This window comes from Nocardia sp. NPDC047648, from assembly GCF_040642815.1.
GTDB lineage: Bacteria > Actinomycetota > Actinomycetes > Mycobacteriales > Mycobacteriaceae > Nocardia > Nocardia gamkensis.
The window spans coordinates 55,598-112,312 of the sequence record NZ_JBEYSX010000002.1; the positions used below are offsets into that span (position 1 = coordinate 55,598).

A 56,715-nucleotide genomic window follows, 5' to 3' on the forward strand; every position below is an offset into this window, starting at 1 on the left:
GGCGGCGCGGGTGGCGCAGATCAACTAGCGGCGGCGCTCCTGCTCGCCGCGCCGGTCGGGCATCTCGCTCCTGGTGCCCCGACGGCCTTCCATGTCCGCGCCCTCGCGCATGTCCTGCTCTTGGCGCTGTTGCTGCTGCTGCCTCGGCATCTGCTTCGGCATTTTCTTAGGCGTTTTCTTCGACTTTTCAGTCATCTCCACACGGTCCTTTCCGGGGGATTGATATTCGCCTAACGAACTCACGATAGCGAGCGGGTATGGCGTCCGGAAGGGGAAATGAAAAATAAGCCCCTTAGCGGCAGATCTGTCATGTTCACGCAGGTAGGAGCAATATTTGCATTGTTTTAGATAACGAATTCGGTTGCGGTGTGCCTCTGGTTGACATTCTGCTGATCGGCACGCCGGAGGGTTGGGGCAAAGGGGGAGCCGGGGCCGGTGGTAACGCTTGTTCGGGTGCGCCGGTGTTTATCGCGGTGAATTCGATTCCGCTATCGTGAGGAAGCGTGCGGATCATTCGAGTGATCGCCGCCGCTACCCGCTGATCCCGGTGTGAGACAACGACTTCGGTTCGTCGCCGGGACCGGGTCTCGGCGCTCTCGACTTCCTGTGCGCACTCGTGCTCCTGGAGAGCCCGCGCTGCAAGCACTTTCGTGCCAAAAGGCGGCGAACCACACGTTGCCTCAGCGGCGCAGCGGCAGGAACTCGACGATCGCTCCGTCGTCGGCGTCGGGCGGGACGACGACCAGGCCGTCGCGATCGACGAGGCCGCCGAGGTGGGCCGTGCGGATGGTCGGGTCGCCGATCCAGCCACCCTCCTCGGCGGCGCGGGCCGGGACGATGCGGGGCACCGGTCCGGTGATCTCGGCCGCGTTGTGCAGCGGTCCGCGCAGTGGGCGCGCGGGAGCGGCGCCGGTGCGGCCCTCGACGATCGCCGGCGCGAGCGCCATGAGCGTCGCGACGGCGGCGAACGGGTTGCCGGGCAGGCCGAGCACCGTGGTGCCGGAGGCGAGCTGGGCCACGACCGTGGAACCGCCGGGCCGCAGCCGCAGCCGCGGTACCAGGATCTCGGCTCCGGCGCGGGCGAGGGCACCGCGGAGCTGGTCGGCGGCCCCGCCGCCGGTCGCCCCGACGATCACCAGCAGGTCGTACTCCGGCGCGACGGTCATGACCTCGTCGAAGCCGTGCGGAGTGTCGCGCAGATGCACCCGATCGGCGGCACGAATACCGTTCCAGGACAACAGATCCGGCAGGACGGGACCGATCGAGTCGCGGGTCTGCCCCGCTTGCAGCGGTCCTTCGCTGCGGATCTCGTCACCGGTCATCACGATGCGCGCGCGGACCGGGCCGCGCACCGGCGCCACGGTGACTTCGACGCTCGCGGCCGCGGAGACCAACGCCGTGGTGACCGGCGTGCCCTCCGGCGCGACCGGATCACCGGCCGCGCGGTCCTCGCCGCGGCGGCGGGTGTCGTCGCGAAGCGGTGTGTCCGGCAGGCGGTACAGCGTCTCGTCGGCGATGTGCGCGAATTCGTCGCGCAGCACACCCGTGGTGCCGTCCGGGACGTGCGCCCCCGTGGCGATCCGCACCGCCTCGCCCGGCAGCAGTCCCACCGGTCGCCGCCCGCCCGCGAAGCCGACATCGCGGCGCAGGCGCCACGGGCCGTCGCCCGCCACCGCGTAGCCGTCCATCGCCGAGACGTCGAAGCGGGGCAGCGGCCCGGCCGCCGTCAGCGGGCCCGCGAGCGCCGCCCCGAGCACCGAACGCAGATCGGCCTCGTACGTGGTGAGCCGGGACAGGTCGCGGCGCAGAACGTTTCGTGCCTCGTCCAGGTCGAGCGGCGGTTGCTGCCGTGGTGCGTCGACCGCGGCCCTGGCCTGCCGTACCTGCTCGTCGGTGTCGCAGTCGCCGACGCCGGCGAGCGGGATGATCGCGGCGGCGGCGGGCACCAGGGCTTTCATCGGCTGGTTGATCAGCGCGTCGAGCCCGTCCAGCGCGGCGGTCAGCGCGGAGCGCCGCCACACCCCGATCAGATACTGCGGACGCCCCGACTCGTCGGCGGCGAACACCGCGTCCGCGCCGGATTCGGTGGCGTGCCGGATGAGCTCGGCGATCGCCCACGGCGACAGGAACGGCAGGTCGGCGGCCAGCACCACCACCAGCGGGGCGGCGGAGCCGAGGGCGCGCAGCCCCGTGTCGATCGCAGGCACCGGACCCGACCCGGGCGGCACCTCGCGCACCTGGATGATCTCCGGCGCCAGCTCGGGCCGATGCGGTCCGACGACCACCGTGTGCGCGCACGAGGCGACGGCGGCGAGCGCCACCTCGAGCATGGAACGGCCGCCGATGACGATGGCCGGTTTGTCCACGCCGCCCATCCGGCTGGCCCGGCCGCCCGCGAGCACGATCGCGTCGGCGGCGATCACACGCCACGACCTCGAGCTAGGTACACCATGGCGGCCATGCTAATTCGTCATCGCCGGGAAGCCCGGGAGCGGACGGCCCGGATCAGGCGTTCGACCAGAAGCGAGCCGCGGGCAGCAGCCGGAACTCGTTGAGTTCCGGGTCGGCGAGCACGAGGTCGGTGTCCCTGGTGGCCGCCGGGGCGCCCCGGTCGATCGTCGTGGCGCCCGCCGCGTGCAGCCGGGCCACCTCCGCGGCCCGGTCGTCGGCCGGAAACGAGGTGAGATCCAGGCGCAGCCTGGTCCGGCCGGACCCCGCGTCGGGCGTGCGCACGAACTCCAGCCAGGAGCCGAGCCCGGTCGGTGAACGCAGCCCGGTCAGCCGCTCGCCGCGGTGCGTGGACGGCCAGCCCGTGGCGGCCGACCAGAACTCGGCGAGGCGCCGCGGGTCGCGCGTGTCGACCACGATCGCCGCGACGGATCCGGTGTCCACGTACTCCTCCCTGGGTTCGAGCACGCAGAACTCGTTGCCCTCCGGGTCGGCGAGCACGGCCCACGGCACCGCGCCTTGGCCGATGTCGACCGATCGCGCACCCAATGCCAGCGCCCGGTCCACCTGGGTGCGCTGGTGGTCCAGCGAGCGGGTGGCCAGATCGAGATGCAGGCGGTTCTTGCCGACCTTGGCCCGCATCGCGGGCAGGAAGGTGAGCGCCAGCTCGCCACCGTCGGCGTCGGGCGCCGCGACGTTCACTTCGTCGGGGCGGTCGAGGGTCACGCTCCAGCCGAGCAGTTCGGCCCAGAAGTCCGCGACCGGACGCGGCCGGTCGGCATCGAAGGCGACGCATGCCAGGCGGGTGGGCATGGATCAACGGTACTGTCCGCCATTCGGGCACGGAGGCATTTCGGAAAGCGGTGCTCAGTCGCGCGGGAGATCGGGCAGCGGGAAACGCGCGGCGCGCAGGTCGACGCGCCCGTCGTGGATCGGCACGCCCTCCGCGGCGAGCAGGCGCAGCTGACGGTGGGCCAGGTGCGCGGCGGGCTTGCCGCTCGCCCCGAGCACGCGGTGCCAGGGCAGGTCGGCCGAGTCGGTGCGCATGATCCAGCCCACCGTGCGCGGCGTGGACAGACCGGCGGCCGCCGCGATGTCGCCGTAGGTCGCGACCCGGCCGGGCGGTATCGCCGCCACCAGCGCGCGCACCTGCTCCACCTGGGCGTCGGTGGTCGGCATCGGCTCAGAGCACCGAGCGCACGAGTTCGCCGGTCTGGGCGGGATACGCCTGGGCGACCATGTGATCGCAGTTCCATTCGAGCACCGTCAGGCGGGCGCCCATATGCTCGGTGAGCGCCGCGCGGAACTCCGGTGTGACGAACGGCGGATGCACCTTCATCGCCTGCACCAGCACGGTGGGCAGATCGGCGGGCGGCAGCACCCAGTGGCGGGCCAGCTGGCCCCAGTAGGAGTTGACGGCGGGCAGGCTCATCCGCCAGCCGAAGCGCCCGTCGGCGGTGGGCATCAGGTGTTCGTCGAGTTCGGCTTCCAGCAACCGTGGCTCGACGTCGCCCCAGCCGGTGTCCAATTTGTCCTGGCGCGCGTGCTCGACGCTGTCGTAGTCGGCCGAGACGAGGGTGGACAGCGCGATCTCGTTGAGCCATTCCGGTTCCAGTGCGATGGCCGGATCGAGCAGCACCAGCTTGCGCACCAGTTCGGGATGCCGATGCGCCAGGTGCAGCGCGCACGCGCCGCCGAAGGAGTGCGCGACCACCACCACCGGGCCGTCCGCCTCGGTGGTGACCAATCCGACCAGATCCTCGACGATGGTCTCGAAGTTCCACGGCGGCAGCGAGGTCGAGCGACCGTGTCCGCGCAGGTCGGGCGCGAGCACGCGGACATCGGGCAGATGCCGGGTGGCCAGGTCTTCCCAGCGTTTGCCGTGGCCGGTCACGCCGTGCAGGGCCAGCACCACCGGTCCCGTCGTCGGACCGAACCGATGGACATTCAAAACAGACACCGGTCCATTTTGACCTGCGCCGCAGTCGCGCGCACCGGCGGTCGGGCGGAGGCGTGTACCGGCGTGTCGGTCGTGTCTGTTGCAATAGCCCGCGTGGTGCGATCGGATGGCGCGGTGCGACTGGTTCGCCGGACAGTGGTGGCGCCCCGGCCGCGAGACTGGGGCGCCGACGTTCGCGCGCTGCTGGACGCCGCCGCGGCGGCCGGTCCGGCGCGTCCGGGGTGGCGGCCCTGGCAGGTACTCGGCGGACCGGGCACGGGCAAGACCGCCCTGCTGGTCGATCTCGCCGCCGAGCGCATCGCCGCCGGAGCCGATCCCGGATCGGTCCTGGTGCTGACCCATTCGAAACAGGCGGCGGGCGCCGTGCGCGACGCCATCACCACGCGGTTGAGCGGACCCGAACCCGGCGCGGAGGGCGGTGTGCCCGGCGCCACACGAGAACCCTTGGTGCGCACGCTGCACTCGTATGCCTTCTCCGTGCTGCGCAGGCACGCGCTGGCGCACGGCAACCCGCCGCCGCGTCTGCTCACCGGCGCCGAACAGGACGCCGTGGTGCGCGAGATGCTGCGCGGCGATCTGGCCGACATGGCCGAGGGCGCGAGCGGACTATGGCCGGAGCGGCTGCGGCCCGCGCTCGCGCTCGGCGGGTTCGCCGAGCAATTGCGCGATCTCATGCTCCGGGCCACCGAACGCGGTCTCGGACCGGAAGACCTGGTGCGGCTCGGCCGCGAGCACGCCAAGCCCGAATGGGTGGCGGCGGGCAGGTTCGCCATCCGCTACGAGCAGACGATGCTGCTGCGCTGGTCGGTCGGCGTCGAGGCGCCGGAGGCGACCGCGCCCGCGCTGGACGCCGCCGAACTGGTCGGCGCGGCGCTCGACGCGCTGGCCGCCGACCCGAATCTGCTTGCCGCCGAACGCGCCAGGATCGGATACCTACTGGTCGACGACGCCCAGCACCTGGACCCGCAGGCGGCCGTCCTTGTCAGGGCGATCGGGCACAGCGCGCGGACCACGGTGATCGCGGGCGATCCCGATCAGGCCGTCTTCACCTTCCGCGGCGCGGACGCGCGGTTCGTCGCCGAGCTCGACGTGCCGCCCGAGCGGCGCATCGTGCTGCGCGACAGCCATCGCTGCGGCGGTCAGGTGGAGCTGGCGGTGGCGCGGATCGCCGCACGCCTGCCGGGCAGTGCGCCGCAACGCATTCCGGTGCCCGAAGGCACCCGACCGCGGGAGGACGGCACCGAGGTGCGGGTCCGGGTGCTGGCCACCCCCGCGAAGGAGGCCGCGCTCATCGCCGACCACTTGCGCCGGGCGCATCTCACCGGCGGAGTGCCGTGGTCGCGGATGGCGGTGATCGTGCGTTCGGTGCCGCTGTCGCTGGCGCCGCTGCGCCGCGCCCTGCTCGCCGCGGGCGTGCCCGTGCAGCAACCCGCACTGGACACACCGCTGGCGCGCAGGCGCGGCGCGGCCTGGATGCTGCTGTCGCTGCGCGCGATCCTGGCGGGCGAGGCGGCCGAGCGGGGCGCGGAACCGGCATTCGAACCGGAGGACGCCCTCGACCTGCTGTCCGGCCCGCTGGGCGGCGCCGACCAGATCGCGTTGCGCAGGCTGCGGCGGGGCATCCGGCGCGCTGCGCTGGAATCCGTGCGCGCCGGGGCGAAAACACCGGACACGGCCGACGACCCGCCGCCGGACCGCGACACGGACGTCGACCGCCCCTCCGCGCAGGTGCTGCGCGACCTGTTGATCGGGACCGGCGATCCGGCGATCCTGAACCGGCTCACCGAGGTCGAGGCCGCGCCGCTGCGCCGGGTCATGGACGCGCTGCGCCGGGCACGGAAGGCGCGCGGGCGCGGCGCGAGCCTGGAGGACGTGCTGTGGGCGCTGTGGACCGGTTCCCGGCTGGAACGGCGCTGGGTGTCCCAGTCGGAGCGCGGCGGCGCGGTCGGCATGCAAGCCGATCGCGATCTGGACGCCGCGGTCGGGTTGTTCGACGCGGCCGCCGCCTACGTCGACCGGTTGCCGCGCGCGAGCATCGAAGGGTTCGTCGAATACCTATCGCAACAGGAGATTCCGCAGGACGCGGCGCCGCGAACGGCACCAGGCGAGGCGGTGGCGCTGCTGAGCGCGCACGCAGCCGCCGGGCGGGAATGGGATGTGGTCGCCGTCGCCGCGGTCCAGGAGGGGATCTGGCCCAACCCGCGCGCCCGCGGCACCCTGCTGCACACCGAGGACCTGGTCGATCTCACCGCCGGGGTGTCCGACGCGGGGGAACGGGTGAGCCGCGCGGCGCCGATCCTCGCCGAGGAGCGCAGGCTGCTGCTCGTCGCGTGCAGCCGGGCCCGGCGCTCGCTGCTGGTCACCGCCGTGGAATCGGTCGCGGGCGAACGCGATCTGGTGCCATCGCGGTTCCTCGCCGAACTGCTCGGACACGACGACGACGGCGAGCCCGGTGCGCTGCCGGTGGTCGATCCAGGACGCGCCCTGGTGATGCATTCCCTGGTCGCCGAATTGCGCGGCGTGGTCTGCGATCCCGAGGCCGATCCGGAGCGCAGGCGCCGCGCCGCGCATCAGCTCGCGCGGCTGGCGGACGCGGGCGTGCGGGGCACCCACCCCGAGGACTGGTACGGCACCGCCGAGCTCAGCTCGCGTCGACCGCTGTGGACCGACGAGGACGGCGCGGTGGCGCTGTCGCCCTCGACCGTCGAATTGCTGCGCACCTGCCCGCTGCGCTGGGCGCTGGAACGCAACGGCGGCACCGACGGCGACAACCCGCACGCCGTCAAGGGCAACCTGGTGCACACGCTGGTGCAGGCGCTCGCGGGCAAGGTACCCCCGGACCAAGTGCGCGAGGCGCTGGATCGCGCTTGGCAGGCGGTGGATCCCGGGACCGGTTGGCATTCCCGGCAAGAGCTGCGCCGCACCGAGGCGATGCTGGAGACCTTCTCGGCCTGGGTCCGCAACACCCGCGGCGAACTCACCCAGGCCGGTGTCGAAGTGCCGGTGGATTGCGAGTTGCCCGCGCGCACGGAAGAAGAACGCGCCGTGCGGATCCGGGGCCGCGTCGACCGGCTGGAGCGCGACGCGCAGGGACGATTCGTGATCGTCGATGTGAAGACCGGCAAGTCGCCCGTCACCAAGCAGGCCGCCGTCGATCACGCGCAGCTGGCGACCTATCAGGTGGCGGCCGCCATGGGCGCTCTCGACGCACCGGCGGAACCCGGCTCCGCCGATCCGGACACCGCGGCCGGTCCGTCCGGCGAACCCGGTGGGGCCCGGCTGGTGTACGTCGCGAAGCCGAGCAAGGCGGAGGGCGCTACCCAGCGCATGCAGCCCCCGTTGGACGCCGAGGCGCTCGAGCAGTGGCGGGACACCATTCACCAGGCCGCCGCGTCCACGCAGGGCCCGGGCTACCTCGCCATGCGCAACGACGGATGCCGCCACTGCGCGGTGGCGGGCAGCTGCCCCGTGCAGGACAGCGGGAGGCAGGTGACCGACGAGTGAGCGCGCCCTCGGCCTCGCCGCGGCCGGTCGCCGGGGCGCTGCCGTGACCGGCCGGGTGACGCCGCATCAGTTGGCGCAGGCGCTGGGCCTACCGCCGCCGACCGACGAACAGGCCGCCGTGATCGCCGCGCCGCCGGGCCCGACCCTGGTGGTCGCGGGCGCGGGCGCGGGCAAGACCGAGACCATGGCCGCCCGCGTGGTGTGGATGGTCGCGAACGGGCTCGTCCTGCCCGACGAAGTGCTCGGGCTGACGTTCACCCGCAAAGCCGCCCAGCAGCTGACCGCCCGCATCCGGACCCGGCTGGCCCGGCTGGCCGGCGCGCCGCTGCTGCGCGAACTCGACCCGAGCGGCCGGCTGCGCGCCCAACTGACCGGCGCGGAACCGGAGATCAGCACCTACCACTCGTACGCGGGCAGGTTGCTCACCGAACACGGTCTGCTGCTTCCGGTGGAACCCTCGGCGGCCCTGCTCACCGAGACGCAACTTTGGCAGCTCGCCCACCAGGTGGTCCGTACCTGGGACGGTGACCTGGAGACCGAGCGCACCCCCGTGTCGGTCACCGAGGCGGTGCTCGCGCTGTCCGGACAGCTCGCCGAGCATCTGGTCGAGCCGGAGGAACTGGCCGAGGCGCACACCGAACTGGCCAAGCTGGTGCACACGCTGCCCGCCGGTCCGCGTCAGCGGGGCGGCCCGAGCCAGACGCTGCTCAACATCGTGCAGGTACAGCGGGAACGGGTTGCCCTGCTGCCGCTGGTGCAACAGCTGAGTGAGGCGTTGCGTCGCCGCGGCGCACTCGATTTCGGCGCGCAGATGTCCCTGGCGGCGCGGTTGGCCGCCGAGCACCCCGAGGTCGCCGCCGCCGAACGCGCCCGGTTCCGGCTGGTGCTGCTCGACGAATACCAGGACACCGGCCACGCCCAGCGCGTCCTGCTCGCCGCCCTGTTCGGCGGCGCGCCGGAGGGCGCGTCGGACCAGGCATCGAATGTGTCGGGCGGAAGCGCTTCCCATGGCGAGCCCGACGGTTCCGGCGGAGGATTGGACGCGCTGGGCGGAGACGCTTCCGCGCCGGTGCCGCACGGCTTCGGTGGGAGCCCGGATGTGTCGGGCGGAGGCGTTTTTGCGGGGGAGCCGGACGGCTTCGGTGGGAGTCCGGATGTGTCGGGCGGAGGCGTTTTTGCGGGGGAGCCGCACGGCTTCGGTGAAGAGCCGGATCTTATGAGTGGAGGCGCTTTCGAGGGTCAGCCGCGCGGCAGCGGCCGAGGCCCGGGTACGTCGACCGGAAGCGCCTCCGCGCGCGACGGTGCGCAGGAGATGCGTCTCGATCCATCTACGGGGCAACCGGGGGCGTCGGTGGACGATGCTCGCGCCGACCGGCTCGCACAGGGTAGCCGTGCCCCGCAATCCCGCGCGGGGAAGCGCGATCCGGACCAAATGCCGGACCACGGGTCTTCGCAGGCCGTCGATGCCCATCCCGGCGATTCAGCGCGAGGCATGCGGCGCGTCGACGCAGGGGGAGAAGGGCAACCGCGATTCGCCGGAGCGCACGACCCGCACGACCCAGCAGAGCGGCGCTATCAGCGCTCGCGACCGCACGACGCGCAACGGCTCGCCGTAACCGCTGTGGGCGATCCGATGCAGTCGATCTACGGCTGGCGTGGCGCGTCGGCGGCCAATCTGCCCCGGTTCGCCACCGACTTCCCCACTGCGCCGGGCGTTCCCGCCCCCACGCTGGCGTTGCTCACCAGCTGGCGCAATCCGCCGGAGGCCCTGGCGCTGGCGAACTCGGTCGCGGAACCGTTGCGACGCAAGGCGATCGAGGGCGGCGGAGTGACGGTCGACGCGTTGCGTGCCAAGCCCGAAGCCGGGCCGGGCGTGGTGGCGCTCGCGTCGACCGACACCGTCGCCGCCGAACGTGACTGGGTGGCCGAGCGGATCGCGGCGGAGTGGGCCGCCCGCCGCGCCGCTCAGCAGCCCCCGCCCACGTCGGCGGTACTGGTGCGACGCAACGCCGACGCCGCGCCGCTCGCGGAAGCGCTTCGCGCGCAAGGACTCCCGGTGGAGATCGTCGGACTCGGCGGATTGCTCGCCACGCCGGAGGTCGCCGACATCGTCGCCACCCTGCGGTTGATCGCCGAACCAGGCTCGGGCAGCGCCGCCATGCGCGTGCTGACCGGTGCGCGCTGGCGCATCGGAGTCGCCGACATCGCCGCGCTCCACCGCCGCGCCAGGGACCTGTCCATCCGGCGTCCCGGTTCGCAGGGCCCGGCCGAGATCGCCGACGGCGCCGCGCTGGACGAGGCGTTGCGCGAAGTGGCGCCCGAACCCGCCGAACAGGCCGGGCTGGCCGACGCGATCGCCGACCCCGGCCCGCCGGACCAGTACTCCTCCGCCGGGTTCGCCCGCATCGAGGCACTGGGCCGGGAGCTGGCCGCGTTGCGCGAACGCAGCGGTCAGCCCCTGGCGGAATTGGTCGCCGACGTCGAGCGCACCATCGGCGTCGGGGTGGAGACCCAGACCCGGCGGGCCATGGCGGGTACCGGGGCCGGACGCGAGCATCTGGACGCGTTCGCCGAAGTGGTGGCCGGGTACGCCGCGGACACCGGCGCCTCGCTCGGCGGACTGCTCGCGTTCCTCGCCGCCGCGGAGGAGGTCGAGAACGGTCTGGAACCGGGCGAGGTCGAGGTCGCCAAGGACCGCGTGCAGGTACTGACCGTGCATGCGGCGAAGGGCCTGGAATGGGAGATCGTCGCGGTCCCGCACGTGGTGGAGGGCGTGTTCCCGTCCAAAGTCGGTTCCGGTACGTGGCTGGGCGCGCTGGCGGAACTGCCGACGTCGCTGCGGGGTGACCGTCAGCAGGACGACGCGGCCGAGGGTGTGCCCGTACTCGATCTCACCGACCTGTACGACCGCGCGGACCTCGACCGCGCGATCAAAGCGCACAAGGAGGCGCTGGAACGCCGCCGGATCGATGAGGAACGCCGCCTGTTCTACGTCGCGCTCACCAGAACCGAACGCGTCCTGCTGGTTTCGGCCCATCACTGGGCGGAGACCGGCAGCTCCCCGAAGGGCCCCTCGGACTTCCTGCTGGACCTGAAACGCGCGCACGAGGACCCGCAAAGCCCGGCCCACGACGTCTTGACGATCGACCGCTGGGACGATCCGCCCGCCGCCGACGCCGTCAACCCCTTCACCGACAACCCGGCGACCGCCGAATGGCCACGAGACCCGCTCAGCACCCGCCGCGACCCCATCGAACAGGGCGCCGCGCTGGTCCGCGCCGCGCTGGCCGAGCTGCGTGCCCGCCCCGCCGATGCCGAGCGCCACGGCCCGGATCCGTCTGGCGTCGGCCTGGACCGCAGCGCCGGTTCGGGGCGCGCCGATCCGGGTGCGGGTCCTGCCGGTGTCGAGCACCATGGTCCGGACGTGCGTCGGACCACCCCGAACCGCGACTTCGAATTCGGCGATGTCGACTCGCGTGCCCATCATGCCGATGCTGATCACCGTGGCCTGGACGTCCCGAGGGCCGTCCCGGATGGTGGCGCGGGCCCCGGTCGCGCCGACTCACGTGCCCGCCCCGCCGATGCCGGGCAAGGTGACCCGGATTCGTCCGAGACATCGCCGGGCCGTGCCGTAGCTTCCGGTCGTGCCGATGCCGCCCATGCCGGGCGCGGCGACCCGGACGCACCGGGCATCGTCTCCGACCGCGGCGCCGGACCCCACCGTGTCGAGCCGGCGCCGCCGCCGGACGAGCCGGATCTCATGTCGGAACCGGACTACTACCCGCCCGACGACGAGTACCCGCCGGACGAGTTCGCGGATGACTTCGAAGTCGTCGCCACCGAATACGCCGACCCCTACGCGGACATCGAACCCTATTTCGGCGCGGCGCCGGACCCGGTGGAGGAGTACCTGTCCGCGGGCGAACCGGCATTCGCCGCGACCGGTTTCGCTCCGCCCCCGCCGGAGGACCGGTTCCGGCCCGAGCACACCCAGCCCGCGCCGGACCCCGGCGATCCCGAAGGCTGGGCCGCCGACGTCGACGCCCTGCTCGCCGAACACCGGGCCGCCGCGGTTGCCGCCGAGGAGGTCGAGCTACCCGGTCAGATCGCGGCGACCGCCCTGGTCGAGCTGCGCGCCGACCCGGCGAGACTCGCCGCCCGCCTGCGTCGCCCGTTGCCCTACCCGCCGAATCCGCTGGCCCGCCGCGGTACCGCCTTCCATGCCTGGGTGCAGCGGTGGTTCGGCTCCACGCGCCTGCTCGGTCTGGACGAACTGCCCGGTGCGGCCGACAGCGGCGCGGCCGACGCGGGCCTGGACGCGGAGCTGACCGCGATGCAGGAGGCGTTCCTGAACTCGCGGTGGGCCGATCGCAGCCCGATCGAGGTGGAGATTCCGTTCGAGACGTCGATCGCGGGCACCGTGATCCGCGGCCGGATGGACGCGGTGTTCGCCGAACCGGGCGGCCGCTGGACCGTGGTCGACTGGAAGACCGGCGCCGAGCCCAGCGCCGCTGAGGAAGCGGCGGTCGCCATGCAGCTGGCGGTCTATCGCCTGGCGTGGGCGCGGCTGATGGCCGCGCGGGAGGGACGGCCCGAGCGCGAGATGCTGGACCGGATCGGCGCCGCGTTCCACTATGTGCGTACCGGTCGCACCATCGCGCCGGTGAACTTGGCCGGTCCGGAGGAACTGGCCGAGTTGATCAGGAACGCCGCGCCCGCCGGCTCACCGCCAGCGCCTGAGTGATGAGCGGAACCTGCAACGGCAGCCGCAGCGCCGAGCCGATCTTGACCAGCCGCGGAGCCTTCTCGCTGGCGAGCATGTCCGCGGTGAACTGCACATTGGCCGGGAGCACCGCGATGAACAGCAGCGCGGCGAGGCGTCCGCCGAAGCCGCGGGTACGCGGGATCGCGAGCGCGGCGGCGACGCCGATCTCGGCCACGCCGGAAGCGTAGGTGTAGTCGCGGGCGCGCCCGGGCAAAAAGCGCGGCACGATCGAATCGAAAGGCTTCGGCCGGACGAAATGCAACACCCCCGCGCCGAACAGCAGGGCGGCCAGCGCCAGCGCGGGCCGCCGCCCGCCGTCGGACACGGATGTCAGTGTGTTTTCAGCCATGAGGAACCTTTACATCCAGGCTGCTTCGCGTCGAGCCCCGGTCGCCCCATTGCGGACCTGACGGTCTGCTTTTCGAACTGCGTGCCCATGGCCCACCCCGGTTCGAGCTGAATGCCGCGCCGGGCAGTTCGCCGCAGCGGGCCGCGCCGCGAAGGAGCACCTGTCCATCGCGCCCGCGGTCACCATCGACCACGTCGCCGGGCGTCCGCTGAAGCTGACCAGGGCCGACTTCGAAGAGTTGATCGCCGACCTGCTGCGCGATCTCACCCGCTTCGTCACGACGGCGTTCGCCCGGTCGCCGCGGCAACCGCAGGCGGTCGCGGTCATCGGCGGCGGCGCCAACATCTCCGCCGTGCTCGACACCCTCACCGCCGCGCTGGACGTCCCGGTGTTCACCGTGCCGGACCCGGAGGCGGTGACCGCGAAAGGCGCGGCCCTGGTCGCCGATTCGGTGCAGCCCTCGGTGTTCCCCGTCGGCGCGCTCGGCGGCGACGCGCCCGCGGGCACGGTCACCAAGGTGTTCGGCACCTTGGCCGGTGCGATCGTGGTCGTCGGGCTGATCGTCGGATACGGGGTCAAGACGTTCTCCCCCACCGCGGACGACGAGGTCTCCCCCGCCGGCACCACGAGCAGCGCTTCCCAGCTATACGAACGGCGCGATTCCCCGCGAGTCCGACGCGGTCCTCTCCACCAGGGCCGGGCCGGAGATCGGCGTCGCCTCCACCAAGGCGTTCCTGGCCCTAGCGGCCGACAGGATGGACCACCGCTCCAAGCCGCGTACATCAAATCTGGAGTTCGAATCAACGCGCCCCGCGTACCTCCACTCCCGGTTTCGAGCGAAGCGAGACCGAGCATGTTCCGAACGCGAGCCACAAAGGGGCCGCGAACACCCAGCGCCGCAGGCGCTGGAAAAACAAACACAGTAGGCTCCCCTGCTGTGCCGGAGGGACGAGGAATACCGGGGATGACCGACGCTGGCGACGAGATGACGGGTGTGCCCGGTGTTCGGTGAGCGAGCGCGCGGACTGGGATTGGCCAGCCGCCCGGATTTCGCCTTGGTCGGCGTGTTGCGCATCCCGGAAGTGCAGACCAGTCCGTGGATTTCGCTGACCAGGCGGGTGCTGTTCGCGACCGCGCTGCTGTTCCTGGCCGCGCTGGTGGTGTACATCGGGCGCGACGGCTACCACGACAACTCGGCCAACGAACTGTCGTTCCTGGACGCGTTCTACTACGCGACGGTGTCGCTGTCGACCACCGGATACGGCGACATCCACCCGGTGACGCCCGAGGCGCGGCTGGCGAACATCGTCATCATCACGCCGCTGCGCATCCTGTTCCTGATCGTCCTGGTCGGAACCACACTCAGCGTGCTGACCGAACGTTCCCGGCAGGCTTTCAAGATTCAGCGATGGAGGCACACCGTGCGCAATCACACCGTGGTCGTCGGATACGGCACCAAGGGGAGGACCGCGATCGACGCCATGCTCGGTGACGGGGTGCAGCCCGCCGACATCGTCGTGGTCGACACCGACGTGATCGCTTTGGAGGCGGCCGCGAACGCCGGGCTGGTCACTGTGCACGGCTCGGCCACCCAGTCCGATGTGCTGCGGCTGGCCGGTGCGCAGAACGCCGAGTCGGTGGTGGTCGCCACCAATCGGGACGACACCGCCGTGCTGGTCACCCTGACCGCGCGGGAGCTGAACAAGGCCGCCAAGATCGTGGTGTCGATCCGGGAGGCGGAGAACACCCATCTGGTGCGGCAGTCGGGCGCGAACTCGGTGGTGGTGTCCTCGGAGACCGCCGGCCGGTTGCTCGGCATCGCGACGACCACCCCGACGGTCGTGGAGATGATGGAAGATCTGCTCACTCCGGAGGAGGGCTTCGCCGTCGCGGAGCGTGAGGTGGAGTCGTCCGAGATCGGCGGTTCGCCACGGCATCTCAGCGATATCGTCCTCGGCGTGGTGCGCAACGGGGTGCTGTACCGGGTCGGTGAGCCGGAAGTGGACGCGGTCGAGGCGGGCGACAAACTTCTGTACATCCGCAGGGCGGGCAAGTGACCCCGGCGCGGGCCGGGTGGTAGCTCGGGCGCGATAGTCTCGAACCGTGCCGGCATTTCAGCTCAATGGTGTTCCCTTGCTCTCCCGTACCGTCATCGATCGTGCCGAGCAGATCCGAGGTGATGCCCAGGCTCTGAAGGAGGGCTGGGCCACCGCCAAGCTGCTGCGGGTCAACCGTCGCGGGCAGGTGCGCTTCGAGGGGAACGTTCTGGTTCTCGAGGCGGCCCTGGAGTTGTCCGCCGAACCCAGTCCGGCTGCGGTGTTCCTCGGCGTCGAAGACGGCATCCATCTGTGGGCCGTGCGCGATCCGGAACTAGAGGGCACGCTGACCGATCTGCGCGCGCTGGCCGGCGGCACCGTCGACGACCGCACCGCCGGGCTGCTGTCCACCGCGATCGCGCTGCTGAACTGGCACGACAAGGCCGGGTTCCACGGCGCGGACGGCACGGTGACCATGTCGTCGAAGGCCGGTTGGTCGCGTGTCACCGAGAGCGGTTACGAGGAGTTCCCGCGGATCGATCCGGCGGTGATCTGCCTGATTCACGACGGCGGCGACCGGGTGCTGCTTGCGCGCCAGAGCAGCTGGCCGAAATCGCTGTTCTCGCTGCTGGCGGGGTTCGTCGAGGCGGGTGAGTCGCTGGAACGCTGCGTGGAGCGCGAGATGCGGGAGGAAGTCGGTCTCGACGTGCGCGAGATCAGCTACCTGGGCAGCCAGCCGTGGCCGTTTCCGCGCTCACTGATGCTCGGCTTCGCCGCCGTCGCCGATCCCGCGCAGCCGCTGGTCTTCTCCGATGGCGAGATTGCCGAAGCCGACTGGTTCACCCGCGCGCAGGTGCGGGAAGCGCTGGCGGTGGGCGACTGGTCGAAGCGGGACGAGGGTACCCGGCTGCTGCTGCCCGGCTCGATCTCGATCGCGCGCACCATCGTCGAATCCTGGGCCGCGATCGACTGACGCACCCGCGCGCGGGCCGTGCGACCCGCGCACGGCGGCGGATCAGGACAGACCGGCGAGGACCTGCTTGACGGCGGCCAGCGACGGGTTCGTCGCGGTGGAGCCGTCGGCGAACTTCACGGTGGGCACCACGTGGTTGCCCCCGTTCACGCTGCCGACGAACTCGGCCGACGCCGGATCTTGCTCGATGTCGATCTCGACGTAGGTGATGCCCGCCTCCTCCAGCTGCTTCTTGAGCCTGCGGCAGTAGCCGCACCAGGTGGTCGAGTACATCGTCAGAGTGGGGTTCGCGTCAGTCACGGACACTGCAACGCCGGACGGCTGCCCGCTGTTCCAACTCGAACTTCTTCCCGCCTTGCGCCGCATTTAGTATGCGCGCATACTAAATGCATGACGCTCATCGCCACCGCGCACGCCCGCTCGACTGCCCCGCCCACCGCCTTCTTCGCCCGCTGGGCCGACATGGCGACCTGGCCGGAATGGAACACCGACACCGAGTGGGCTCGGCTGGACGGACCGTTCGCCGAGGGCTCGACCGGGACGTTGCGGCCCAAAGGCGGTCCGAACGTCCGGTTCGTGATCGAGCGCCTGACCGACCGTGAGTTCGTCGATGTGTCGAGGTTGCCGGGTGCGCGGCTCACCTTCGCCCATGAAGTCGCCGCCGTCGACGGCCGAACCACGATCACGGTGACGGTCTCGATCGACGGACCGCTGCGGCTGCTGTGGACGAAGATCCTCGGCGCGGGACTGGCGCGATCCGTGCAGCCCGACTTGGACGCGCTGGTCGCCGTCGCGGAGGAGATCGCGGCGTGAGCGGCCGCAACCCTCGGCGGACGCCCGCCGCCCGGGCGGATCTGTCGTGACGAGCGAGCGTCGGCCGAAGCACCCACCGAGATCCACACGCACGGAAGGAGCACCGATATGAGTGCCCAGTCATCGAGGAGTGGCGTCGACTGGTCGCCGACCAGATATTGGCTGGCGGTCGTGTCCCGGGAACACGTCCGGCGCGGTGTCGACATCGGCATAGCGCAGGCTAATCACGGCAAGCGCACGGCGGTGGAACGCATGCGGCCTGGCGACGGGCTGATCTACTACTCGCCGCGCGAGGGCATGCGCACCGGAGCGCCGGTGCGTTCGTTCACCGCGATCGGCACCATCGACGACCGCCCGGCCTGGCAGGCCGATCCCCAGGACGGCGGCTGCTTCCAGCCGTGGCGCCGTTCGGTCAGCTACCGAGCCGGGGCGCGGGAAACGCCGATCGAGGAGTTGCGTGCCGATCTGGAATTCACCAGCGTGCCGAACTGGGGGATGGTCCTGCGCCGCGGCCTGATAGAACTCAGCCCGCACGACTACGCGCTGATCGCGCGGGCGATGACCGAGGAGTGAGGCAGGCCGATGCGCGAGGCGGAGGACGGGAGGCTGCGCTCCAGATTCCACACGGCCGAGGAAAGCCCCGGTCTACTGCTGTGGCAGGTGACCAATCGCTGGCAGGCGGCGCAGCGGGCGGCACTCGCTCCGTTCGATCTGACTCATGTGCAGTTCGTGCTGCTCGCCTCGCTGACCTACCTCGCCGCCGGTCGCGCGGATCCGGTGCGACAGCGTGACCTGGCCGAATACGCCGCCACCGATCCGATGATGACCTCCCAGGTGGTGCGCACGCTGGCGCAGAAGGGCCTGCTGGAACGCCGCGACCACCCGAGCGATCGCCGGGCGAAGGCCCTGATCGCCACCGAAGCCGGGGTGGCACTGGTCAACCGGGCCATCGTCGCGGTCGAGGCGTGCGACGAGGAGTACTTCGCCCCGCTCGGTGGATCGAGCGGCGCCTTTCTCCGGTCCTTACAGCTATTGCGCGACCGCTGATCGGTGGGAGGTTGTCCACCCGCTCGGCGCCGCCTGCGAGTCGTGGCGTTCCACGCGTGTGGGCAAGCGGCGGCCCTTGGACCTTCCGCGCAGGGGGCGCGGAACACGGCGCGGCACTCGCCTCGAAACCCGGCACGTCGGCGGTGACGTGGCGGGCCGAGTTCGATGTGTCGGTGCTGTCGGTGCTGTCGGTGCTGTCGGTGCTGTCGGTGCTGTCGATGGGTCGCGGTTCTCGGCCGCGTCGCCGACATCAGGATGTGTCGGATGACGTCGACAGCGGTCGGGCCGTCCCGTTCTTCGCTGCGGTTGTCCGTGATGACGTGGGTGCAGGCTCGGGTCGACGCCCGCACGGTGGGTGTCGGTGGGCGCTGTCATGATGGACCGCGTGCCCGCTCTCGACCTCGCAGACCTCGATCCCGAGCAGGCCGCCGCCGTGCGCGCGCCGCGCGGCCCGGTGTGCGTGCTCGCGGGCGCGGGGACCGGCAAGACCAGGACCATCACCTATCGCATCGCGCATCTGATCGCGCAGGGCCATGTCAAGGCCGATCAGGTGCTCGCGGTCACGTTCACCGCGCGGGCGGCGGGGGAGTTGCGCACCCGGCTGCGCGCGCTCGGCCTCGGCGGCGAAGCGACCCAGGTGCAGGCGCGGACGTTCCACGCGGCGGCGTTGCGGCAGCTGAAGTACTTCTGGCCGCAGATCGTCGGTGACGTGCCGTGGCGGCTGATCGATGCCAAGTTCCCGATCGTCGCGCAGGCGGCGCAGCGGGCCGGGCTGTCCACGGCCACCGACAGCGTCCGCGACCTGCTGAGCGAAATCGAGTGGGCGAAGGGCTCGCTCATCGCGCCGGAGGATTACGTGGCGGCGGTCGCGAAACAGCGGCGCGAGACGCCCTACGAGGCGCTGCGGGTCGCCGATGTCTACGCGGGTTACGAGAAGCTCAAGGCGACGCCGGACGGCCTGCTGCTGGACTTCGACGACCTGCTGCTGCACACGGCGGCGGCGCTGGAGGACTATCCGGCGGTGGCCGACGAATTCCGCGGCCGCTACCGCAGCTTCGTGGTGGACGAGTACCAGGACGTCACGCCGTTGCAACAGCGCGTGCTCGACGCGTGGCTCGGCGACCGCGACGACCTGACCGTCGTCGGCGACGCGAACCAGACGATCTATTCGTTCACCGGCGCCACGCCGAGCTACCTACTGGACTTCTCCCGTCGCTTTCCCGAAGCCACCGTGGTCCGCCTGGAACGCGACTATCGCTCGACTCCTCAGGTGGTGTCGCTGGCCAATCGGGTGATCGGCGCGGCGCGCGGGCGCATCGCGGGCACCAGGCTGCAATTGATCGGCCAGCGCGCCGACGGACCCGAGCCGGTGTTCGCCGAATACGACGACGCGCCCGCGGAGGCCGCGGCGGTGGCGGCGGCGATCGGCAGGCTGATCGAGGCGGGCACACCGGCCGCCGAGATCGCCGTGCTCTACCGGATCAACGCCCAGTCCGAGAGCTACGAGCAGGCGCTCACCGAGCGCGGAATTCCCTACCAGGTCCGCGGCGGCGAGGGGTTCTTCGCGCGTGCGGAGGTCAGGCAGGCCGTGCAGGCGCTGCGGCAGGCCGCGTCACGCGAGGACCTGCCCGACCAGGCGCGCAGTGGCAATGCCCTGGTCTCGCTGGTGCGCGCCGTGCTCGCCCCGCTCGGGCTCACCGCCACCGAGCCCGCGGGCGCGCAGGCGCGGGAACGCTGGTCCTCGCTGATCGCCTTGGTGCGCCTGACCGAGGAACTGATCGGCCACGACGAGCGGCTCGACCTGACCGGCCTGCTGCGCGAACTCGCGACCCGCGCCGAGGCCAGGCACCCACCCACGGTGCAGGGGGTCACGCTGGCCTCCTTGCACGCCGCCAAGGGCCTGGAGTGGGACGCGGTATTCCTCGTCGGCTTGTCCGACGGCACCATGCCGATCGCGCACGTCCTCGCCGACGACGGCTCGGTCGCCGACGAGGCGGCGCTCGAGGAGGAGCGGCGGCTGCTCTACGTCGGCGTCACCAGGGCGCGCGAACATCTGCGGCTGTCCTGGGCGCTGGCCAGGAACGAGGGCGGCAGGCGCTCCAGGCGGCGTTCGCGATTCCTCAACGGCCTCGTCCCCGACGATTCGCCCGCCTCGCGTATCGCGGCCTCGCCGTCGGCGTCGAGCGGCGTCCGCCCGACCTGCCGGGTCTGCGCGAAACCGCTGATCGGCACCTACGCCACCATGCTCGGCCGCTGCCGTCGCTGCCCGGCCGAACTGGACGCGGAATTGCTTGCGGCACTGCGAGACTGGCGTGCGGAGAAGGCGGAGGCGCTGCGGGTCCGCGAATTCGTCGTGTTCACCGACACCACACTCACCGCGATCGCCGAACAACTGCCCGCCGACGACGCCGCGCTGGCCGCGATCGCGGGCATCGGTGCGAAGAAGATCGACCAGTTCGGGGCCGACGTGCTCGCGATCGTCGCGTCCCGGCTTCGATCCATATCACAAAACCGCAGGTAGAAAATAGGTTGTCGCGCTCGAAGATCTTGCCTATGGTGTTTTTACGCACCGGGAGGGCATCTCGGCGCGCACAGTTAGCGACACAACGAGTACAGGAGGGAGGCAGAGCAGTGGACAACATCATGAACCTCGGCGCCAGTGGCGTTGCGGTCTATGCGCCCATGGCGGCCTCCCGGGGGATCCTCGCCTTGCAGGGGATCGGTGTGTCCGGAATCGGTGCGTTCGGCACGTCGTGCAAGCAAGTGAATTCCCTTGCGATGCATACGTCTATCCGTACCGAGATCCAGGGCAAGCCCAGCGCGGGCTGGCACCCGGCGGCTGCCGAGGCAGCAGTCGGTGTCTTCGCGGCTGAAGTCGGCTTCGAGCCGGCGGATCCGCGGGCAGCACGCCTCCGCACCGCACACCCAGCGATCGTGTTCAGGACTCGACACAGATGTCGACCTAGGTAGGGAACTCCTCCCCGACCTCCTGGCCACGGATCGCACGACAGCGAAACCGTGGCCAGTATTCTCCGGCCCTTCAGCCGACCGGCACCGGTTTCGCCACAACAAACGAACCGCTGCAACGAGCTGAAGGAGAACGACGTGTTCACCGCACAGGGTTGGCCGCAGGCCACTACTGACGTGACATGCCGAACCGTGGCGTCGACTACCCGGACCAAGGAGATCACCAAGGTCCTGCCCTGCCGTGCTGGAGACCCGGACCTCTGGTTCGCCGAGAGCCCGGTCCAGTTGGAGCAGGCCAAGGCGCTGTGCGCGACCTGCCCGATCCGCAAGGGCTGCCTGAGCGCCGCCATGGATCGTGGTGAGCCGTGGGGTGTCTGGGGCGGCGAGATCTTCGACCAGGGTGTCGTGATCGCCCGCAAGCGTCCCCGCGGTCGTCCGCGCAAGGTCGCGGTCCCGGCATGAGCCGGGGAGTGATTTCCCTCCCTCCGGTCGATGTGCTCGATTCCGTCGGTCCCGACACGGACCGAGCCAACGAACGAGAAAGCAGACCAGCCGCCCACCGTCGTCCGGTGGGCGGCTGGCCTGCGTCGATGTTCGGTGTGCGCTCCTACACGGCTCCGAGGCTCAGGAGGCCGTGCGTTCCTCGCTGAAGCCGGGCATCCAGGTTCGGACGAGTTCCATGAACGGCAGTTCGGCGTCGAGTTGCGCGAGGATGCCGACGGAACCGCCGAGCACGCGGAAGATCATCACGTATTCCGCCGGAAGTTGCAGTGCCCGCGCAGTTTTCATTTCCGGACTGGCGAACTCCGACGCCTTGCCCGCCACCCGCTGCATCCACCTGCGGGTGAAGTGGAACGAGTCGGTCTGGATCGGGTCGGTGAACGGCCGCAGATAGTCGGCGATCTCCTGGTGGGTGACCACCCGGCCGGGGATCACCCAGCCGTGGTCGTACAGCAGTTCGGTGAGTTCGGCGAAGCGCTCCTCGACCGCGAGGGCCAGCATGCGGCCCAGCACCGCGGGGAAGCCGTCCGGCATCGGTGCGCACGCGCCGAAATCGATGACCGCGAGCTTGCCATCGGGCAGCATCATGAAATTGCCGGGGTGCGGATCGGCGTGCAGGAGTCCGACGACCTCCGGGGAGGAGAAGTGGAACCGGCCCATCAGTCCCGCCACGCGATTGCGCAGCGCGCGGGTACCCGCCGGATCCTCGGCGCCCTGCTTGATGATCGTCGAGACGGCGACGCCGTCCAGCCACTCGGTGACGATCACCTTCGGCGCGCTGGCCACCACCTTGGGCACCACGATCTCGGCGTGCCCTTCGAAGGCCTTGGCGAAGGCGCGCTGATTGGCGGCCTCGTTGCGGTAGTCCAGCTCTTCCTCGGTGCGCTCGGTGATCTCGGCGAGGATCGGCTTGACGTCCGCGCCGGGGATCACGGACGCGACCAGACCGGACATGCGGGACAGGGTTTTGAGATCCGCGCGCAGCGCCTCGTCGGCGCCGGGGTACTGCACCTTCACCGCCACGGTCCGCCCGTCCGACCACACTGCCCGGTGTACCTGCCCGATGCTGGCCGACGCGGCCGGGGTGTCGTCGAACTCACGGAAGCGGGTGCGCCACTGGGTGCCGAGCTGCTGGTCGAGCACCCGGTGAACGGTGGCGGCGGGCATCGGCGGCGCGGCGGCCTGCAGCTTGGTGAGCGCCTCCCGATAGTGCTCGCCGAACTCCTCCGGGACCGCGGCCTCCATCACGCTGAGCGCCTGTCCGAACTTCATCGCGCCGCCCTTGAGCTCGCCCAGCACCGTGAACAGCTGCTCGGCGGCGCGTTGGTTGAGTTGCGCGTTGATCTCGGACTTGTCGCCTCCGGCGAGCTTCTTGCCGAACCCCACGGCCGCCCGTCCGGCGATGCCGAGCGGAATCTTGGCCAACTTGGCGTTGCGGGACGAGCGACGGCGCACGATCTCAGACACGTACCCATCATGGCGGACGGACCGGCCGATCTGCCACGGCAATCTTGATCACGTGGGGGCTCCGGCCGCGAGGCCTGCGGAAACGCGCGCACACGCGCATGCGGGATGGCGGCCCCATTCGCGCCGATCGAGGACATGTGAATCGAGATCCAGTTCCAGAGTCGCGTCCAGGGTGGCCGGTGTGCGCCGGGCCGAGCAGGCGATGATCGCCTCCAGCTCGCCGAGGGCAACCGCCGTCGTCGCGGCGATGCCGGCGGGGGAGGCGTGTCCGACGCGGCCCAGCAGCTGGGCCGCCAGGTGCGGCCAATCGGCGTCGTTCTGCGAGCGGATCAGGTCCGCGCAACGCAGGCAGCTGGTCACGCCGGGCAGCACCAAGGGCCCTATGACGCCCTTGTTGTCCCGGATGCGCATTTGCAGATGGGGAATGCGGTGCAGTACCAATTCGCTCACCAGCCGCGGATCGGGCATCAGCGTGTCGGCGAGGACGACGAGGTCCGCTCCCCAGGACCGCACGGTCGCCGTGCCGGACGGATAGTCCCGGGACCGGCTCGGCCGCACGCCCAGCGCGCGCAGCCCGGCCGATACCGCGTCCGAGAGCGGACCGAGCCCGTGCACCCGCACCGCCCGCACCTGGACGGCTCGGTCCTGCGGATGGTCCAGCAAGCCGGCTTCGTCGACCAGCGTGAGCAATGCCACAGCCCGTTCGGCGTCTATGCCGCATTCTCCGGCTCGCCAGATGATCTGCGGCTTGGTGCGCAGCCCGTCGAGCAGGCGGAGGAAAGTGAGGACCGTCTCGGCGTCCATGCCTTCCGGGCCGAGCACCACCGCGGTTTCCGGATCGCACCCGAGTTGGACGACACCGGTCGGGCGGACCAGCACGGTCACCCTCGGGCGCAATCGAGGACCACGACATATCGCTGTCATGTCATCAGTATGCGGATCGCGGGGTGCGCGGCTCGCTGCGAAACCCTCAGTTATCCACAGGATTTCGCTTCATCCACAAGGCGGCTCAGGCGGATGCGCCGCCCTCTTTGCCCAGGTCGGGCCCGGCGTCGCCATCCTTGTGCTCGCGCGCGGCCTGCTCGCGCGCCTCGGTTTCGGCCAATTGCGCGAGCGGATCGTCGAACACGGCCGCGCCGCCGCCGATCACCGAGTCGATGAAGCCGGCGGGGGAGTCCAGATCGTCGGAATCCGGCAGCAGGTCGGGGTGTGCCCAGACCTGGTCGCGCGCGGTCATGCCGGCATCGTTGGTGAGCCTGCGCCACAGCGCCGCTGCCTCGCGCAGCTTGCGCGGACGCAATTCCAGACCGACCAGCGTCGCGAAGGTCTGCTCCGCGGGCCCGCCGGTGGCGCGCCGCCTGCGCAGCGTCTCGGCCAGCGCGCCCGCGCCGGGCAACCGGTCGCCGACGGCTTCGGCGACCACTACCTGCACCCAGCCCTCGATGAGCGCCAGCAGCGTTTCCAGCCGTTCCAGCGCCTGCTTCTGCTCGGGCGTGGTCTGCGGCTCGAAGGTGCCCTGCGCGAGGATCTCCTCGAGCTTCGCGGGATCGGCCAGCGACATCGGGTCGATGTCCTGCGCGGCCTGCTCCAGGGCGGAGAAGTCCATCCGGATGCCGCGCGCGTAGTCCTCGACCGCGCCGAGCACCTGCTGGCGCAGCCACGGCACATGGGCGAACAGTCGCTGGTGGGCGGCCTCCCGGGCGGCGAGGAACACCAGGATCTCGCTCTCCGGCTGTTCCAGCCCCGCACTGAACTCCGAGATCGCCGCGGGCAGCAGCGCCGCGGTGCCGGTGGGTCCCAGCGGGAGTCCGATGTCGGTGGAGGTCAGCACCTCTTTGGCGAGCTGGCCGAGCGCCTGGCCGAGCTGTGAGCCGAAGGCCAAGCCGCCCATCTGGCCGAGCATGCCGACCATCGGCGCGGCGAACTGCTTGGCCTCCTCGGGCAGCGCCGAAGTCCACATTCCCGAGATCTGCTGGGCCACCGGGTCGCACAGGCGTTGCCAAGTGGGCAGGGTCTGCTCGATCCAGTCGTTGGCGGTCCACGCGACCGTCTTGGTGGCACCCGCGGGCAGGGTGGTCGCGCTGTCGAGCCAGAGTTCGGCCAGATGCGCGGCGTCGGACACCGCGCTCGCGGCGCCCGCGGAGACGGGGGCGATGGTCGAGCCGAGTTGCTGGCGGGCCAGCCGCTTGGCGACGTCGTAATTCACCGGCCCGCCCTGCGCCGAGCCGGGTTGCCCCATGCCGCTGAGCATCTGGCCGAGCGAGGTCAGCATCTGCCCGAGTTGCGCCGGGTCGAATCCGCCCGCGCCGGACCCGCCGATACCGAAACCGAGCGGGTCGTTCGGACCGGGACCGCCCGGCTCGTCACCGCGCTTACGATCGTCGTCGTCGCGGTTCGAGAATCCGAAGGGGAGGTCGTTCATGCCCTTCACGTTACGCGCGTAGCACAGCGTCCCGATGTTCGCGCGGCGCGAAACCGGGGGCGGCGCGCCCGGGGAAAATGACCGCCTCCGGCGCCTCGCGTCGCCTGCTGTCATTACTGTGGTCCGGGTGAATCGTCGGATCCTCACCCTGGTGGCCGCTCTGATCCCGGTGCTCGTACTCGGTGTCGTCGGCAGTGTGCTGACTGTGCCGTTCGTCGCACTCGGGCCCGGCCCCACCTTCGACACCCTCGGCGAGGTGGACGGCAAGGACGTCGTCGACGTGCGCGGCACCGAAGTCGATCCGACCACGGGCCATCTCAACATGACCACGGTGTCGGTGCGGGACGGGCTGAGCATCTTCGAGGCGTTCGGCTTCTGGGCCAGCGGCAAGCACGGCCTGGTGCCGCGTTCGGAGGTCTACCCGCCGGGCGTCTCGCGCGAGGAGATCGACAAGTCCAACCAGGAGGACTTCAAGGACTCCGAGGGCAACGCCGAGGTCGCCGCCCTGCATTACCTGCGGCTGCCCACGGTGGTGCTGCTGCGCAAGGTGACCGACGACGGGCCCGCCCACGATGTGCTGCGCGCGGGTGACGAGCTGATCAGCATCAACGGCACGCCCGTGACGGTGCCCAAGGACGTCGTCACCGCGGTCTCGGCCCAGGCGCCCGGCAGCACGTTGACCGTGGTGTACCGGCGCGACAGCGCCGAGCAGACCGCGACGATCGTCCTCGGCGCGCGCCCCGACGACCCGGCCAAGGGCTACCTCGGCGTGACGCCGGGGGAGGGTGCCCGCCCGCCGGTGCAGGTCGCCTTCAATCTCGCCGACATCGGCGGGCCCTCCGCGGGACTGATGTTCAGCCTGGCCCTGATCGACAAGCTCTCCCCCGGCGAGCTGGACGGCGGCAAGTTCGTGGCGGGCACCGGGACCATCGACCAGGACGGCAAGGTCGGTCCGATCGGCGGCATCCAGTACAAGATGATGGCCGCGCGCGAGGCGGGCGCGGAGACCTTCCTGGTCCCGGCCGCCAACTGCAACGAGGCCAAGCAGCGGACCCCGGACGGCCTGCGGCTGGTGCGCGTCGAGAACCTCACCGGCGCGGTGCAGTCGCTCAACGAGATCAACTCCGGCAAGGAACCGGTCAGCTGCGGCTGACGTCGCGCCGCGAGGCAGATGACTCCGGCCGGAAACCGCGCGACCCGGTCCGCGGGTTCACCGCGAGCGCGTAACAGGGCACGTGGGCGGCTTCCGGTGCGGTGAGGAGCAGCAGGCTGTCGCTCTCCCGCTGCTCCGGGCCCCGCGTCCGAGATTGCGGCGGGCGGCAGCGCCGCCGTGACGGTGGGTCCCAGCGGGCGTCCGATGTCCGTGGAGGTCAGCGCGCCTCGTCGGCGAGCCGGCCGGGTTCGTTCATTCGAACGTATGGTGCAGGGCCTCGACCAGGTTGGGCGCCAGGTTGGGATAGGTGCGCAGGTCGAGGTCACCGAAATCGTCGGCGTCGTCCTCGGGGCGCAGTTGCAGCAGGCACAGCGACGCGCCGTCGCGCAGCACCGCGGCGAACAACCGGGCCTCCCGGCGCTCCGGGTGCGCTTCGGCGGCGGCGCGCGCGGCCGCGTCGGCGGCGTCGTGATCGGCCAGCAGCGGCGCGAGCGCGTCGTCGAGCGTCGATTCGGCGTCCGGCGGGAGCACCACGATCTCCTGCACCAGCACGCAACCGCGGACGGCGGGAGGCCAGCTGGTGGTGGCCAGGAATTCGTCCAAGGCGATCGAACCGCCGGTGATGTCGTCCGGGAAAGCCTCCTGCGCGACCGGCGTCAGCTCGTCGCCCTCGTCGAGCTGCTCCTCCAGTTCCGGCTGCGCCGCGACCAGGTCCGCGGTCGGCACCAAGGCGAACATCTGCGGGGGATGCCCCCACCCCTCGGCGTCGACGAATTCCGCCACCTCCCGGACGGATCGGGCAAGGACGAGTTCGGCGTGCAGGTCTGGGGTCACGCGACCATCCAACCAAACCGCCGACGAGGGCAGCCGGAAACCCGGACGTTCGTTTCTCCGGCGCGGCAAGCGCAACCCTGCCAGCTGGATGGTGTCCGATTTCCGTAGAGTGGGCCGGGACGGTCCGGAAGGACCACCCGCAACATCGGACTGCGGCGCACCGGCCGGGCCTCTCGGTGCGAGCGTCGCCGGACCTTGGAGAGTGGCATCGTGGGCATGCGGCCCCCCACCGGCTTACCTTCGCTGTCCCGACGCAGCCGTGTGCTGCTGGTGGCAGCCATCGTCCTGGCGGCATTGCTGCTGCTCGGGCCGCGGCTGACGGACACCTACACCAATTGGCTGTGGTTCGGCGAGGTCGGCTTCCGCAACGTGTATCTCACGGTGTTGCGAACCCGCGTCCTGCTATTCCTCGTCGTGGCGGCGTTCGTCGGACTGGTGGTCTGGCTGGCGCTGCTGCTGGCCTACCGGTCCAGGCCGGTGTTCGTGCCGGTGGCCGGCCCGAACGATCCGATCGCGCGCTACCGCACCACCGTGATGAGCAGGCTGCGGCTGTTCGGCATCGGCATCCCGGTGCTGCTCGGGCTGCTGTCGGGCCTGGTGGCGCAGTCGAACTGGGTGACGGTGCAGTTGTTCCTGCACGGCGGTTCGTTCGGCGAGAAGGACCCGGAATTCAACCTCGACGTCGGCTTCTACGCCTTCGACCTGCCCTTCTACCGCATGGTGCTGAACTGGCTCTTCGTCGCGGTGGTCATCGCGTTCTTCGCCAGCCTGGTCACCCACTACGTCTTCGGCGGACTGCGCCTGACCGGTCGCGAGGGCACGCTCACCCGCGCCGCGCGGATCCAGCTCGCGCTGCTGGCCGGAACCTTCGTGCTGCTCAAGGCGATCGCGTACTGGTTCGACCGGTACGAACTGCTCTCCAGCAGCCGCAAGGAGCCCACCTTCACCGGCGGTTCGTTCACCGACATCAACGCGGTTCTGCCCGCGAAGCTCATCCTGCTGTCCATCGCGGTGATCTGCGCGCTGGCCTTCTTCGCCGGCATCGTGCTGCGCGATCTGCGGGTGCCCGCGATGGCCGCCGCGCTGCTGGTGCTGTCCTCGATCCTGGTCGGCGCGGTGTGGCCGCTGGTGGTCGAGCAGTTCTCCGTGCGTCCCAACGCCGCGGACAAGGAGAGCGAGTACATCGAACGCAATATCGCCGCGACCAGGCAGGCGTTCGGCATCACCGATGACAGGATCGATTACAAGGACTACAAGGGCGAGAGCAACAAGAACCCGCTCGAGGTGCCGGTGGACGCCGCCACTATCGGCAACGCCAGGTTGCTCGATCCGAACATCCTCTCGCCCACGTTCACTCAGCTGCGCCAGCTGAAGAACTTCTACGGTTTCCCGGAGTCGCTGGACATCGACCGCTACAACCTCGACGGCGACGTGCAGGACTACATCGTCGCCGCCAGGGAGCTCTCGCCCGCGGCGCTGAGCGGCAACCAGACCGACTGGATCAACCGGCACACCGTCTACACCCACGGCAACGGCTTCGTCGCCGCCCCCGCCAACCGGGTGAACAAGCCGCCGTCGGACGATCCCAACGCCGCCGGGGGCAGCGGCGACGGCGGTTACCCGATCTTCATGGTGAGCGACCTGTTCACGCCCGCGGACAAGCAGCGGATCAGGGTGGACCAGCCGCGGGTGTATTTCGGCGAGCTGATCTCACAGGCGAACCCGGACTACGCGATCGTCGGCGCGATGGACGGCCAGCGTCCGCGCGAGTACGACTCGGACACAGCGCAGTTCACCTACACCGGCAAGGGCGGCGTGCCGATCGGCAACTGGTTCAACCGGTTGGCCTTCGCGGCCAAGTACGCCGAGCGCAACATCCTGTTCTCCTCGGCCATCGGTGACGACTCGAAGATCATCTTCAACCGCAGCCCGCGCGAGCGGGTGCAGAAGGTCGCGCCCTGGCTGACCACCGACGGGAACGCCTACCCCGCAGTGGTGGACGGACGGATCGTCTGGATCGTGGACGCCTACACCACGCTGGACAACTACCCGTACGCGCAGAACACCCAGCTGGAGGGCGCGGTCGAGGACAGCATCGACAAGAAGACCGGGCGTCTGCTGCCGCGCAAGTCGGTCAGCTACATCCGCAACTCGGTGAAGGCCACGGTCGACGCGTACGACGGCAGCGTCACCCTGTACGAGGTGGACTCGTCGGATCCGGTGCTGCAGGCATGGCGCGGGGTGTTTCCCGGCGCGGTGAAGCCGGAGAGCGAGATCTCGCCGGAACTGCGGGCGCACTTCCGCTATCCGGAGGATCTGTTCAAGGTCCAGCGCGAGATGCTGTCGAAGTACCACGTGGACGATCCACGGGAGTTCTTCACCAACAACGCCTTCTGGTCGGTGCCCGCCGATCCCACGACCGAGGGCGGGACCACCGCCAATCAGCCGCCGTATTACGTGCTGCTGGGCGACTCGAAGACGAACAAGCCCACGTTCAATTTGACCAGCGCGATGACCGGCTACAACCGGCCGTATCTCGCGGCGTATATCTCGGTGCGCTCCGATCCGGACAACTACGGGAAATTCACGATTCTTCGATTGCCCACGGATACACAGACATTGGGTCCGCAGCAGACGCAGAACCGGATGACGACATCGCCGGACGTATCGCGCGAGAAAACGCTGCTGTCGAATTCGAACAAGATCAAATATGGCAATCTGCTGACCCTGCCGGTCGCGGACGGCGGCATTCTCTATGTGGAGCCGTTCTACAACGAACGCAACACCGGGCCGAACACGGCGACCTTCCCGCAGTTGCTGCGCGTGCTGGTGAGCTATCGGGACGAGGCGGGCAACGTCAAGGTGGGCTACGCATCGACATTGGCGGACGCGCTGAACCAGGTCCTCCCCGGTGCGGGCGCGCTGGCGACGCCGTTCGGCGGTGACTCGGGCACCAGGCCCAAGCCGGGCACCGTTCCGCCGCCCGCCGATCAGGGCAACAACGGGACCGGCACCGCCGCGACGCCGCCGCCCGCATCGGTCTCGCCGCCCGCGCCCGGATCGTCCCCCGCCAAGGACGCCGCGGCGGCCGAGCTCAACCGGAAGATCGAGAATGTGCGAAATGCCATGCGCAGCGGGAACTTCCAAGATTTCGGCCGGGCACTGGACGAGCTGGAAGCCGCCGTCAAGGCGTACCAGGACGCCGGTCGCTGAATAGCGACGCCGTTCGAACAGCCCCGAACACCGAAGACGCCGCCATCGTTCACGATGGCGGCGTCTTCGCGTTCGTGACGCGGGAGGGTCAGCGACCGAGAGCGTCGATCAGCGCGCTGTTCTGGCTGAGGATCTGCTGGAACTGGTCCTTCACACCGTACTGCTCGGCGAGCTCGTCCGCGGCGGACCGGGCCCGCTCGGCCGCCGACCGCGCGGCGCCGACGGCCGGCTGGGCGGGTTCGGGCACGGCGGGCAGTTCCTCGGCCTCGACGAGGGGCTCGGGCTCGGAGGTGCCCTGGCGCAGGTACTGGCCGCACACCGGCCACGCGCCTGCGCCCTGGGTGGCGAGCACGTTCTCCGCCACCCGGATCTGCTCTTCCTTGCTCGCGTTGTGCGCCGAGCCCCTGCCGCCGTTGGCGGCCCAGGTGCTCTGCGAGAACTGCAGGCCGCCGTAGTAGCCGTTTCCGGTGTTGATCCCCCAGTTGCCACCGCTCTCGCACTGTGCGACGCCGTCCCAGTTGTGGGACGCCGCGGAGGCGGAAGCGGTGGAGAATGCGAACGGGACGGCAACAAGTGCGCCGGTGATGGCGGCGAAGCCGAGGGCGCGGGTGCTGATCTTCCGGTTCTCAGTCATGGTCGTTTCCCTCCCTGCGCCCGCCGGCACGGCGATGGAACTCTGCCGCGTCCCTGTCCCCAGGTCGTCGGGGATCCTCGAACCGCGGGACAGGGTTGCCGGTGTTCGGCGGTTCGAGTTCGAGCCCGTCTCGGATGATCCGGGCCGTGGATTGACGGTAACGAAGAAATCTCAGCAGATCACATCTGGATAACGCCGGAATTGCATGAAGCGAATAACAGGAATATCCCCGTTTTTCCAGGTGGGAAACGACATCAACACGCCGCGACAGTGGTAAGTTATCGCATCGTTATGTGAGTGAGATCACGTCGAAATAGTGAAGTACATCACGTTTGAAGTGGCCGACGTGTGGCAAATCTTGTGCGCGCGGTGTCTGATGTGCTTCTCGCCGAGATCGCATCGCGCGTTTCGGGGTCGCTATAGGGTTCCGGCGACGGTTCCTGCGGCCCGTATACCGCGTCGAAACCGCTGCTGAGCTGGTGATTTGCAGACTTCGTGAACCCGTGTGTAATGTTGTGTTCACCGACGCGGGGTGGAGCAGCTCGGTAGCTCGCTGGGCTCATAACCCAGAGGTCGCAGGTTCAAATCCTGTCCCCGCTACTAGCGAAAGGGCCCGGAACCATGAGGTTCCGGGCCCTTTCGTTTGCGATGCGTCGGTTCGGCGGTCTCCGCGGCTCCCCGCCGGTTCTGGTGGGCCTACTGCCGGTGGAATCGCTCCCGGACCGCTTCCATGCGGGCGTGCAGTTCCTCCGGGCTGATCACGCCCAGGTCCATCAGCGCGTGCGCGGTGACCACCACCGATCGCGTGCGTACCGGGAAGTCCCGGTAGATGGTCTCGCCGAGCTCGTCCTCGGCATGGCGGCGCTCCAGGTTGTCCAGGGCGCCGCGCCAAGAGAGGCATTCGCACGTGGCCTGCATGCTGGACTCCCACGGGTCCGGCTTGCCATCGAGTTCGGGCAGGGTGCTCTCCCGGCGCGACGCGGGACCCAGGGTGTTCAGCAGTACTTCGTACGGACCGCTCGTCACCGGCGTCCCTCCTGTCCTGTCGCGGTCTCGACGCGGTTCGGCGGCTGCTGCGCGGTCCAGTCGACCTGGGGCAGCGCCACGCCGATCATGGTGTCCCGGGTGACGATGGCGGCCAGCTGCTCCTCGGTCCAGCCCTCGGTGCCCTCCGGGCGCATCGGCAGCACCATGAACCGGGATTTCTGGTTCGAATCGTGCACCCGGATCTCGACCTCGGGCGGGAAGTGCAAGCCGAACTCGGCGAGCACCTCGCGGGGCCAGCGCACCAGGCGGCGACGGTAATTGGGTGTGCGATACCAGTCGGGGGACATCCCGAGAACCGGTCGCGGATAGCACGAACACAGCGTGCACACGATGACGTTGTGCACCTGCGGGGTGTTCTCCAGCACGTAGAAGTAGGTGTAGTCGCTCGGCGTCCCGGAGCCGGTGGGATCGTGCCAGTCGATGCCGACCTCTTTGCACGTCTCGGTCCCGTCGGCGAGCAGGCGCGCCTTGAAGTCGGGATCGGTCCACGCCTTGGCCACCAGTCGCGATCCGCCGTGCGGACCGACCGATTCGGCCCACTCGGCGAACCTCCGGTGGTCCTCCTGGGAGAAGAGTCCCTTCTCGATGGCCAGTTCGCGGACCGCCGTCTCGAGCACTTCGAATTCGCTGATCTCGTCACTCGTCCGGATCGGCGCGTGGGTGTCGTGATCGTGGGTCCGGCTCACTGGGCATCCTCCTCTGCGGGCTCGAGCCAGCGCTCGGAGACCTCCGTCTCCAAGGTGTCGGCGTCGAAGCCGGTGTATTTGGGCCACAAATCCTTCTGACGGAATCGCACGACGTAGAACGGCTCGACGCGGCCGTCCTCGCGTCCCCACGCCTCGTCCTCGGGGATGATCCACTCCGGCCGGTGCTCGACGACGACGCCGGTGTGCCCGCGCGTATAGTCCTGCGTGCGGGTGTGGAACATCGACGTGGCGTCGCGCACCCGCACGCGATCGCCGATCCGATACTTCCTGCTCATGGTCGCGCCTCCCTACGGGCGCGCACTTCGTCCAACTTGGCGGAGAGTTCGTCGGGGGTGATCAATCCCTTGGCGACCAGAGTCTTCGCCGCGACGGTCGCCCAGCGCGCGTAGTAGGGGAGACCGAAATACAGCGTCGCGCCGAGATCGTTCTCCGCTCGCCTGCGTTCCTCGGAGTTCCACACCCCGCGCCACCCGAGGCATTCGCACGTGACGTAGGTGCTCATCTCCCAGGGCTCTTCCTCCTTCTCCCGGTACTCGACCGGGATGTCCGGTTGGCCGCCCACGTCGTGCAGCACGTGGCGAAGTGCGGCGAACAACTCGTTGGAGATCTCGTAGGGCGAGTCGAGCGGCTCACGGAAGACCGGTGCGAGGTCCGCGACGCGATGCTGCAACTCGTCGAATCGGTTCGGTGCGCTCATGATGACTCCGTAGCGACGGATCCGGGGTCCCCGGCGGAGCGGTTGCGGTGGATGTGCGCGCGCACGCCCGCACTCGTCGAAGCGGGACCGAGGACGAGCGCCATGGGGACTCCAACGGGACGGTCTGCCCGGCCATCGGGCAGGCGGGAGCAGTCGGGCGACGGGCCTGTGAGCCCAGTCACAATCGCATGGTTCGGATGCCAAGAGTACACGTCAAGATCGATTTGCTGAAGGATGTCTGCGGTGCGTGGCACGGCCGTGCGCCGGCTCGGAGAATCGGCGGTACGGCCTCTTGACTAGCGGAAAATGTGGAGGAGACTAGTCATTACACCGGAGCACCGGTAGGTGAGCGCACTGTCAGCTGAGACGTCGGCAGGCAGTGAAGACACCGACCCAGGATCCGGCTAGGCCCCCGGCAAGCCAGTCGAAACACCGGAGTCGTCAGCGACGACCGACGCTCACGGTTTCGATAAGACTACCGGGGACTGATCTGTGTAAGGGGTCTTTCCCCTGAGTCCCACACGCTCGTGAACCTGATCGAGAGGTCGGCCGAATCGGCTCACTTCCACGGAGTGCTGGTGGTTGACTAGCCGGGTGCCGGCCGTCTCGGCCGCACATCGGCAACCCGTGTCAGGAGGCACTCGCAATGCCCACTCATGACGGAAGCTGGCCGCAGGGAACGCCGTGCTGGGTCGACTGCCAGGTCGACGATCCGGCGCGCGCCCGCGAATTCTACGGCGCCCTCTTCGGCTGGGAGATCCAGGACAGCCCGCCGGAGGCGGGTGGATATCTGATGGCGATGCGCAACGGCCGCGCGGCCGCGGGCATCGGACCCAAGCCGGAAGGCATGCCGATGCCGTCGGTGTGGACCACCTATCTCGCCGCCGACAGCGCCGACGCGATCGGCGAGAAGGTCGGCGCGGCGGGCGGTGCGCTGATGATGAAACCGTTCGATGTGCTCGATGTCGGCCGCATGTTCGTCGGCGCCGACCCGACCGGCGCGGTGTTCGGGGTCTGGGAGGCCAAGGCCCACGCGGGCGCGGGCATCTACAACGAGCACGGCGCCTACTGCTGGAACGAACTGCACACCAGCGACTACAAGCAGGCGCAGGAGTTCTACGCCGACGTGTTCGGCTGGCACTACGCCGAGATCGGTGACGGCGAGCGCTTCGTCTACTCCACCATCAGCCTGACGCCCGGCGGCGACGCCGTCGGCGGCGTCAACGACTCGACGAAGATGCCGGGCGACAACCCGTCCTATTGGCTGGCCTGGTTCCAGGTCGACAACACCGACCAGGCGTTGTCCCAGGCGGGCGATCTCGGCGCCACCGTGATGTCCGGACCCGAGGACAGCCCCTTCGGGCGGATGGGCATCGTCCAGGGCCCGCAGGGCGAGGTCTTCGGCATCATCGATCCCACGACCACCGTCGGCGAAGCGCCGGGCGGCGCCTGAGCCGTGTCGACGGGGCGGCGAGGTGAGCGCCGCTCCGCCGTAGTGGGCCGGCGTCGAGGAGTGGTCGGGTGGTCTCGCGTCTCGGCGGCACGGGCGAGCGCGCCTATTCCGGCGTGACCAGCCCGTGCTGATGGGCGTAGACGACGGCGTGGATGCGATCGCGCACACCGAGTTTGGCGAGGATACGGGAGACGTGGGTCTTCACCGTCTCCTCGCCGACGCCCAGTTGCGCGGCGATCTCGGCGTTGCTGCGCGCGTCGGCCAGCAGGAGCAGTACCTCGAGTTCACGAGCGGTGAGCTGGTGGACTTCCTGCGGGGTGCGCGGCGGTGCGAGCGTGCTCGCGAAGCGGGAGACCAGGCGGCGGGTCATCGAGGGATCGATCAGCGCATCGCCGCGTGCCGCGATCCGGATGGCCGTGACCAACTCCTCGGGCGGCAGGCTTTTCAGCAGGAATCCGCTCGCACCCGCCTGCAAGGCGCGATACAGGTTGGCGTCGCTGTCGTAGGTGGTGAGCACCAGGACGTGCGTTCCGCCCGCGGCGACGATCGCGCCGGTGGCGGCCAGCCCGTCCAGCTTCGGCATCCGGACATCGAGGATCGCGACATCCGGTCGCAGCCGGGCGGTCTCGGTGATGGCGGCGCGGCCGTCGCTCACTTCGGCGACGCAATCGAGGTCCGCCTGGCTGTCGACGACGGCGCGCAGGCCGGAGCGGAACATGCTGTGGTCGTCGGCGATCAGGACGCGGATGGGTGGGTTCACGATCCTCCGATCGGCACGGACACCGTGGTGTGCCACTGCGCGGCGTCGCTGCCGTAGTCCAGTTCGCCGCCGAACAGCTCGGCGCGGCGGCGGATCCCGTTGAGGCCACGCGGGACCGAGCTGTCGGCGGCGGCCGGTTCGCGGGCGAGGGGATTGGTCGCGCGCAGCACCACCCGTTTCGGCAGGTACTCCACGTCCAGTCGCGCGTGCGTGCCGTCCCCGTGCCGCAGCGCGTTGGTCAGCATCTCCTGCACGATGCGGTACAAGGTGATGTTCAGCGAGTCGGGTAGTTCGACCGCGTCCCCGCGCACCGTCGTCTCGACCTCCAGCCCGGCCGCGCGCACGTGCTCGATCAGCCCGTCGATGTCGGCGAGTCCGGGCTGGCGCTGCCCGTCGTCGTCGCGTCCGTGCAACAGATCGAGCTGGCGGCGCAGGTCGACCATCGCGGCCCGGCTGCTGGATTCGACCGCGGACAGCGATCGGGCGGCGGCGGGGGGCGCCGCGCCGCCCAGCGCGAGCCTGGCGGCGCCGGCGTGGATGCCGATCGCGCTGACGTGGTGCGAGATCACGTCGTGCAGGTCGCGGGCGATGGCCGCCCGCTCTTCGGTGACCGCTCGCTCCAGAGCCGCCCGGTGCTCCTGCTGCCGCAACCGGGCACGCTGCTCGAGGTCGGCGATGTAGGCGCCGCGCGCGGCTGTGTAACGGCCGACCAGCCAAGGCACGCATCCCGCGGACACCGTGGAGGCGAGCAGCAGCCGCCAGTCCTGGGCGGCATTGCTGCCGGTGAGCATGTGGGCCGTGGCCACGCCGCCGCACAGCAGCAGCATGGTCAGCACGGATTTCGGCCCGGCGAGCCATGCACCCGCGCGATATCCGGCCACCAGGAAACCCACGTCGGCGAACCGCACCGGGAACCCGTGGCGGTGCAGCAGCAGTGCGGCCAGCAAGCGCACGAGCACCTGCGCCACCGCCACCACCCCGGCGGTCCTGGGCGGCGCGGCCAAGGCCAGATCGGCGGCGACGATCGCGGTGATCGCGGCGGCCGTCTGCCACGGTGCGACGGCGAAGACGCCGCACAGCCCCAGCACCACCGCGTCGATCAGGGCCGCCGCGACGGCGACCACCACCGACTGCCGGGCCAGCGACCTGCTCACATCCAACAGTTCGCCACCGCCTCCGTCCGGTTCAGCGTCGAGTCACGCGGCGATCCTAGCGAGCGCGCCCGGCCGCGCCGGGGACGCCGACCACTCACTGTGCCCGCCGACCGAGCCGCCCGCGTCCCCCGCGCGGGGGACGCGCGATCCCTCGTCGGCGCGATGTTCTCGCGGCCGCGCAGCCGTAGCGTCGAAGCCGACGGTGGACGATGAAGGAGAACTCATGGGCCGTGTGGAGTTGTTGAGCTACGCCATTCCCGCCTTCGCGGTGCTCATGCTGGTGGAATGGATCGCCTACCGGCGAGACCCAGACCGATCCGGCAACAGCGGGTCGGCCCGCGACACCGCGTCCAACATCGCGACGTTCACCCTGGGCCGGCTGGTGAAACCGCTGATGCAGTATCTGTTGCCGTTTTCGGCGGTGGTCGGCGCTGCCGCGATCACTCCGCTGCACCTTTCGCCGCGCTCGTGGTGGGTCTGGGTACTCGGACTGATCGTCACGGATCTCTGCTACTACTGGGCGCATCGCGCCGACCATCGGGTGCGGCTGATGTGGACCGCGCACAACGTGCACCACTCGAGCGAGTACTTCAACCTTTCCACCGCGATCCGCCTCTCCTGGCTGCATCCGGTCCCCAACATCCTGCGCGGGCTGGCGTGGGTGCCCGCTGCGCTGCTGGGCTTCCCGGCCTGGATGATCTTCTTGTTGCAGGGCATCGGGTTGCTGTACCAGTTCCCGATCCACACCCAACGCGTCCGGACGCTGCCACGCCCGATCGAGTTCCTGTTCAACACGCCGTCGCACCATCGTGTCCACCACGGTTCGAACAAGCCCTACATCGACAAGAACTACGGCGGCATCCTCATCATCTGGGATCGCATGTTCGGCAGCTTCGCCGCCGAATCGGAACCGGTCCGATACGGCCTCACCAAGAACATCGGCACCGACAACCCGCTGAAGGTCAACTATCACGAGTTGGCCGCGCTGATCCGCGACGTGCGCGGAGCGAGCACCTGGCGCGGGCGGCTCGGATATGTTTTCGGTCCGCCCGGCTGGACCGAGCATGCGGCACCGGTGTCCGAGGTGGTCGAAGTTCCGGCAACCGGCCCGACGGTGGAGCGCGCGGGACAGCTCACGTCCTGAACGCGGTGCGGTGGCCGGGTGCGGCGGCGGATGATCCTGGGTCAGTCACCGTCGAGATAGAACGTCACACTCGCGATGCTGTCGCTGCCGATCGCGAACTCCACGACCGCCACTCCGGCTGCCGCGCCGAGCCGCACACTCGCCGTGACGGTGCGGCCCGCGGCGATCACCTTGCTCCAGCGCATGTTGCGCACCCGATTCGTGAATTCCTCCACCGATACCGGCGTGCCCGCGGGCAACTCGAGATCGGCCCGATCTCCGAGCAACTCGCGCACGCGGCTCAGGTCGGTGCTCGCCGCGGCAGCGAAAAGCCCTGTCGTGGCGCGTTTTCCGCGGCGGCCCACGCCGCCGAGCGCCTGTAGCATGCCCAGCGCCCCGCCGACGCCCTGGTTGACGATCAGTTGCGGCCCGAGCTTCAGCGCGGCGGCGAATCCGGGCAGCCCGGTGCGCAGCAGTTGCCAGATCATGCCCGCCAGCTCCCAATGCGCGGCCAGGTGGACGATCCGCCACGCGCCGTCCCGCTCGACCAGCCGGTAGCGCAGATGCATCGGGACGGAGACGGTGGCGCCGGTGGACATCGTGGTGACGATGGTCAGATCACGCACCACCATCGGCGGATGGACCAGGTCGCGGTCGACCCGGAACGCGATGGTGTTCGGCCCGATGAAGGTGTCGTAGAACCGTTCGATGGCGGCCCGGCCGATGTGCGGGCGGGATCCCACCGGGTCGTTGACCTCCGCGCCGGGGGCGAACAGGCCGACCCACGCGGACCTGTCGTGCGCGCCGACCGCGCGCGGCGACGCCTCGACGGCCGCGAGCAGCGCCGCGGCCGAGGGATCCAGCGGCATGGGCAGTACCTCCGTTGACAGCGAGCCGGGACTGGACACATGGTAGAACAAGTTCTAATTTTGGCGTCGCGTTCCGGTTCTCACGCCGGTCGCCTCCGTACGGCAAGGGAACTCGATGGACTGGTATACCGGGAACACCGCCTACGACACCGTACTGACGATCGGCTTCGCGTTCGCCGCGTTCGTGGTCGTCGGCGGCTTCTTCGCGCAGAGTCCCTACGGGCGGTTCGCCTCGACCGAGATCGGTTTCAATCTCGATCCCAAGCTGGGCTGGTGGTTGATGGAGATCCCGGCGACGGTGATCTTCGCGATCTGCTACCTCGCGGGCCCGAACCGCTTCGAACCCACCTCCTTGGCGCTCGCCGCGATCTGGGTGTTGCACTACGGCAACCGCGGCTGGTTCTTCCCGCTGTCCATCCGGCAGATGCCCGGTAAGCGGAGCAGCTTCAACATCTCGGTGCTCGCCGCGGGCATGTTCGTCACGGCGCTGCACGGCTATCTCAACGGCACCTTGTTCGGTCACGATTATCTCGATCAATACGGGCCGGAGTGGTTGACCGATCCGCGGTTCCTGCTCGGGCTCGTCGTCTATCTGGGCGGGTTCGTGTTGTTGGTGCGCTCGGAGTCGATCGTGCGCAACCTGCGGGACAAGAACGATCCGGGCGCCGCCGAATACCGGATTCCGCACGGCGCGGGGTTCCGATTCGTCAGCAGCCCGGCCTACCTGGGTGAGTTGATCGCCTGGGCGGGCTTCGCGCTGGCGACGTGGTCGCTGGCCGGCGTGGTGATCTTCCTGATCACGGCGGGCAATCTGGTACCGCGCGCCTTCGCCACGCACAAGTGGTACCGGGAGAAGTTCGCCGACTACCCGGCGGACCGGAAAGCGTTGATTCCCTTCGTGGTCTGACCCCGCCTGACTCGCCGCCCTGCTGGCCGAGGGGTTTCGAGCCAGAAAATTGCATCGGACGACCTGTTCATCGACCGTTTCCTGTGGTTTATGAGATTGTGAGTCGAGGAACGATGCAGAAACGCTGCATCGGGTCGGTTTCGGGCTACAGTCGGGTCATGGGTATCGAGTACGCGAGCGTCATCGATCTACCCCGGTCCGAGGTGTTCGCCTGGCACGCCCGCCCCGGCGCGCTGACCCGCCTGGCGCCGCCGTGGCAGCCGGTGTCACCGCGCGCCGAGTCGGACTCGCTGTCCGACGGGCAGGCGGTGCTCGGACTGCCCGGTGGCCTGCGCTGGGTGGCCCGGCACGATCCCGGCGAGTACGACCCGCCGCGCCGGTTCGTCGACGCGGTCACCGTCGACGGCGTGGGCTCGCTGCCTGCCGGCCTGCTCCCGTGGCGGCACACCCACGATTTCGAGGTCGTCGACCGGACGCACACCCGGGTGGTCGACCGGGTGGACGCGCCGGTGCCCGCGACGGTCCTGCGGCCCATGTTCGCCTACCGCCACCGGCAACTCGCCGACGACCTCGCGGCGCACGCGCGGGCGGCGGGGGAGGGTTTCGTGTCCGGAACCGTCGCGGTGACCGGAGCGTCCGGCCTGGTCGGTTCGGCGCTGACCGCGTTCCTGTCCACCGGCGGGCATCGTGTGGTACGGCTGGTCCGGCACGCGCCGCGCGCCGCGGACGAAAGACGATGGGACCCCGCGGATCCCGCGCCCGACCTGCTGGACGGCGTGGACGCGGTGGTGCATCTGGCCGGGGCCTCCATCGCGGGCCGATTCACCGCGGGGCACAAGCGGGCGATCGCGGACAGCCGGATCGGGCCGACCCGGAGACTCGCCGAAGTGGCGGCGCGGGCTGCGGTGCCGGTCTTCGTCAGCGCCTCCGCGATCGGCTACTACGGCCCCGATCGCGGCGACGAGGCGCTGACCGAGCGGTCGATGCGCGGTGGCGGCTTCCTCGCCGACGTGGTCGAGGGGTGGGAGGCCGCGACGGTGCCCGCCGCCGAAGCGGGTGTGCGGGTGGTGCGCGTGCGTACCGGGATCGTGCAGTCCCCGCGCGGCGGGACGCTGCGGCTGTTGCGCCCGCTGTTCACGGCGGGGCTGGGCGGGCGCATCGGCGGCGGGCGGCAGTGGCTGTCGTGGATCGGGATCGATGACCTGATCGACGTCTACCATCGGGCGCTCTGGGACACCGGCCTGTCCGGGGCGGTCAATGCCGTTGCCCCGCAACCGGTTCGCAACGCGGAGTACACCAAGGTCCTTGCGGGCGTGCTGCACCGGCCCGCGCTGTTCCCGGTACCCGGGTTCGGTCCCGCGTTCCTGTTGGGGCGCGAAGGGAACCGGGAAGTGGCGTCCGCGAGTCAGCGCGTCGTTCCCGCCCGGCTGACCGAAGCCGGTCACCGATTCCGTGCCCCGGCCCTGGAGCCGGCGCTGCGTCATCTGCTCGGCAGGCCCGCGGAGTGACTCCAGCCGGACCCTGGGTGCTCCCGTTGGGTTAGCGGCTGTGGGACCCGGCTTCGGGGTGGCGAGATAGCGCCATCGGCAGATCGGATCGGTGCCGAGTCGGCGACGTGTGCTCGAACATTGCGGCTCGCTCAGCCGAATCGTCCTCCAAGTGGCACATGCATTGATTTCGCATCGAATCTGGAGCGTGAAGCAAGCTACTTTTCGTAGGCCATGAGCCCGAAGCGCGTCGGGCGGGGATTCGGAGGGGGTCGGCGATGGATTGGCCCCGGCCGTCCGCGTCGAAGCCGAGTTGTGCGTTCAGGCGAGCCGGTCGGCGGCGTCGAGCAGGCTGTCGACTCGTTCCACGCCCTCGGGGAGGAATACCGCCTCCCATCCGGGGCCGCCGACGAGCACGCGCGCGCCCGCGCCGAGGCAGGCGCGGACGGCGGAGGTCAACGCCGTGGACTCCTGCTGCGACCACAGCAGAACGGCGGCGGGACGGTCGAACCGGGCGAGGGTGTCGGCGAGCGCCGCGGCGGGCACGTCGGCGCCGAGCATTCGCGCTCCTGCGCCGCGTTCGGCGAGGGCCGCTCGCAGCACCTCCAGCGGAAGCGAATGCGTCTCTCCGCTGGTGCAGGCGAGCACCACCGGCGTGGTGCCGTCGGCCACCGACGGCGGGTTCGTGCGGTGCAGCACCGAGATGACGCACCAGGAAAGCAGGTGCTCGACATCGATGCATCCCTCGCCGCCGAGCTGGCGGTCGACGATGTCGGCGAAAGCGGGGCGGCACAGCAGGTCCCAGGTGTCCACCACGCCGAACGCGCGCACGTGCGCTTCGAGCTGGGCGGACACCGCGGTGGTGTCCAGCGCGAAAGCCGCGGCCAGCAGCGATTCCCGGCGGCCGAGCGTGGGCGCGGGTCCGCGCACCGCAGCCGCCGCGCCCGCCGGGCTCGCACCCGCGCGGATCAGGGTCAGCATCCGCTCCAGCATGGCGATGTCGGCCTCGGTATAGAGGCGGTGTTTACCCGGGCGGTGTTGCGGTGGACCGATGTCGTAGCGGCGATTCCAGCTGCGCAGTGTCGCGGTCGGGATACCGAGACGTTCGGCGACCGCGCGCACCGTGTATCCGGCCGCGTCGGACACGGGGACGGGACCGGCGGGCATCGCCCTATTCTGCCCGTCGCCGCCGACGGGATCCGTCCCACCCGGGTTGTCGGTGGGTCCGCGCGATGGCGCCACGTCATCCTCGATTTCGTGCCGGGTCGTGAAGCGCGGGCCGTCGGGCAGTCCGGGTGCGGGCGCGCGAGTGCCGGTCGCCGGCATTCACGGTGGTGAGCAGCGGTGGGCACGGCGGGATGGCATCCGAGCGGAGGGACTGCGGGGTGCGAGGCGGACGATCCGAGGGCCGAGTCGGCTTCGGCCCCCGATGCGGTGCGCTGTCCTCCGCGTCATCGATCCTCCGGGAAATGAATAGGTTGCATCAATTATGCATCGTTCTGTGCTAGCGTGGACAGCGTCGCCGATTTCTAGGAGTTAGCGTGCATCGTCGCAATCTGCTGCGTAGGTCGACCCGACTGCTCGCCGGGGTGGTATCGGCACTGTCCGCGACGGCGCTGGCGGCGGGCGGTTCCGCCGCGGCGCCCAGCCCGGCCGACGGGCCGGCGCCGGTGCCGCGGCTCGAGCTGGAGCGGTACCTGGGTACCTGGCGTCAGCTCGCCGCGGTGCCGCAATACTTCAATCTGGACTGCGCGCGCGACACGCAGGCGAATTACGCACTCGATCCGCAGGGCGACATCGCGGTGCGCAACACCTGCACCACGTGGGCGAACACGCGCAACGAGATCAACGGCACCGCGACGGTCAACGACCGGGAGACCGGGGCGCAGCTGCACGTCAGCTTCCCCGGCGTGCCCACCCAGGATCGCCGGGAAGGGCCGACCAACTACATCGTCACCGCGCTCGGCCCGGAATATTCGTGGGCGGTGGTCACCGACCCGAGCCGGATCTCCGGGTTCGTCCTGGCTCGCGCGGCTTCGCTGGACGCCGATGCCTGGCAGCAGGTGCGCACGGCGATCACCGCCGCCGGTCAGAACCCGTGCCTGTACCTGACCTCGCCGACGACGGGCGGTGAGTCGCGCATCGTCCCACTCTGCGCGGGGTGATCCGGGATGCTCGGCGCCCGCGAGGGCCGCGTCGTCGGTGGTATGGCTGAGCCGCCCGATGCCGCGCCGGCGCGGCCCTCACGGGCGCCGAGCGCACCTTCCGGCGAGGGGGCCCGTGGATGAGAATTCCTGCCGTACGACGGGTGGGTGCGCGATGACCGTCACGATCGCTCTGTTCACCCGCGACCTGCGGGTGCGGGACAACCCGGTGCTGACCGCCGCGCACCGCGAGGGCGCCGCCGTGGTGCCGTTGTTCGTGCTGGACGACGCCATCCTCTCCGGCCGCTTCGCCGCACCGAACCGTGCCCGGTTCCTCGTCGCCGCGCTGGCCGAGCTGGACGACGAACTGCGCGCCATCGGCGGCAACCTGGTCCTGCGCCGGGGGGACGTGGCCGCGGAGGTCGATCGCGTGGCCGCCCAGGTGCACGCGGAGAGCGTGCACGTCGCCGCCGACGTCAGCGGCTACAGCCGCCGCCGGGAACACGCCCTGCGTGAACGACTCTCGCGCCGCGACTGTCTGCTGCACACGCATCCCGCCACCATCACCGTCGCCGATCGGGAAGCGCTGCTGCCCGCCACCGGGCGCGACCACTTCGCCGTCTTCAGCCCGTATTTCCGGCGCTGGGCCGAAGCGCCGCGGCGCACACCGCTCGGCACGCCGCGTGGCCTCACGGTGCCGCGGGTGTCGAGCCTGCCGCTGCCCGACGCGGGGGAGCTGTGCCCGGGCCGGACATCGCCGCGGCTAGCGGTGGGTGGTGCGACGACGGGCCGAAAGATGATGCGCTACTGGCTGTCCGGGCCGGTCGAACACTACGCGCGGGACAACGACGACCTCGCCGCCGACGCCACATCGCGGCTGTCGCCGTATCTGCATTTCGGCTGCGTGTCCCCGGTGGAGCTGGTGCACCGGGTCGACATGTCCACCGAGGGCGGGCGCGCGTTCGCCCGGCAGCTGGCCTGGCGGGACTTCCACCACCAGTTGCTGGCCGCCCGCCCGTCCGCGGCCTGGTCGGACTACCGTGCCCGCGACATCCGCTGGCGCGAGGACACGCAAGCCGTCGACGCCTGGCGAGAGGGGCGCACGGGGCATCCGATCGTGGACGCGGGCATGCGGCAACTGCGCGCGGAGGGCTGGATGCACAACCGGGCCCGGCTGATCACGGCCAGTTTCCTGACCAAATCGCTGCGCGTCGACTGGCGGGTGGGGGCGGAGCACTTCTTGCGCTGGCTGGTGGACGGCGACCTGGCCAACAACCAGCTCAACTGGCAGTGGGTCGCGGGGACCGGGACCGACACCAGGCCGAATCGGGTGCTCAACCCGCTGCGCCAAGCCGAGCGTTACGACCCGGACGGCGCGTACGTCCGGCGTTGGATCCCCGAGTTGGCGCACCTGCCCGGCGCGCGCATCCACCGGCCGTGGCGGGAGCGGATCGATCCGGCGGACTACCCGGCGCCGATCATCGATTTCGCCGGAATGTAGTGGCCGCGAACGGTCACCTGGGTGGCCGACCCGGCCGGTCCGCGGCCACCGCGGCATCGGCGACCGACTCGAAGGCTCGCATCACGTTCTCCAGTTCGTCGCCGACCTCCCGCATACCGGCCACTGTCGTCAGGTCGTCGGTGTCGAAGTACCACCGCGCGAACAGGCGGCGGAAAGCGTCGTCGGCGTCGTCGGCCAGTCGCAGGATCTCGGCGCGGTAGTGCGCCGCCCACACGGAATCCAGCGGCGCCGCGAAGGATCGGGCCGTGTGCTGCCCGCACTCCTGCACTATCCCGATGACCTCGACCAGTTCGTCGGCGAGCACTGTCACGCGGTGCCGGTCGGTGAGCTCGGCCGTCGTCCGGAGATGGATGACGACGCTGTGCAGCGCCCGGCCGAGCGCGCACCGGCCTGCCGAATCGCCGAGCAGTTCGCACCCGATGTCGGCATTGCGATCGGCGAGCAGCGCCAGGCGCGCGGAGACCTCCGCGTGGTCGGCAGGGATTCGATGGAGCATGCCGAGTACCGCCGCGGCTTGCCCGACCGTGGCGGCCGCATGCCGAGAACAGTCGTGCGAGTCCTCCCGGACCAACGGTTGCGACGACGTCACCTGTGCTCCTGTCGATGGATCGAAATGCCCGTGCGCTGCGCTGGTCCGCCCCGCTTTCGCGACCGGCCGCGCGACACAGATGATTCGAAGAGCGGGGCGCCGTGGATGAACCTCGCCCATCCGCCCGAACGAAACCCGGCGCGAGCTTGGCGAATCGCGTTCGCGCGCGCTTGAATTGATGTGTCGAGGATTTGCCATGTCCGAGGAAAGGGGCCTGTCGTGGGCACCGTCGAAATCGCGATCACCATCGGCCGCATCGTGGATACCCTGCAGAAGGCGCTGATTCTGCTCATTCTCTGATCGACTCGCGATGGCCGGCGCGCGAATGGAGGTTGCCCGGGACTTCGCGGAAATACGCCGAAACGTTGCTCGTTCGATCAGTCGTCGTACACCGACCGGTGGAATTGCCATGCGTCGGAGGCGATGCCGGCCGGATCCGGTCGCTGCGGAAGGTTATCCGAGAAGCCGGTGGGCGGGTCGTCGAGAATCTTCGCTTCGTAGCCCGCGTCGACGAGCTGGTGGGTGACGACGCCGCCGATGTGACCGGCGCCGCCGGTGACGAGAAGCTTCACGGCTGTCCTCTCCCGGTGGGTGGCCGGCGGAATACCTCAGCGTAGGCCGTGGCGAACGCCCTGCGCCGGAGCCGTTCTCGAAGCTGGGAGTTCGCTGTAGGAGCAGATTCGGGTTGCCAGGAGGTTCCCAGCGCGGTATCGGGGTGTCTCGAGATCGCGCACCGAGGATTGTCTCCGCGGTCGAAGTTCGGCCGCGGAGCCCGACGGGCCGGATCGAGGAGACAAGTATGAAGGTGTTGAAGTCCAAGGTGGCGAAGGCGGCGGTGGCCGGGGGTATCGCGTTGGCCGCGGTCGGCGCGGGCGCGGGTATCGCGAGCGCGGATCCGGGTCACAACGATCGCGACCAGGGCCGCGACCATGCTCCCGAGCAGCAGCACCACGGCGACCCGCAGCCCAGCCCGCACGGCTTCTGGTTCTTCAACCAGTGGGTTCCGCTGCCCTGAGTCCGCGCCCATACCGTCGTCAGGTCGATTACCTCGCAGGTAATCGACCTGATCGGCGTTTTGGGCGAGGCTCGGGACATGGTGACGAACAGCATGCGGAAAACCCGCTCCCCACTGGCCGGTGCGCTGCGCGGCCTGGCGCTCGGACGGGTCGCGCTGGGGTCGGCCGCTCTCGTGGCGCCACGGACGTTGACCAAAGCGCTCGGCGTACGCCCTACGCCCGAACTCGAATACATGACCCGGATCTTCGGCGCACGGGCGATCGCGCTGGGCCTGGGGTATCTGACCGCCCCCGCCGAGGAACTGCCACGCTGGCAGCGTCTGGCGTTGCTGGTGGACATCCTGGACACCACGCACGGCGGGGTGCGCCTCCTGCGCAGTGACGCCCCGCGCCCGGCCGCAGTGGCCATGGTCGCCCTGACCGGCGGCTACATGCTCGTCGGTGCGACCCGGCTGGCCAAGGATCTATCGTGAATGCCTTTGGCACACTGGTGCGATGGCGACCGTTGTGGCATTCCACGCGCACCCGGACGACGAGACCCTGCTGACCGGCGGGACCCTGGCCAAGCTGTCCGCCGCCGGGCACCGGACGGTGATCGTGGTGGCCACCGACGGCCACATGGCGGATCTGGACGGCCGCGAGCCGTTGCGCCTCGGTGAGTTGGCGGCCAGCGCCGCCGTCCTCGGCGTGCACCGGGTGGGGCACCTCGGCTACGCCGACAGCGGACACGGTGCGGTGCTGTACGCCGACCCGCCGGACCGGATGCGATTCGCCCGCGCGGATCCGGAGGAGGCGGCGGGGCGGTTGGCCGCGATCCTGCGCGAGGAGCACGCCGACATTCTGCTCAGCTACGACAGCAACGGCGGATACGGACATCGCGACCACGTCCGCGTGCACCAGGTGGGCAAGCGCGCGGCGGAACTCGCCGGCGTGTCGCGAGTCCTGGACGCCACCTTGCCGCGCGAGGGTTGCACGCGCCTCGTTCGTTCGCTGGAGCGATTGCGGGTCCCCTTTCGTTATGACCCTTCGGTTCTCGCCTCGCTGTTCAGTCCGCGCTCGGCGATCACCCATCGCATCGACGTAGCCGCCCATGCGGCGCAACGCAAAACCGCACTGGCCGCGCACCGCTCGATCGTCGAGGGCGACAGCCGCTTCGCCACCATCGCGAAAGTGCTCCTGCGCCTGCCCACCCCGATCCTCGCCCGCGTGATGCACTGGGAATGGTTCGCCGAAGAAGGCGCCACCCCCGGCTCCGGGGCCCCGCTCGACGACATCTTCCTACCCGCGCCGCGCTGAGCGGCCGGCTTCTTCGCCAGCGATCGATGCGCACCGCCGAGCCAGGCCATCCACCAGTTCGGCGCGATCGGTGACTCGGCGGCGCCGCGCATCGGCACGGCGCGGGTTCCGGCTGGGATCGCGCCGAGCGGACCCGTGCTACCCGGATCGAGCCCACTCTCCGGTGGGCCGCGTATCGGCGGGTTCGCGGGGCAACACCACGGTGAAGGTCGCCCCGCGGCCCGGTGCGCTGTCGACCGAGACGCGTCCGCCGTGGGCGGTTACCAGCGCCTGGACGATGGACAGGCCGAGGCCGGTGCCGCCGCTGGTGCGGGTGCGTGAGGCGTCCGCGCGGTAGAAGCGTTCGAATACCCGCGCGGCGGCGTCGGGCGACAGGCCGGGGCCCGTGTCGATCACGTCGATGCGGACGCGATCGGGCGCCGCCGTGACCCGCACCGTGATCGCCGCTTCGCGCGAAGTGTGGGTGAGGGCGTTGCCCAGCAGGTTTCCCAGGACCTGGCGCAGGCGCGCCTCATCGCCGACGACATCCATGGTTCCCTCGCCCTCGCCGATCACCAGGGAGATCGGGCGGTCCGGCGCGTCGGGCGACGGCTTCTGGCGGGCGGCGATGGCCCGCGCGTTGTGCACGGCGTCGCCGGCGAGCGCGAGCAGGTCGACGGGTCTGCGCTCCAGCGGTCGCTTCTCGTCCAGCCGCGCCAGCAGCAGCAGATCTTCGACGAGCACACCCATGCGCTCGGCCTCGGCCTCGATCCGGCCGACCACCATTACCGCGTCGGTGCTGGCGCCCTGCCGGTACAGCTCGGCGAAACCACGAATCGTGGTCAGCGGCGTGCGCAGTTCGTGGCTGGCGTCGGCGACGAAGCGGCGCATCCGCGCCTCCGAGCGGCGGGCGGCTTCCTCGGAGGCCTCGGTCGCGGCCACGCCGTGCTGGATCTGGGCGAGCATCTCGTTCAACGACCGCGCCAGATGGTCGACTTCGGTGTCGACGCCGCGCACCGGCACCCGCCGGTGCAGGTCGCCGCTCGCGATCGCCGCCGCGGTCTGCTCCACCTCGCGCAGCGGCCGCAGGCTGCGCCGGATCACCAGGTAGCCGACGGCGCCCAGGGCCAGCAGAGCCGCTGCCCCCGTGCCGACCTCGAAGAAGATCAGCCGCGAGACCGTCTCCTGGTTGTCGGTCAGTGGCAGGCCGATGGTGGTGGAACCGTATTCGTTGGTCGTGGTCAGCACCCGCCAGCGCACCGACGAATCGTCCGCGGAATCCACCGTTGTCGGCGTCTGGGCGCTCGAGCCGCCCAGATCCGGCGCCCCCGCGGCGCTGTTGCCGCCGGGCGGGTCCGGATACACCTGGCCGTCGGCTCCAGTGCGCAGTTCGAAGAACCGGCGCGGCTGCTCGCCCACCGATCTCGGCTGCACCGGCGCGGCCGGGAGATCCGCCGGAATCCATTGCGTGCGACCGTCACTGGTGATCACCTGCCGCATCGGGCGCGGCTGCGCCCAGGACCGCGCCGCGTCGTAGAGCTGTTCGTCGGTGCGCTGGGTCAGCGAGCGGCTCAGCGCCGAGGTCACGGCCGCACCCGACGCGAACAGCGCCGCCGCGGTCAGCAGCAGCAGCACGATCACCAGCCCCACCCGCAGCGGGACCGCCGATATCCGCCGCGCGAGCTCCGTTCGCAGGCTCACCTCCGGCTCACCTGGGGTTCGCGCAGCACGTAACCGACGCCGCGCAGCGTGTGCAGCAGTTTCGGTTCGGTGGTGTCGACCTTGCGCCGCAGGTACGACACATACGACTCGACCACGCCCGCGTCACCGCCGAAGTCGTAACGCCAGACGTGGTCCAGGATCTTCGGCTTGCTCAGCACCTTGCCCGCGTTGACCATGAAGTAGCGCAGCAGGGTGAACTCGGTCGGCGACAGCGATACCGGCGCACCCGCCTTCCACACTTCGTGACTGTCGTCGTCGAGCACCAGATCGCCCACCGTCATCCGGTTGACGCCCTCGTCGGCGGACTGTATTCCACTGCGGCGCAGAATGACCCGCAGCCGCGCGATGACCTCCTCCAGGCTGAACGGCTTGGTCACGTAGTCGTCCGCACCGAGGGTGAGTCCGGTGAGCTTGTCGTCGACGTCGTCGCGGGCGGTCAGGAACAGCACGGGCGCGGTCACCCCGTCGGCGCGCAGCCGCCGCAGCATCCCGAACCCGTCCATGCCGGGCATCATCACGTCCACGATCAACGCGTCCGGCCGGAATCCGCGCACCCGATCCAGCGCCTCGGTGCCGCTGAGCGCGGTGGCCACCTCGAACCCTTGGAACCGCAAGCTCACGGCGAGCAGTTCGATGATCATCGGTTCGTCGTCCACGATGAGGACGTGGGCTTCGGGTTCGGTGCCGGTCATGAGTCCATGATTGCCTCGCAGGCACGGAGCAACCTGCGAGCAAGCTGGGTGTTTCCTGGGAGCGCGCCACCGTCCCCGGCGCGCTGTCGCCGCGTCTATCAAGCCTGGTGCGGCTGGTGCCCGATCCGGGTGACCGGGCTCGTCGGCGGCAAGCGCGGCGGTGGGGCGTCAGCGAGGAGTCTTTGCCGATCGGCACGCTGTGCGCCGCAACCGCCGATCATCACCCTCTGCGACGGTGCGTGCCCTCAATTGCGATCCCATGGTTCGTGTCGACATCGGACCGGCGAGCTGATCGGGTGGCGGGCTATACCCCTCCACGCGCCCTCGCCGGGGCGATCCGCGGCGGCCGCCTCCGGCGATTTCCGGTGCCGGGCGAACTCGAAGGGACGTCGGCGGCGATGTCGAGGCCCTATCGCCGAACATGCGGTGGGAGTATCGCCGCACACTATGGTGCGGCGATACTCCCGCGGTCGGGATCCGGGCGGTCAGCTGCCGGTGGGTGCGGTCAGGTCGTAGACGGTGATATCGCCGACCGTCTTCGCGGTGAAATGCGCCTTCACCCACTCGGTGATCTCGTCCGCCGCCGACTTCTCTCCGCTGGAGCCGGGGCGCATGCCCTGACCCTGCGCGACGAAGTAGTGCACCTCGCCATCGGCCACGTACTGCTGGAACCGCGCCAACGTCGGCGCGTCGTCGCCACCGCTGAAGCCGCCGATCGCGATCACCGACGTACCGGTGCGCAATTCCAGGCTCGACGCGGTACCGGAGCCGATGGTCGCCGCCGACCACCGGCTGCCGGTGTTCTCCAGCAGGGCGTCCAGCTCCGCGTTGCCCGCGTTTCCGCCCGGCCCACTCGCGCCGCTCGCGGGAACCGCGTCGCCGGTCGACCGTCCGCCGTCGGCGGCGGGCATGTCTCCGGTCGGCAGCTCGGTGCCGCTGGGAGCCGTGTCTCCGGTCGGCAGATCGGTGCCGTCCGTCGCGCCGGTGCGGCCGTCGGCAGGCGGACCATCCGCTCCTGCGCCTCCAGGCCCGCCCATCGAACCCGCCTGCGCGGGCCCGGAGGTGGGGATGCCGCCGCTGTGCGCGTGCGTGACCGTCTCGACCGCGTAGGCCGTGGATCCGGCGAACCCGCCGAGCAACGCGGCCGCCGCGATCGTCACGGCGATCCCGCGCGACCGGTGCGCGCCTACCAGTAGGCCCATCGCCGCGAGCGCGGTCGAGATCAGCACCGCCCAGCGCAGCCAGGGCAACCAGTCCGGCGTGCGGTCGAGCAGGACGAAGGCCCAGACGCCGGTGACCGCCGACAGCAGCGCCAACGTCGTCCTGGCCGCCACATGCCCGCGCCGCCGCCACAATTGCGTCACCGCGATCCCGGCGACACCGGCGATGCCCGGCGCCAAGGCCACCGTGTAGTACGGGTGGATGATGCCGCTCATGTAGCTGAATACCAGGCCGGTGCCGAGCAGCCACCCGCCCCAGAGGACCATCGCCGCCCGCAGCCGATCGGTGCGCGGTGCGCGGCGGCTCAGCCACAGCCCGGTGATCAGGCCGATCAGCGCCGCCGGAAGCAGCCAGGACACCTCGGTGCCCATGCTGTCGCTGAACAGCCGGGCCAATCCGGTGTCGCCGCCGAACGCGCCGCCCATGCCGCCGCCCCCGGGGCCGCCCGAGCCCCCGCTCGGATTGCCGCTGCCGCCCAGCAGTCGGCCCATCCCGTTGTAGCCGAGCGCCAGTTCCCACAGGCTGTTGTCGGTCGACCCGCCGATGTACGGGCGCGAATCCGCAGGCCACAGCTCGACCAGCAGCACATACCATCCGCCCGCGACCACCATGGCCGCGCACGCGGTGATCAATTTGACGATCCGGGACCAGAAGCCTCCCGCCGCGGCGACCAGGAACACCAGCCCCAGCGCGGGCAGGACCAGGAACGCCTGCATCATCTTGGTCAGGAACGCGAAACCGATGACCGCACCGGCCAGGGCGAGCCAGCCGGTACTCGCCGAACGCCAGCGCAGCCCGTGCGAGTCGATCGCCCGCACCGTGCAGTAGGCCGCCGCTACCAGCAGCAACGTCAGCAGGGCGTCCGGGTTGTCGAAGCGGAACATCAACGCGGCCACGGGAGTGGCCGCCAACGCCGCACCGGCCAGCAGGCCCGCGCCGGGGCCGCTCCACCGTCGCACCGCGCCATACAGCAGCGCCACCGAGCCGACGCCCATCAAGGCCTGGGGGGCCAGCAGCGACCACGAGCCGAATCCGAACAACCGCCCCGACAGCCCCATCACCCACAGCGACGCGGGCGGCTTGTCCACCGTGATCGCGTTGCCCGCGTCGTGCGCGCCGAACAGCAGCGCCTTCCAGCTCTGCGTGCCCGCCTGCGCCGCGGCGGCGTAATACTCGTTCGCCCATCCGGAGACCGTCAGATTCCGGAAATACAGCACCGCGGTCGCGATCAGCAGCGCGAACAGCGCCGGGCGCGCCCACCGCGGTCGGGTCGCGGGCCCGAAGAACGCGCGATCCGCCCATGATCGCTCGTGGGTGGAGGCGCGATGGGCGCCGACGGGTCTCGCGACGGCCTCCACGCCCGGCGGGACGCTCGTAATCGACGCCATGATCTTCGCCTTCCTTCCGTGTGAACTTCACGTCGAAGGCTAGGAAGGCCGTCTGCCCGCAACCTGGGGCAAACCTGGGAGTGCGCTGTGCGGGCCGACGGCGCCGAGCGGATTTCCGGCTCGGGTCAGCGGCGGCGAATTCGCAGGATGTTGTCCTTCCGCGTGCCCGGCTGCCCCTCCGGGCCCGCGTGCTCGCGCTCGACCACGTCCTCCACTTCCACCTGCCATTCGGCCGGGTCGAGCGCGAGGCCGGCGCGCACCTCGGCGGTGGTCGGGAAGTGCACGTCGGCGGGCGGTTCCAGCACCCAGCTGGGCCACTCCGCGTGCCCGACGATCAGCAGCAGCCCGCCGGGCGCCACCGCCTCCGCGGCCCGGCGCAGGATTCGCGTCCGTTCACCGTCCTGAGCCGCCGGTGAGTGCAGATACTGCGCCGTGACGAGGTCGTAGCGCCCGGACGGGAAGGTGTGATCGAGATCGTGCCGCTGCCAATCGATTTCGCCGGACAACTGCTGTCGCGCCGCTTGTGCCCTGGCGCGCGCCAGCGCGGTCTCCGAGACGTCCACCGCCGTCACCCGCCAGCCGCGCTCGGCCAGCCAGATCGCGTCGGCGCCCTCGGCGCAGCCCAGGTCCAGTGCCGTACCCGGGGCGACCGCTTCGATCTCCCGCACCAGCAGGAAGTTCGGCCGTCCCGACCAGATCTGGTCGCGTTCCTGGTAGAAGGACTCCCAGAACTCGACCGTCGTCGGCGTGGTCCCGTCCCGGTGGTGGTGTGTCGCACTCATGCGTCCCACCATCCACCGGCCCGAACGTATCGGCAAATATCGTTGCCGGTTCGGCAACCACCTCGGGCGGGCCGCGGCGGGGCCGCCGGGGCCCGTCACGCCCGCCCGGGTCTCAGCAGTCGTCGAGCGGGTCGCGCAGGATCATGCCCTCGGCGGCACGCAGGCGCGTGGTCATGGTCGTCAGCAGATCGACGGAATCCTCGGAGAGGCCGATGGTCGTGTGCAGCAGCGTGCGCAGCCGCGGGCTGGTCAGCCGGGCGGCCAGGGTGCTGTCGTGCTCGGTCGGTTCGGTGTCGAGCTGTCGGTCGAGATTCACGGGAAGGTACTCACAATCGGTCATCGGGCCCCCTGGAACCACTGTGGATGCGCCGACCGTGCCAGGAACGATGGGTAGGCACGGGCGAAATCGTTCCGGGGCGCAGCGTACATCGCACCCAGTTGGTCGCTGGACCGGGTCGGAAAGGTTGCATGTTGTCTCCGTGCCGCAGTCGGGTCGGTTCGTGCGCGCCGTGGCGGTGCCCGCTCCGGCGCCGAGACCGACCCCATTGTTCCACTGTCCCTGGAGATTTCGGCAAAACAGCCCGTCGGCGCAGGTCGCGGACGTGGCGCTGCGCGCACCGGTGGCCACGCGCGGGCGTGCCCCCCGCTCGTTCCCATCGGCGGGAAATCGCTCGACGGTGGCCCGGCCTGCCGGAAAATCGGGAGCCCGCGCCGTCCACCCATGACACGATGGGTGGCGGCCGAAGCAGGTACCGACCGATGAAGGGCCAGTGATGGGGCATCTCGACGATCGGGTGGCGGTGATCACCGGCGGCGCCCGCGGACAGGGGCGCGCGCACGCCATCGCGCTGGCGAACGCGGGGGCGGACATCGTGGTGTGTGACATCGCCGCACCCTTGTCCCGCCTTCCCTACGAGCTGAGTACTCCCGACGATCTGGCCGAGACCGCCGCCCTGGTCGAGCGCACCGGCCGCCGCTGCGTCGCGGTGCGGGCCGACGTGCGCAGCCTGGAACAGATGCGGACGGTGGCCGAGCGCGCGCTGGAGGAATTCGACCGCATCGACATCCTGATCGCCAACGCGGGCATCGCCTCCAACTCGCCCGTCGCGGAGATGGACGAGCAGTTGTGGCAGGACATGATCGACACCAACCTGACCGGCGTGTTCCACAGCTTCCGCGCGGTCGTGCCGCACATGATCGAGCGTCGCTGGGGTCGCGTGGTGGCCACCTCCTCCATCGTGGCGAAGATGGGCGTGCGTAACGCGGCGCACTACGCCGCGAGCAAATGGGGCGTGCTGGGCTTGGTGAAGTCGCTGTCCCTGGAGGTGGCGGAGTACGGCATCACGGTGAACGCCCTGCTGCCGTCCGGGGTGGACACCGACATGATCCAGAACCCCGCCACCTGGCGGCTCATGATGCCGGACAAGGAGAATCCCACCAAGGAGGACTGGATGGCGATCATCGAATCCGGCCCGCCCAACGGCGATCTGATCCAGCCCGCCGAGGTGGCCGAGGCGGTGCTGCTGCTGGTCTCCGAGCACGGCCGCCACTTCAACGGGGAGGCGGTCACCATCTCCTGCGGCGGAAGCGCGAGTACGTCCTAGGGGCCGAGCGTCTGACCGGAAAGCGTAGTCCGCGAACACAGTTCGCGCCGTGGCGCTCCTATACAGACCTCGCGCACCATGCTTCACTGGAAGCGCAAAGTCTGTGCAGTGCCAGCTTCCGGCCAGGAGTCAGCGCATGTCCCGACACGCCGAATGGACTGACCCGCTTCGTTTTTCGGTGTGCCGCCCGGGCCGCGACGTCATCCTGCTGATGGTCGAGGGCGAGATCGATGCCGCGACCGCGCCCCGGTTTCGCGCGGAGCTGGCGGGCGCCTGCCTGCGCCCCGCGGCCACGCTCGTGCTCGACCTCTCACCGGTCACCTTCTTGGCGGCGGCGGGGCTGAGCGTCTTGGTCGAAGCGCAGGCCGAAGCTACGCGGTCCCGCCGCAGGCTGGTGCTGGTCACCATGGTGCGGCCGGTGGATCGCGCGATCGACGTCACCGGCCTGGCCGGACGATTCCATCGGGTGCGCTCCCTCGATGCCGCCCTCGTCGGCCTCGCGCCCGGCTACGACGAGACCGCCTGACCCACGGCCGGAGAGATATCCTCGACGCGCCGGTGGGGCGCCCCGAGGCGGGGCGCCCCACCTCGGGGCTGAGCCTCAGTGACGCCGCGACTCGATCGCCTCGCGGGCCGCCTGCGCTTTCCGGGCGCCCCGCTCACGAGCCAGCTGCGCCGTGTGCGCGCTGCGTTCCCGGGCGACGTCGGCGATCTCCGGTCCGCGCTCCTTGGCGACCTCCGCCCACTCCGCCCCGCGCTGCTTGGCCAGATCCGCGAGATGCGCGCTCCGTTCCTTGGCGATCTCCGCGAACTCGGCGCCCCGCTCTTTGGCGATCTCCGCCCACTCCGCGCCGCGCTCTTTGGCGATCTCCGCCCAGTCGGTGCCCCGTTCTTTGGCGATCTCCGCCCAGTCGGTGCCGCGCTCTTTGGCGACCTCCGCCCAGTCGGCGCCGCGCTCTTTGGCGATCTCGGCCCACTCCGACCCGTGTTCCTTGGCGGTACCGGCCAGCTCACTGCCGTGTTCCTTGGCCGCCTCGGCCCATCCCGGGCCGTGACGCTGAGCCGTCTCGGCGAGTTCCGCGCCCTTGCTCGCCGCCACCGCTCCGAGCGCACGCGCCCGTTCCGCGGCCTCCTGCGCGTGCTTGCGCAATGCCGCGCCGGTGGCGGTATCGGAGGTAGCGCCGAACGGCAGTGCGGCGGTGACCGCGGCGGCGGCGTCGCGGGCGGCCCGGCGGCCGCGCCAGCCCAGTGACGGCTTGCCCTCGGTGTCGGCCGCGGTGATCATCAGCCCGCCGAGGAGACCGAGGTCTTTGAGGAACGCGGTCCGCTTCGCCGATTTGCGGGCCGGATCCTGCTCGTTCCAGAAATCCTGCTCGGTGACGGCCGCGGGCACGACGGTCGCCGCGAGCACCAGGGCGGCCAGTCGCGGCGCCTTGCCCAGCGCCAGCAGCACACCGCCGCTCACCTGGG

Annotated in this window: 51 protein-coding genes, 1 tRNA gene and 1 pseudogene (1 of these 53 running past the window's edge); 25 read left to right on the forward strand and 28 right to left on the reverse strand. The window is 70.2% G+C overall.

What is annotated here, in order from left to right; genetic code table 11:
- Positions 1 to 24 precede the first annotated feature (24 nt).
- The 5 genes from ABZ803_RS04625 to ABZ803_RS04645 form a co-directional block, all read right to left on the reverse strand.
- Complete coding sequence (locus ABZ803_RS04625; RefSeq protein WP_157106832.1) at positions 25 to 195, reverse strand: hypothetical protein; 171 nt, start codon at positions 193 to 195, stop codon at positions 25 to 27.
- Positions 196 to 680: 485 nt separating this feature from the next.
- On the reverse strand, positions 681 to 2,423 hold the full coding sequence (locus tag ABZ803_RS04630) for an NTP transferase domain-containing protein (RefSeq protein ID WP_357032879.1): 1,743 nt from the start codon (positions 2,421 to 2,423) through the stop codon (positions 681 to 683).
- A gap of 82 nt (positions 2,424 to 2,505) precedes the next feature.
- On the reverse strand, positions 2,506 to 3,261 hold the full coding sequence (locus ABZ803_RS04635) for a VOC family protein (RefSeq protein WP_357032882.1): 756 nt from the start codon (positions 3,259 to 3,261) through the stop codon (positions 2,506 to 2,508).
- Between the two features lie 54 nt (positions 3,262 to 3,315).
- On the reverse strand, positions 3,316 to 3,627 hold the full coding sequence (locus tag ABZ803_RS04640; protein WP_040868972.1) for an MGMT family protein: 312 nt from the start codon (positions 3,625 to 3,627) through the stop codon (positions 3,316 to 3,318).
- Positions 3,628 to 3,631: 4 nt separating this feature from the next.
- Positions 3,632 to 4,408 carry an alpha/beta hydrolase gene (locus ABZ803_RS04645; protein ID WP_357032885.1) on the reverse strand — a complete coding sequence of 259 codons (777 nt, stop codon included), beginning with the start codon at positions 4,406 to 4,408 and terminating at the stop codon, positions 3,632 to 3,634.
- On the opposite strand from ABZ803_RS04645, the gene ABZ803_RS04650 reads away from it, so the two are divergent.
- A complete protein-coding gene (locus ABZ803_RS04650; protein ID WP_357032888.1) occupies positions 4,298 to 7,912 on the forward strand; it encodes an ATP-dependent DNA helicase in 3,615 nt (1,204 codons plus the stop codon). The two genes, ABZ803_RS04645 and ABZ803_RS04650, sit on opposite strands and share 111 nt — an antisense overlap.
- A 43-nt stretch (positions 7,913 to 7,955) precedes the next feature.
- Positions 7,956 to 12,656, forward strand: coding sequence for a UvrD-helicase domain-containing protein (locus tag ABZ803_RS04655; protein WP_357032891.1), 4,701 nt, complete (start codon positions 7,956 to 7,958; stop codon positions 12,654 to 12,656).
- Here ABZ803_RS04655 and ABZ803_RS04660 read toward each other — a convergent pair.
- Complete coding sequence (locus tag ABZ803_RS04660; RefSeq protein ID WP_357032894.1) at positions 12,613 to 13,026, reverse strand: hypothetical protein; 414 nt, start codon at positions 13,024 to 13,026, stop codon at positions 12,613 to 12,615. The genes ABZ803_RS04655 and ABZ803_RS04660 overlap by 44 nt on opposite strands.
- A 238-nt stretch (positions 13,027 to 13,264) precedes the next feature.
- Here ABZ803_RS04660 and ABZ803_RS04665 point away from each other — a divergent pair.
- The 3 genes and pseudogenes from ABZ803_RS04665 to nudC form a co-directional block, all read left to right on the forward strand.
- Positions 13,265 to 13,426: pseudogene (locus ABZ803_RS04665) on the forward strand (hypothetical protein); the annotation flags it as partial.
- A gap of 601 nt (positions 13,427 to 14,027) precedes the next feature.
- Positions 14,028 to 15,083, forward strand: a complete 1,056-nt coding sequence (locus ABZ803_RS04670) for a potassium channel family protein (protein ID WP_357032897.1) — start codon at positions 14,028 to 14,030, stop codon at positions 15,081 to 15,083.
- 46 nt (positions 15,084 to 15,129) lie between these two features.
- A complete protein-coding gene (nudC, locus tag ABZ803_RS04675) occupies positions 15,130 to 16,035 on the forward strand; it encodes an NAD(+) diphosphatase (RefSeq protein ID WP_357032900.1) in 906 nt (301 codons plus the stop codon).
- Positions 16,036 to 16,077: 42 nt separating this feature from the next.
- Here nudC and ABZ803_RS04680 read toward each other — a convergent pair whose 3' ends face one another.
- A complete protein-coding gene (locus ABZ803_RS04680; protein WP_040868967.1) occupies positions 16,078 to 16,341 on the reverse strand; it encodes a mycoredoxin in 264 nt (87 codons plus the stop codon).
- A gap of 84 nt (positions 16,342 to 16,425) precedes the next feature.
- On the opposite strand from ABZ803_RS04680, the gene ABZ803_RS04685 reads away from it, so the two are divergent.
- The 6 genes from ABZ803_RS04685 (at position 16,426) to ABZ803_RS04710 (ending at position 21,324) form a co-directional block, all read left to right on the forward strand.
- Positions 16,426 to 16,848: an SRPBCC family protein gene (locus ABZ803_RS04685; RefSeq protein ID WP_357032903.1), complete on the forward strand. Its 423-nt coding sequence runs from the start codon at positions 16,426 to 16,428 to the stop codon at positions 16,846 to 16,848.
- A gap of 108 nt (positions 16,849 to 16,956) precedes the next feature.
- Positions 16,957 to 17,421 (forward strand): EVE domain-containing protein, encoded by a 465-nt coding sequence (locus ABZ803_RS04690; protein WP_357032906.1) that lies wholly within the window; start codon positions 16,957 to 16,959, stop codon positions 17,419 to 17,421.
- Positions 17,422 to 17,430: 9 nt separating this feature from the next.
- Positions 17,431 to 17,895, forward strand: coding sequence for a MarR family transcriptional regulator (locus ABZ803_RS04695; protein WP_357032908.1), 465 nt, complete (start codon positions 17,431 to 17,433; stop codon positions 17,893 to 17,895).
- 373 nt (positions 17,896 to 18,268) lie between these two features.
- A complete protein-coding gene (locus ABZ803_RS04700; protein WP_357034280.1) occupies positions 18,269 to 20,416 on the forward strand; it encodes an ATP-dependent DNA helicase UvrD2 in 2,148 nt (715 codons plus the stop codon).
- A 110-nt stretch (positions 20,417 to 20,526) separates the two neighbouring features.
- The gene (locus ABZ803_RS04705) at positions 20,527 to 20,865 is read left to right on the forward strand and encodes a hypothetical protein (RefSeq protein WP_357032911.1); all 339 of its coding nucleotides are present in this window, start codon (positions 20,527 to 20,529) and stop codon (positions 20,863 to 20,865) included.
- 189 nt (positions 20,866 to 21,054) lie between these two features.
- Positions 21,055 to 21,324, forward strand: a complete 270-nt coding sequence (locus tag ABZ803_RS04710; RefSeq protein ID WP_357034282.1) for a WhiB family transcriptional regulator — start codon at positions 21,055 to 21,057, stop codon at positions 21,322 to 21,324.
- Positions 21,325 to 21,486: 162 nt separating this feature from the next.
- On the opposite strand, the gene ABZ803_RS04715 is transcribed toward ABZ803_RS04710, so the two are convergent.
- The 3 genes from ABZ803_RS04715 to ABZ803_RS04725 all read right to left on the reverse strand — a co-directional run bounded on the left by ABZ803_RS04715 (position 21,487) and on the right by ABZ803_RS04725 (position 25,252).
- The gene (locus ABZ803_RS04715; RefSeq protein WP_062975317.1) at positions 21,487 to 22,830 is read right to left on the reverse strand and encodes an AarF/UbiB family protein; all 1,344 of its coding nucleotides are present in this window, start codon (positions 22,828 to 22,830) and stop codon (positions 21,487 to 21,489) included.
- A gap of 48 nt (positions 22,831 to 22,878) precedes the next feature.
- Entirely contained in the window at positions 22,879 to 23,754 is an 876-nt protein-coding gene (locus ABZ803_RS04720; protein WP_357032914.1) for a hypothetical protein, read from the reverse strand.
- A gap of 85 nt (positions 23,755 to 23,839) precedes the next feature.
- Positions 23,840 to 25,252, reverse strand: coding sequence for a zinc-dependent metalloprotease (locus tag ABZ803_RS04725; RefSeq protein WP_357032917.1), 1,413 nt, complete (start codon positions 25,250 to 25,252; stop codon positions 23,840 to 23,842).
- Positions 25,253 to 25,379: 127 nt separating this feature from the next.
- Here ABZ803_RS04725 and ABZ803_RS04730 point away from each other — a divergent pair, with 127 nt between their 5' ends.
- Positions 25,380 to 26,405, forward strand: a complete 1,026-nt coding sequence (locus ABZ803_RS04730) for a PDZ domain-containing protein (RefSeq protein ID WP_357032920.1) — start codon at positions 25,380 to 25,382, stop codon at positions 26,403 to 26,405.
- A gap of 252 nt (positions 26,406 to 26,657) precedes the next feature.
- On the opposite strand, the gene ABZ803_RS04735 is transcribed toward ABZ803_RS04730, so the two are convergent.
- Positions 26,658 to 27,239 (reverse strand): PPA1309 family protein, encoded by a 582-nt coding sequence (locus ABZ803_RS04735; RefSeq protein ID WP_357032922.1) that lies wholly within the window; start codon positions 27,237 to 27,239, stop codon positions 26,658 to 26,660.
- 210 nt (positions 27,240 to 27,449) lie between these two features.
- Between ABZ803_RS04735 and ABZ803_RS04740 the strand changes: the two genes are divergently transcribed.
- Positions 27,450 to 30,452, forward strand: a complete 3,003-nt coding sequence (locus tag ABZ803_RS04740) for a UPF0182 family protein (protein ID WP_357032925.1) — start codon at positions 27,450 to 27,452, stop codon at positions 30,450 to 30,452.
- An 88-nt stretch (positions 30,453 to 30,540) separates the two neighbouring features.
- Here ABZ803_RS04740 and ABZ803_RS04745 read toward each other — a convergent pair whose 3' ends face one another.
- The gene (locus tag ABZ803_RS04745) at positions 30,541 to 31,086 is read right to left on the reverse strand and encodes a transglycosylase family protein (RefSeq protein WP_357032928.1); all 546 of its coding nucleotides are present in this window, start codon (positions 31,084 to 31,086) and stop codon (positions 30,541 to 30,543) included.
- Between the two features lie 526 nt (positions 31,087 to 31,612).
- Between ABZ803_RS04745 and ABZ803_RS04750 the strand changes: the two genes are divergently transcribed.
- Positions 31,613 to 31,686: transfer RNA gene (locus ABZ803_RS04750), tRNA-Met, on the forward strand.
- A gap of 96 nt (positions 31,687 to 31,782) precedes the next feature.
- Here the strand turns inward: ABZ803_RS04750 and ABZ803_RS04755 are convergent.
- Genes ABZ803_RS04755 through ABZ803_RS04770 form a run of 4 tightly spaced genes read right to left on the reverse strand, consistent with a single transcriptional unit; the run spans position 31,783 to position 33,537 of the window.
- Entirely contained in the window at positions 31,783 to 32,112 is a 330-nt protein-coding gene (locus tag ABZ803_RS04755) for a ScnB (protein WP_357032930.1), read from the reverse strand.
- Positions 32,109 to 32,819 (reverse strand): thiocyanate hydrolase subunit gamma, encoded by a 711-nt coding sequence (scnC, locus tag ABZ803_RS04760; protein ID WP_357032932.1) that lies wholly within the window; start codon positions 32,817 to 32,819, stop codon positions 32,109 to 32,111. Before scnC ends, ABZ803_RS04755 begins: the two co-directional genes overlap by 4 nt.
- Positions 32,816 to 33,115 carry an SH3-like domain-containing protein gene (locus ABZ803_RS04765; RefSeq protein WP_357032935.1) on the reverse strand — a complete coding sequence of 100 codons (300 nt, stop codon included), beginning with the start codon at positions 33,113 to 33,115 and terminating at the stop codon, positions 32,816 to 32,818. The genes scnC and ABZ803_RS04765 overlap by 4 nt, the downstream gene beginning before the upstream one ends.
- Entirely contained in the window at positions 33,112 to 33,537 is a 426-nt protein-coding gene (locus ABZ803_RS04770) for an SH3-like domain-containing protein (protein WP_040868945.1), read from the reverse strand. Before ABZ803_RS04770 ends, ABZ803_RS04765 begins: the two co-directional genes overlap by 4 nt.
- Before the next feature lie 646 nt (positions 33,538 to 34,183).
- Between ABZ803_RS04770 and ABZ803_RS04775 the strand changes: the two genes are divergently transcribed.
- Complete coding sequence (locus ABZ803_RS04775) at positions 34,184 to 34,990, forward strand: VOC family protein (RefSeq protein ID WP_357032938.1); 807 nt, start codon at positions 34,184 to 34,186, stop codon at positions 34,988 to 34,990.
- 103 nt (positions 34,991 to 35,093) lie between these two features.
- Here ABZ803_RS04775 and ABZ803_RS04780 read toward each other — a convergent pair whose 3' ends face one another.
- Both ABZ803_RS04780 and ABZ803_RS04785 read right to left on the reverse strand, forming a co-directional pair.
- A complete protein-coding gene (locus ABZ803_RS04780) occupies positions 35,094 to 35,750 on the reverse strand; it encodes a response regulator transcription factor (protein ID WP_083863975.1) in 657 nt (218 codons plus the stop codon).
- Positions 35,747 to 36,904, reverse strand: a complete 1,158-nt coding sequence (locus tag ABZ803_RS04785) for a histidine kinase (protein WP_357034284.1) — start codon at positions 36,902 to 36,904, stop codon at positions 35,747 to 35,749. Before ABZ803_RS04785 ends, ABZ803_RS04780 begins: the two co-directional genes overlap by 4 nt.
- Before the next feature lie 223 nt (positions 36,905 to 37,127).
- Here ABZ803_RS04785 and ABZ803_RS04790 point away from each other — a divergent pair, with 223 nt between their 5' ends.
- Positions 37,128 to 38,048: a sterol desaturase family protein gene (locus ABZ803_RS04790; RefSeq protein ID WP_357032943.1), complete on the forward strand. Its 921-nt coding sequence runs from the start codon at positions 37,128 to 37,130 to the stop codon at positions 38,046 to 38,048.
- Positions 38,049 to 38,089: 41 nt separating this feature from the next.
- On the opposite strand, the gene ABZ803_RS04795 is transcribed toward ABZ803_RS04790, so the two are convergent.
- Positions 38,090 to 38,896 (reverse strand): nuclear transport factor 2 family protein, encoded by an 807-nt coding sequence (locus ABZ803_RS04795; protein ID WP_357032946.1) that lies wholly within the window; start codon positions 38,894 to 38,896, stop codon positions 38,090 to 38,092.
- Between the two features lie 115 nt (positions 38,897 to 39,011).
- Here ABZ803_RS04795 and ABZ803_RS04800 point away from each other — a divergent pair, with 115 nt between their 5' ends.
- Positions 39,012 to 39,803 carry a 3-oxo-5-alpha-steroid 4-dehydrogenase gene (locus tag ABZ803_RS04800; protein WP_357032949.1) on the forward strand — a complete coding sequence of 264 codons (792 nt, stop codon included), beginning with the start codon at positions 39,012 to 39,014 and terminating at the stop codon, positions 39,801 to 39,803.
- A 158-nt stretch (positions 39,804 to 39,961) separates the two neighbouring features.
- Entirely contained in the window at positions 39,962 to 41,311 is a 1,350-nt protein-coding gene (locus tag ABZ803_RS04805) for a TIGR01777 family oxidoreductase (RefSeq protein WP_357032952.1), read from the forward strand.
- Positions 41,312 to 41,611: 300 nt separating this feature from the next.
- Here the strand turns inward: ABZ803_RS04805 and ABZ803_RS04810 are convergent, their stop codons facing one another.
- On the reverse strand, positions 41,612 to 42,457 hold the full coding sequence (locus ABZ803_RS04810) for a MerR family transcriptional regulator (RefSeq protein WP_357032955.1): 846 nt from the start codon (positions 42,455 to 42,457) through the stop codon (positions 41,612 to 41,614).
- A gap of 374 nt (positions 42,458 to 42,831) precedes the next feature.
- On the opposite strand from ABZ803_RS04810, the gene ABZ803_RS04815 reads away from it, so the two are divergent.
- Together ABZ803_RS04815 and ABZ803_RS04820 are read left to right on the forward strand one after the other, a co-directional pair.
- On the forward strand, positions 42,832 to 43,455 hold the full coding sequence (locus tag ABZ803_RS04815; RefSeq protein ID WP_245549059.1) for a lipocalin family protein: 624 nt from the start codon (positions 42,832 to 42,834) through the stop codon (positions 43,453 to 43,455).
- Positions 43,456 to 43,609: 154 nt separating this feature from the next.
- Positions 43,610 to 44,935, forward strand: coding sequence for a deoxyribodipyrimidine photo-lyase (locus ABZ803_RS04820; RefSeq protein WP_357032959.1), 1,326 nt, complete (start codon positions 43,610 to 43,612; stop codon positions 44,933 to 44,935).
- Between the two features lie 13 nt (positions 44,936 to 44,948).
- Here ABZ803_RS04820 and ABZ803_RS04825 read toward each other — a convergent pair whose 3' ends face one another.
- Together ABZ803_RS04825 and ABZ803_RS04830 are read right to left on the reverse strand one after the other, a co-directional pair.
- On the reverse strand, positions 44,949 to 45,545 hold the full coding sequence (locus tag ABZ803_RS04825) for a hypothetical protein (RefSeq protein ID WP_357032962.1): 597 nt from the start codon (positions 45,543 to 45,545) through the stop codon (positions 44,949 to 44,951).
- A 377-nt stretch (positions 45,546 to 45,922) separates the two neighbouring features.
- On the reverse strand, positions 45,923 to 46,117 hold the full coding sequence (locus tag ABZ803_RS04830; protein WP_357032965.1) for a hypothetical protein: 195 nt from the start codon (positions 46,115 to 46,117) through the stop codon (positions 45,923 to 45,925).
- 236 nt (positions 46,118 to 46,353) lie between these two features.
- Here ABZ803_RS04830 and ABZ803_RS04835 point away from each other — a divergent pair, with 236 nt between their 5' ends.
- From ABZ803_RS04835 to ABZ803_RS04845, 3 genes are all read left to right on the forward strand, one after another.
- Entirely contained in the window at positions 46,354 to 46,560 is a 207-nt protein-coding gene (locus ABZ803_RS04835; protein WP_357034286.1) for a hypothetical protein, read from the forward strand.
- 78 nt (positions 46,561 to 46,638) lie between these two features.
- Positions 46,639 to 47,034 carry a hypothetical protein gene (locus ABZ803_RS04840; RefSeq protein WP_357032968.1) on the forward strand — a complete coding sequence of 132 codons (396 nt, stop codon included), beginning with the start codon at positions 46,639 to 46,641 and terminating at the stop codon, positions 47,032 to 47,034.
- 22 nt (positions 47,035 to 47,056) lie between these two features.
- Positions 47,057 to 47,857: a PIG-L family deacetylase gene (locus tag ABZ803_RS04845; protein ID WP_357032971.1), complete on the forward strand. Its 801-nt coding sequence runs from the start codon at positions 47,057 to 47,059 to the stop codon at positions 47,855 to 47,857.
- A gap of 138 nt (positions 47,858 to 47,995) precedes the next feature.
- Here the strand turns inward: ABZ803_RS04845 and ABZ803_RS04850 are convergent, their stop codons facing one another.
- The 5 genes from ABZ803_RS04850 to ABZ803_RS04870 all read right to left on the reverse strand — a co-directional run bounded on the left by ABZ803_RS04850 (position 47,996) and on the right by ABZ803_RS04870 (position 53,981).
- Positions 47,996 to 49,537 (reverse strand): HAMP domain-containing sensor histidine kinase, encoded by a 1,542-nt coding sequence (locus tag ABZ803_RS04850; RefSeq protein ID WP_357032974.1) that lies wholly within the window; start codon positions 49,535 to 49,537, stop codon positions 47,996 to 47,998.
- Positions 49,534 to 50,250, reverse strand: coding sequence for a response regulator transcription factor (locus ABZ803_RS04855; protein WP_357032977.1), 717 nt, complete (start codon positions 50,248 to 50,250; stop codon positions 49,534 to 49,536). The genes ABZ803_RS04850 and ABZ803_RS04855 overlap by 4 nt, the downstream gene beginning before the upstream one ends.
- Before the next feature lie 485 nt (positions 50,251 to 50,735).
- Positions 50,736 to 52,859, reverse strand: coding sequence for a glycosyltransferase family 39 protein (locus tag ABZ803_RS04860; RefSeq protein ID WP_357032979.1), 2,124 nt, complete (start codon positions 52,857 to 52,859; stop codon positions 50,736 to 50,738).
- Positions 52,860 to 52,984: 125 nt separating this feature from the next.
- A complete protein-coding gene (locus tag ABZ803_RS04865; RefSeq protein ID WP_357032982.1) occupies positions 52,985 to 53,641 on the reverse strand; it encodes a class I SAM-dependent methyltransferase in 657 nt (218 codons plus the stop codon).
- 112 nt (positions 53,642 to 53,753) lie between these two features.
- Positions 53,754 to 53,981 carry a hypothetical protein gene (locus ABZ803_RS04870; protein ID WP_357032985.1) on the reverse strand — a complete coding sequence of 76 codons (228 nt, stop codon included), beginning with the start codon at positions 53,979 to 53,981 and terminating at the stop codon, positions 53,754 to 53,756.
- A 433-nt stretch (positions 53,982 to 54,414) separates the two neighbouring features.
- On the opposite strand from ABZ803_RS04870, the gene ABZ803_RS04875 reads away from it, so the two are divergent.
- Complete coding sequence (locus tag ABZ803_RS04875) at positions 54,415 to 55,245, forward strand: mycofactocin-coupled SDR family oxidoreductase (RefSeq protein WP_357032988.1); 831 nt, start codon at positions 54,415 to 54,417, stop codon at positions 55,243 to 55,245.
- Between the two features lie 136 nt (positions 55,246 to 55,381).
- Positions 55,382 to 55,771 (forward strand): STAS domain-containing protein, encoded by a 390-nt coding sequence (locus tag ABZ803_RS04880; protein WP_357032991.1) that lies wholly within the window; start codon positions 55,382 to 55,384, stop codon positions 55,769 to 55,771.
- 75 nt (positions 55,772 to 55,846) lie between these two features.
- Here the strand turns inward: ABZ803_RS04880 and ABZ803_RS04885 are convergent, their stop codons facing one another.
- Positions 55,847 to 56,715, reverse strand: the 3' portion of a protein-coding gene (locus ABZ803_RS04885) for a DoxX family membrane protein (RefSeq protein ID WP_357032994.1). Its footprint extends 196 nt past the window's final position; only the last 869 of its 1,065 coding nucleotides appear in the window; its start codon lies beyond the right edge, outside the window; the stop codon is at positions 55,847 to 55,849.

Excerpts from the sequence above, each read along its gene's own strand:
- ABZ803_RS04625 (WP_157106832.1), bottom strand. The coding sequence starts at position 195 with ATGACTGAAAAGTCGAAGAAAACGCCTAAGAAAATGCCGAAGCAGATG.
- ABZ803_RS04635 (WP_357032882.1), bottom strand. The coding sequence starts at position 3,261 with ATGCCCACCCGCCTGGCATGCGTCGCCTTCGATGCCGACCGGCCGCGT.
- ABZ803_RS04640 (WP_040868972.1), bottom strand. The coding sequence starts at position 3,627 with ATGCCGACCACCGACGCCCAGGTGGAGCAGGTGCGCGCGCTGGTGGCG.
- ABZ803_RS04650 (WP_357032888.1), top strand. The coding sequence starts at position 4,298 with ATGCCGGGTGGCCAGGTCTTCCCAGCGTTTGCCGTGGCCGGTCACGCC.
- ABZ803_RS04660 (WP_357032894.1), bottom strand. The coding sequence starts at position 13,026 with ATGGCTGAAAACACACTGACATCCGTGTCCGACGGCGGGCGGCGGCCC.
- ABZ803_RS04685 (WP_357032903.1), top strand. The coding sequence starts at position 16,426 with ATGACGCTCATCGCCACCGCGCACGCCCGCTCGACTGCCCCGCCCACC.
- ABZ803_RS04690 (WP_357032906.1), top strand. The coding sequence starts at position 16,957 with ATGAGTGCCCAGTCATCGAGGAGTGGCGTCGACTGGTCGCCGACCAGA.
- ABZ803_RS04695 (WP_357032908.1), top strand. The coding sequence starts at position 17,431 with ATGCGCGAGGCGGAGGACGGGAGGCTGCGCTCCAGATTCCACACGGCC.
- ABZ803_RS04700 (WP_357034280.1), top strand. The coding sequence starts at position 18,269 with ATGATGGACCGCGTGCCCGCTCTCGACCTCGCAGACCTCGATCCCGAG.
- ABZ803_RS04720 (WP_357032914.1), bottom strand. The coding sequence starts at position 23,754 with ATGACAGCGATATGTCGTGGTCCTCGATTGCGCCCGAGGGTGACCGTG.
- ABZ803_RS04725 (WP_357032917.1), bottom strand. The coding sequence starts at position 25,252 with ATGAACGACCTCCCCTTCGGATTCTCGAACCGCGACGACGACGATCGT.
- ABZ803_RS04745 (WP_357032928.1), bottom strand. The coding sequence starts at position 31,086 with ATGACTGAGAACCGGAAGATCAGCACCCGCGCCCTCGGCTTCGCCGCC.
- ABZ803_RS04765 (WP_357032935.1), bottom strand. The coding sequence starts at position 33,115 with ATGAGCAGGAAGTATCGGATCGGCGATCGCGTGCGGGTGCGCGACGCC.
- ABZ803_RS04770 (WP_040868945.1), bottom strand. The coding sequence starts at position 33,537 with ATGAGCGCACCGAACCGATTCGACGAGTTGCAGCATCGCGTCGCGGAC.
- ABZ803_RS04775 (WP_357032938.1), top strand. The coding sequence starts at position 34,184 with ATGCCCACTCATGACGGAAGCTGGCCGCAGGGAACGCCGTGCTGGGTC.
- ABZ803_RS04790 (WP_357032943.1), top strand. The coding sequence starts at position 37,128 with ATGGGCCGTGTGGAGTTGTTGAGCTACGCCATTCCCGCCTTCGCGGTG.
- ABZ803_RS04795 (WP_357032946.1), bottom strand. The coding sequence starts at position 38,896 with ATGCCGCTGGATCCCTCGGCCGCGGCGCTGCTCGCGGCCGTCGAGGCG.
- ABZ803_RS04800 (WP_357032949.1), top strand. The coding sequence starts at position 39,012 with ATGGACTGGTATACCGGGAACACCGCCTACGACACCGTACTGACGATC.
- ABZ803_RS04805 (WP_357032952.1), top strand. The coding sequence starts at position 39,962 with ATGGGTATCGAGTACGCGAGCGTCATCGATCTACCCCGGTCCGAGGTG.
- ABZ803_RS04810 (WP_357032955.1), bottom strand. The coding sequence starts at position 42,457 with ATGCCCGCCGGTCCCGTCCCCGTGTCCGACGCGGCCGGATACACGGTG.
- ABZ803_RS04820 (WP_357032959.1), top strand. The coding sequence starts at position 43,610 with ATGACCGTCACGATCGCTCTGTTCACCCGCGACCTGCGGGTGCGGGAC.
- ABZ803_RS04840 (WP_357032968.1), top strand. The coding sequence starts at position 46,639 with ATGGTGACGAACAGCATGCGGAAAACCCGCTCCCCACTGGCCGGTGCG.
- ABZ803_RS04845 (WP_357032971.1), top strand. The coding sequence starts at position 47,057 with ATGGCGACCGTTGTGGCATTCCACGCGCACCCGGACGACGAGACCCTG.
- ABZ803_RS04855 (WP_357032977.1), bottom strand. The coding sequence starts at position 50,250 with ATGACCGGCACCGAACCCGAAGCCCACGTCCTCATCGTGGACGACGAA.
- ABZ803_RS04860 (WP_357032979.1), bottom strand. The coding sequence starts at position 52,859 with ATGGCGTCGATTACGAGCGTCCCGCCGGGCGTGGAGGCCGTCGCGAGA.
- ABZ803_RS04865 (WP_357032982.1), bottom strand. The coding sequence starts at position 53,641 with ATGAGTGCGACACACCACCACCGGGACGGGACCACGCCGACGACGGTC.
- ABZ803_RS04870 (WP_357032985.1), bottom strand. The coding sequence starts at position 53,981 with ATGACCGATTGTGAGTACCTTCCCGTGAATCTCGACCGACAGCTCGAC.
- ABZ803_RS04875 (WP_357032988.1), top strand. The coding sequence starts at position 54,415 with ATGGGGCATCTCGACGATCGGGTGGCGGTGATCACCGGCGGCGCCCGC.
- ABZ803_RS04880 (WP_357032991.1), top strand. The coding sequence starts at position 55,382 with ATGTCCCGACACGCCGAATGGACTGACCCGCTTCGTTTTTCGGTGTGC.